Raw genomic sequence first — 56,871 nt, 5'->3', positions numbered from 1 at the left:
AGCGCAGGTTGCTGATCGTCGCCGTGACGTCAATCGCCGATTCGAGGCGGCTCGTCGGCGGATCGAACAGGGTCACGTCGCCGGTGCCGGCCGGGATCGCGACCGTCGGACAGGCGGTGCGGACGGCAGTGATCCCGCCCGACGGATCGATATCCCCCGAGCGCGCGCAGGCGGCCAGCCCGAGGAGCAGGAGGGGAGCGGCGCGCAGGGTCACGAGGGCAAAGCCTTTCACGTAGGATCGCCGCCGCCATAAGCGCCTTCCCGCCGCGCGCGCAATCGGCTAGGCGGCGTAGGACATGACCAAGCCGTCCCTGGAGCTCGTGATCGCCGCCCCGCGCGGCTTCTGCGCCGGCGTCGACCGCGCCATCCACATCGTCGAGCTGGCGATCCTGAAGCACGGCGCGCCCGTCTATGTTCGCCATGAGATCGTTCACAACAAGTTCGTCGTCGACGCGCTGAAGGCGAAGGGCGCGGTGTTCGTCGAGGAGCTGGACGAGGTGCCCGACGGCGCGCCGGTGGTGTTCTCCGCTCACGGCGTGCCGAAGTCGGTGCCGGCGGACGCCGAGACGCGCGGGCTCGATTATCTCGATGCGACCTGCCCCCTGGTCTCCAAGGTCCACCGCCAGGCCGAGCGGCTGAACGAGCATGGGCGGCACATCGTGTTCATCGGCCATGCCGGCCATCCCGAGGTGATCGGCACGCTGGGCCAGCTGCCGCCGGGCGCGATGACGCTGCTGGAAACGGTCGAGGACGTCGCCTCGTTCACCCCCGCCGACCCGGACAATCTCGCCTTCCTCACCCAGACGACGCTGTCGGTCGACGACACCGCGGCGATGGTCGAGGCGCTCCGGGCCAAGTTCCCGAGCATCCAGGGTCCGCGCGGCGAGGACATCTGCTACGCCACCTCGAACCGCCAGGCGGCGGTGAAGGCGATCGCGGGCGAGGTCGACGCGCTGCTGGTGATCGGCGCGACCAACTCGTCGAACTCGATGCGGCTGGTCGAGGTGGCGGAGCGCAACGGCACCCGCGCGCGGCTGATCCCGCGCGCCGACTGCCTCGACTGGAGCTTCATGGACGGCGTCGAGCGGCTGGGCATCAGCGCCGGGGCCTCTGCGCCCGAGTTGCTGGTCCGCGAACTCGTCGACCTGCTCTCGACACGGTACGACATCCGCGAGCGCGAGGTCGAGACGACGCGCGAGACCATCGCGTTCAAGCTGCCGCGCGCGCTGGAGGCGACCGCCGCGGCGGCTTGAGGCGCCACCGCTTTCGGCTAGGAGGCGCGGGATGGCCGTCTACACCCATGTCTCCGCCGAAGCGTTGTCGGCCTTCCTCGCGCGCTACGACGTCGGCGAGCTGGTCAGCGCCAAGGGCATCGCCGAGGGCGTCGAGAACTCCAACTACCTCGTCGACACGACGCGCGGGCGGTTCATCCTGACGTTGTACGAGAAGCGGGTGGCGGCCGCCGACCTGCCGTTCTTCATGGCGCTGCTCGATCACCTCGCCGCCAAGGGCTTGCCGGTGCCGCCGGCGATCAAGGACCGGAACGGCGTCGAGATCCAGGAGCTGGAGGGACGGCCCGCGTGCCTGATCACGTTCCTGCCCGGCGTGTCGCTGTCGCATCCGACGCCGGCGCAGGCACGGGCGGCGGCCAGCGCGCTGGGTCGGATGCACCTGGCCGTGGTCGACTTCCCGCTTCAGCGCGGAAACTCCATGGGCCAGCCGACCTGGCAGTTTCTCTACGAACGCTGCGGGGCGAGCCTCGATCAGATCGCGCCGGGACTACACGACGACCTGGCCTACGCGATCCCCGATCTGGCCGCGACCTACGGTCGTGATGGGCTCGACCGCTGCGCGATCCACGCCGATCTGTTTCCAGACAACGTCCTCATGCTCGACGACCGGGTGACTGGGCTGATCGACTTCTACTTCGCCTGCACCGATATCCGCCTGTACGATCTGGCGGTGATGCACGCCTCCTGGTCGTTCGACGCAACCGGCGCCTTCTACGACGAGACGATCGGCGATGCGCTGATCGCGGGCTACTCGCAGCACTTCCCGCTCAGCGACGAAGACAGAAGTGGCTTCAACGATCTGGCGGTGGGCGCCTGCATCCGCTTCACGCTCTCGCGAGCGTGGGACTGGCTGAACACCCCCGCCGACGCGCTGGTCACTCGCAAGGACCCCCTCGCCTTCTGGCGGCGGGTTCGGGTCTATGATCCCAACCTCGCCAGTCTGATGGGGACGCTGGCATGACCGAACTCCCCCATGTCGAGGCGTTCACCGACGGCGCGTGCAAGGGCAATCCCGGTCCCGGCGGCTGGGGCGCCGTGCTGCGGATGGGCGAGCGCGAGAAGGAGCTTTCCGGGGGCGATCCGCATACGACCAACAACCGCATGGAGCTGACCGCTGCAATCGAGGCGCTGAACGCGCTCAAGAAGCCGTGCCGCGTCTCCATCTCCACCGACAGTCGCTACGTCATGGACGGGCTGACCAAATGGATCCACGGCTGGCGGAAGAACGGCTGGCGGACCGCCGACAAGAAGCCGGTCAAGAACGCAGAGCTGTGGCAGGCGCTCCTCGCCGCCGCCGAGCCGCACCGCGTCGAATGGAGCTGGGTCAAGGGCCACGCCGGCCACCCCGAGAACGAGCGCGCCGACAAGCTCGCGAGCGATGCGGCGGTCGCGGCGGGGCGGCGCGCCTGAACCGCGGAACCGGACTCGCCTGCCGCGCGCTCCGCTCACCAACCTTCGATCGGACAGAGCATGACCAAGACCGCCCTCATCGTCGGCGCCAGCGGTATCGTGGGGAGCGCCACCGCGGACCTGCTGGTGCGCGAGGGATGGACCGTCCATGGCCTCGCCCGCCGCGCGGTGGACCAGCCCGGCGTCCACCCGGTCGCCGCCGACCTCCGCGATGCACCCGCGACCGCGGCGGCGCTCGCCGGCGTCAATCCCGACGCGGTGTTCATCACCACCTGGCTGCGGCAGGACAGCGAGGCGGAGAACATCCGCGTGAACGCGGCGATGGTCCGCAATTTGCTGGACGGCCTGCCCAAACCGACAGGGCCACGCCACGTCGCCCTGGTCACTGGCCTCAAACACTATCTCGGCCCGTTCGAGGCCTATGGCAAAGGCGCGTTGCCGCAGACCCCGTTTCGCGAGGAGCAGGGCCGGCTCGACGTCGAGAACTTCTACTATGCGCAGGAGGACGAGGTGTTCGCCGCGGCGGCGCGCGACGGTTTGAGCTGGAGCGTCCACCGACCGCACACCGTGATCGGCAAGGCGGTGGGCAATGCCATGAACATGGGCACGACACTGGCGGCCTACGCCACGCTGTGCCGCGAGATCGGACGCCCGTTCACCTTTCCCGGCTCCCAGGCGCAATGGTCCTCGCTGACCGACATGACCGACGCCGGGCAGCTCGCGGCGCACCTGCTCTGGGCCACCGAGACCGAGGCCGCGCACGACCAGGCCTTCAACGTCGTCAACGGCGACGTCTTCCGCTGGCAGTGGATGTGGCGCCGCATTGCCGACTGGTTCGGAGTCGAGGCTGCGGCGTTCGACGGGACGGTCCGCCCGCTGGAGCGGCAGATGGCGGACGCCGCCGGCGTCTGGCGCGAGATCGCCGCGCGCGAGGGGCTCGCCGAACCCGACCTCTCCCGCCTCGCCTCCCCCTGGCACACCGACGCCGACCTGGGCCGCCCGATCGAAGTCGTGACGGACATGTCCAAGAGCCGGCGGCTGGGGTTCACCGGCTATGTGCCGACCGACGACGCCTTCTTCGCGCTGTTCGAGCGACTGCGCGCCGATCGGCTGATCCCCTAATCGTCGAACCCCACGAAGGTCGCCGCCTCGTGGACGGGACGGCGCTCGGACACGACCGCATTCGCCGGAAAGGTCTCGTCCGGCCAGCCGAGCGCGATACTCTTCATGATCACCTGATCGTCGGGGATGCCGGCATGTTCGCGCACGACCGGCGACTGCATGATGCCCTGGCTGTTGATGACGGTGCCGAGCCCGCGCGACCAGGCGGCGTTGACCAGCGCCGTCGCCACCGCGCCGCAATCGAACGGCGTGTCGTCGCTGCCGTCGACCGCCCGGTCATAGGTGATGATCACGCAGACCGGAGCGTCGAACTGGCGGAAGCCGCGCATCACCCAATCGTGCCGCATCTCCTTGTCGTCGCGCGCGATCCCCATGGCGGCGAAGAGCTGCTTGGCGACGCCGACCTGGCGATCGCGGTGCGCTCCGGCGAAGGCGACGCCGGTCCGGAACTCGCGCGAATGGGGGATGCCCGCGAGGTTGCGTTCGGTGTTGCCCTGCCGGATGCGCTCGAGCGGCTCGCCGGTGATGACATGGAAATGCCACGGCTGCGTGTTCATCGAGGAGGGTGCCCGCATCGCGAGCGCGAGCACGTCCTCGATCAACGCGCGAGGCACGGGCTTGGGCAGGTAGCCGCGGATCGAGCGGCGGCCGAGGACGACTTCGTCATAGGTCATGCGGGCAATCCTGCTTTGATATGGGAGGCGGTCAAGCGGCGGCGCGGTCCTCGAACAGCACCTTCAATTCGCGCTTGAGGATCTTGCCGTTGGCGTTCCTGGGGAGCGTTTCGGGCGTGAAGCGGATCGCGACCGGGACCTTGAACGCCGCCAGATGCTCGCGCACCCAGGCCTGCAGCTCGGCCTCGCTCGCGGCCGTCCCCGGAACGAGGTGGACGACCGCGGCCGGCTCCTCGCCGAGCTGGCGATGCGGCACGCCGACCAGCGCCGCGTCCATCACCGCCGGATGTGCGTAGAGGACGTTCTCGACCTCGCTCGAATAGATGTTCTCGCCGCCGCGGATCACGATGTCCTTGGCGCGGTCGACGATGAAGCAGAACCCCTCCTCGTCGACGCGCGCGAGGTCGCCCGTCCGCACCCAGCCGTCGACGAAGGTCGCCGCGGTCGCCTCGGGCTTGTTCCAATAGCCCTTCACGATCATCGGCCCGCGCGCCCAGAGTTCGCCGACCTCGCCCGGCGCGACCTCGCCCCCTTCGGGATCGGTCACCTTGAGGTCGGCGACGGCGACCGCGGGACCGCAGCTTTCGGGACGGGCGAGATAGTCCTCGCCGCCGTGGGTGGTGACCGTCGCCATCGTCTCGGTCATGCCCCAGCCGTTGGCGGGCATCGCCTTGAACTCGGCGGCGATCCGCCGGACCAGCTCGGGCGCGGAGGGCGCCCCGCCATAGCCGATCGATTCGAGGCTGGAGAGATCGTAACGGTCGCGGTCGGGATGCTCGAGCAGCTGCCAGGCGATCGTCGGCACGCCGCCGGTCGAGTTCACCCGCTCGCGCTCGATGATCTCCATCGCGCGCACCGGCTCGAACTTGCGGACGTAGATGTTGGTGTGGCCTGCGGCCATCGACCCCATCAGCCCGGCCGAGAGCGCGGTCGCGTGAAAGAGCGGAATCACCGTCAGCGCGACCTTGGGCGTCGGCTCGGGCAGCGGATCGCCCCGGCGCAGGACCATCCGCGCCATCGCGTAGCCGCTCGAGAAGATGTTGGTCGCGAAGTTGCGGTGGGTGCCGAGCGCGCCCTTGGGCCGGCCGGTGGTGCCGCTGGTATAGAGGATGCTCGCCTCGTCGTCGGGCGCGAGATCGACGTCGGGCAGCTCGCGCGGCGGCAGCGTCGCCCAGCTCTCCGGCGTGCCGATCACCGACTCGATCCGCTCGACACCCTCGACCGGCGCGGCGGCGCGGGAGACGAGGACGCGGGCGAGATCGGGCAGGTCGGCGCGGTGCGACACAATCCGAGCCCAGCGCTCGTCGTCGCAGACCAGCACCTTCGCGCCCGAATCGGACAGACCGTAGGCGAGTTCCTCGCCCGTCCACCAGGCGTTCAGCGGCACCGCGATCGCGCCGAGCACGGTCGTGGCGAAGAAGGCGACGACCCATTCCGGCAGGTTGCGCATCGCGATCGCCACGCGGTCGCCCTTGACGACGCCGTGCGTCTGGAAGTCCGCGGCGAGCGTTGCGATCGCCCGGAACTGCGCCTCGTAGCTGACGCGCTCGTCCTCGAAGATCGTCGCAAGCCGTTCGCCGTGGCTGCGCGAATGCGCGACCAGCGCGCCAAGATGGGGCGGCGCGTTCTTCCACACGCGCGTCGCGCAGCCGCGAATCTCCACCGTCTCCATCTCGAACCGCGATCCCGGCGCGGTCAGCACGCCGCGGACCTGATCCATCGACATGGCCGGAAAGGTCGGGGAAGCGGTGGACACGGGCGAACTCTCCGAAAAACGGGTTTGTCGGAGCCACGGTTAGGATTGATTCGCGTGACGCTCAAGGCGATAGGGTTCGAACGTTTCGAAGGCGGGGTACGGAGAGGCATGACAATCGCGACGCCCGGATCATATGGCTTCGACGCCAGCCGCCTGGCGCGGGTCGACGCCTTTCTGAAGGATCGTTACCTCGATACCGGCGCCTTCGCGAACGCGCAGCTGCTCGTCGCCCGCGAGGGCGAGATCGTGCATTTCTGGTCGGCGGGCCAAGCGCGCGAGGACAGGGCTGGCGAGATCGACGAGGGATCGCTGTTCCGCATCGCCAGCATGACCAAGCCGATCACCTCGGTCGCGTTCATGATGCTGGTCGAGGAGGCCAAGGTCGCGCTCGACACTCCGGTCCACCACGTTCTCCCCGAGTTCAAGCGGCTGGGCGTCTATAACGGCGGCGGCGCGGGGGTGCCGTTCGTCACCCGCCCGACGACCGAGCCGATGCGGATGGTCGATCTGCTCCGGCACACGTCGGGGCTGACCTACGGCTTCCAGAACCGCTCCAACGTCGACGCGGCGTACCGCGAGGGCAAGCTGGAAAGTTGGCACGGCAACCACGACCTCGACTCGTTCGTCGCCGCGCTCGCCAAGGTGCCGCTGGAGTTCTCGCCGGGCGAGAGCTGGAACTATTCGGTCGCGACCGACGTGCTGGGCGCGGTGGTCCAGCGCGTATCGGGGATGCCGCTGGAGGAGTTCTTCCGCACCCGCGTCTTCGCGCCGCTCGGGATGCACGACACCTTCTTCACGGTGCCCGCCGACAAGCTGGACCGGCTGACCGACTGCTACACCCTCCCCGATCCGGTGAACGCGCCGACCGAGCGGGTGATGTTCGATCGCGCCGCCGAGACGATGTGGGGAACCCCGTTCAAGCTCGTCTCCGGCGGAGGCGGGCTGGTGTCGACCGCGCTCGACTATCACCGCTTCTGTACGATGTGCCTGAACGGCGGCGAGTTGGACGGCGCGCGCATCCTCGGTCGCAAGACGATCGACCTGATGACGCGGAACCACCTGCCCGGCGGCGCGGACCTGACCGCGATGTCGAAGTCGCTGTTCAGCGAGACGCAGAACGCCGGCACCGGCTTCGGCCTGGGGTTCGCGGTGACGATCGACGTCGCGCGCTCGATGATGCCTGGCTCGGTCGGCGAATATTATTGGGGCGGGATGTTCTCGACCGCCTTCTTCATCGATCCGGTCGAGCGGCTGAGCATGGTGTTCATGACCCAGCTGTCGCCGAGCATGATCTATCCCATCCGCCGCGAGCTCAAGACGATGATCTACGCGGCGCTGACCTGACACCCACTTTCCGTTCGTCCCGAGCGAAGTCGAGGGACGTTCGGAGCGCGCCTCGTGTCTCGACTTCGCTCGACACGAACGGACTTTGAACTGGAGCCAACATGACCGACGCCCCCTCCCCCGTCCGCACCGAACGCCACGGCGACATCCTCGTCATCATCTCCGATTCGCCGCCGGTGAACGCCCTCGGCGCAGGCGTGCGCGACGGGCTGGAGGCGGGGGTCAAGCAGGGGATCGCCGACGCGAGCGTCAAGGCGATGGTGATCCGCTGCGACGGCCGCACCTTCTTCGCCGGGGCCGACATCACCGAATTCGGCAAGCCGCCCAAGGGCGCGTCGCTCCACGAAGTCATCGACATGATGGATGCGAGCGACAAGCCGATCGTCGCCGCGATCCACGGCACCGCGCTGGGCGGCGGCTGCGAGGTCGCGCTCGCCTGCCACTACCGCGTCGCGGTTCCGTCGGCGGTGATGGGCCTGCCCGAGGTCAAGCTGGGGCTGCTCCCCGGCGCCGGCGGGACGCAGCGGCTGCCGCGCATCGTCGGGGTCAAGGCGGCGATCGAGATGGTCGCGATCGGCGATCCGGTGCCGGCGAAGAAGGCGGCCGAGATCGGGCTGGTCGACCGCGTCGTCGGCGAGGACAGCCTCGAGGCAGACGCGATCGCCTTCGCGCGCGAGATCGCCGACAAACGCCCGATCCCCCGCGTCCGCGACAAGACCGTCGCCCCCGATCCCGAGGCGGTCGAAGCGTTCAAGAAGGCCAACGGCAAGAAGATGCGCGGCTTCGACGCCCCCGCCGCGAACATCGCGTGCGTCGTCGCCGCGAGCGAGCTCCCCTTCGACGAGGGCATGGCGTTCGAGCGCGCCGAGTTCATGAAGCTGATGGGCGGCACCCAGTCCGCAGCCCAGCGCCACCTTTTCTTCGCCGAGCGTCAGGCCGCGAAGATCGACGGCATCGACCCGACGACCCCGCTGCGCCCGATCAACCGCGTCGGCGTGATCGGCGCCGGCACGATGGGCGGCGGGATCAGCATGAACTTCCTGTCGGCAGGCATCCCCGTCACCATCGTCGAGATGCAGCAGGACGCGCTCGATCGCGGCACCGGCGTGATGCGCAAGAACTACGAGGCGTCCGCCGCCAAGGGCCGGATCAAGCCCGATGCGCCGGAAAAGGCGATGGGGCTGCTGACCCCGACCCTCAGCCTCGATGATCTCGCCGACTGCGATCTCGTGATCGAGGCGGTCTACGAGAACATGGACGTGAAGAAGGAGCTGTTCGGCAAGCTCGACGCGATCTGCAAGCCGGGCGCGATCCTCGCATCGAACACCAGTTACCTCAACGTCGACGAGATCGCGGCGTCGACGAAGCGGCCGGCGGACGTGCTAGGCATGCACTTCTTCTCGCCCGCCAACGTCATGAAGCTGCTCGAGGTCGTCCGTGGCGAGAAGACCGCCAAGGACGTGCTCGCCACCGTCATGGCGCTCGCCAAGAAGATCAGGAAGGTCGCCGTGGTCGCGGGCGTCACCCACGGCTTCATCGGCAACCGGATGCTGATGCCCCGCCAGGTCGAGGCGAACAAGCTCCTCATGGAAGGTGCGACGCCGCAGCAGATCGACAAGGTCCATGTCGACTTCGGCATGCCGATGGGGCCGTTCCAGATGGCCGATCTCGCCGGCGTCGACATCGGCTGGCACCGCGACCCGACGCGGATCGAAAGCATCCGCGACGCGCTCGCCGCCGAGGGGCGCTGGGGGCAGAAGAAGGGCGCGGGGTATTACGATTACGACGAGAAGCGCAATCCGACCCCCTCGCCTCGCGCGGCCGAGATCATCGAGGACTTCCGCTCCAAATCGAACCTGCCAAAGCGCGAGATCACCGATCAGGAGATCGTCGAGCGCACGCTCTACCCGATGGTGAACGAGGGCGCGCTGATCCTGGAGGAAGGCAAGGCGCAGCGCGCGAGCGACATCGATGTGGTGTGGATCTACGGCTACGGCTGGCCGGTCTATCGCGGCGGGCCGATGTTCTGGGCGAAGACCGAAGGCTATGACAAGGTCGTGGCCGGGCTGGAGAAGCACGGGTTTGCGGTGGCGAAGACGCTGAAGGCCGGCGACATCAAGTGACCGAGCGCTCCGCCCTCGCCACCGCCGCCGCGGTCCGCTCCGGCGAGACGACCGCGCTAGCCGAGACCGAGGCGGCGATCGCCCGGATCGAGGCGCGCGACGGCGCGCTCAACGCGGTGGTCGTGCGCGATTTCGGGCGGGCGCGAGCGGCGGCGCGGGACCTCGATGCGCGGATCGCCGCCGGCTTCGACGCGCCGCTGCTCGGCGTGCCGATGACGATCAAGGAGAGCTTCGACGTCGCCGGGCTGCCCACGACCTTCGGCATGCCGCCGTTCAGCGGGTTCGTCGCGAAGGAGGATGCGGTCGCGGTACGGCGGCTCAAGGCTGCCGGCGCGATCGTGCTCGGCAAGACCAACGTCCCGCCGATGCTCGCCGACATCCAGTCGAACAACCCGATCTACGGTCGTACCCGCAACGCGCACCACCCCGATCGCGTCGCCGGCGGCTCGTCCGGCGGCTCGGCGGTCGCGCTCGCCGCCGGCATGGTGCCGCTCGAGTTCGGCTCGGACATCGGCGGCTCGATCCGTGTCCCCGCCGCATTCAACGGCGTCTGGGGGCACAAGCCGACCTGGGGCGTGCTGCCGACCGACGGCCATTCCTTTCCCGGCACCGACTTCGCGCGTTCGGTCCTGTCGGTGATCGGGCCGCTGGCACGCGACCCCGACGACCTCGAGGCGGCGCTCGAGATCGTCGCCGACCATCCGCTCGCGCCGGCCCGGCAGCACCAGCCCGGCCGCTACCGCGTGCTGCTGATGACCGGCCATCCCAAGGCGGCGGTCCAGCGCGCGATCGTCGCCGCGCTCGACACGCTCGGCGAGCGCCTCGTCGCCGCGGGCCACACCGTCGATCGCGAGACCGAGCTGCTGCCCGATCTCGACCGCCAGTCGGCGGGTTATGAGCAGATGCTCAACATCGCCATGTCGGTCCGCGGCCCGCAGCCGCCCGACCGCGTCCAGCCGACCCTCGCCACCTGGCTCCACCTCCATGACGAGCAGGCCCGCATCCAGCGGCAATGGCGGCGGCTGTTCGAGATCTACGACCTGGTGATCGCGCCGACCGTGGGCATGACCGCCTTCCCGCACGACGACACCCCGCTCGCGCAGCGACGGCTCGACATCGACGGGGAGGACACGGCCTTCCTCCACCAGTTCAACTTCCCCGGCCTCGCCACCTTCCCGATGCTGCCCGCGACCAGCGTGCCGATCGGGCGCGACGGCGACGGGTTGCCGATCGGAGTCCAGGTGATCGCCGACCTCTACGCCGATCGCACCGCCCTCGTTGGCGCGCGCCACGTCCACCAGCTCATGGAGAGCAAGTGATGACCGACCTCGACACCTTCCGCACCGAGACGCGAGCCTGGCTCGAAGCCAACTGCCCGCCCGAGATGCGCCAGCCCGTACGCACCGACAAGGATGCGGTGTGGGGCGGGCGCGACCAGAGCGACATGTCGCCGCCGCAGAAAGCGTGGATGGACGCGATGGCCTCGCGCGGCTGGACCGTGCCCGACTGGCCCAAGGAATACGGCGGCGGCGGGCTCAGCCCGGCCGAAACCAAGATCCTGCGCGAGGAGATGCACGCGATCCGCGCGCGCAATCCGCTCAACTCGTTCGGGATCTCGATGCTCGGGCCGGCGCTCCTGAAGTACGGCACCGAGGCGCAGAAGACGCGCTTCCTGCCCGAGATCGCGCGCGGCGAGATCCGCTGGTGCCAGGGCTATTCGGAACCGAACGCCGGCTCCGACCTCGCCAGCCTCGCCACGTCCGCGGAGGACAAGGGCGATCACTTCCTGGTCAACGGCCAGAAGGTCTGGACCAGCTACGCCGACAAGGCGGACTGGATCTTCTGCCTCGTCCGCACCGACAAGACGGACAAGCACAAGGGCATCAGCTTCGTCCTGTTCGACATGCGGACGCCCGGCGTCTCGACCAAGCCGATCCTGCTGATCAGCGGCTATTCGCCGTTCTGCGAGACGTTCTTCGACAATGTGAAGGTTCCCAAGGAGAACCTCGTCGGCGAGCTCAACAAGGGCTGGGACGTGGCGAAGTACCTGCTCGGGCACGAGCGCGAGATGATCTCGGGGATGGGCCTGGGCGGCACGAGCGGCAAGAACCCGCTGGTCGAGGGCGCGCTGGCGACGATCGGGGTCGACCACGACGGCCGCCTCGCCGATCCGCTGCTCCGCGCGCAGATCGCCGCGTTCGAGGTCCGCGCCAAGGCGTTCGCGGCGCAGAGCGAGCGCTTCATCGACGAGCTCAAGGCCGGTCGCGCGCATCCCGCGCAGCCGAGCATGATGAAGTATTACGGGACCGAGCTGAACAAGAGCCGCTACGAGCTGATGATGGCGGCGGGCGGCTCGGACGAGCTCGAATGGGAGAGCGAGCGCACCAACGGCGGCCGCGAGGCGCGCGCCTGGCTGCGCACCAAGGCCAATTCGATCGAGGGCGGGACGAGCGAGGTCCAGCTCAACATCGTCGCCAAGCGCATCCTGGAGCTGCCCGCCTGATTTCCCTCTCCCCGCTTGCGGGAGAGGGTGCCGAGCGAAGCGAAGGCGGGAGAGGGGCAGTGCGAGACCGATGATGGTCTGCACTGCCCCTCTCCCCGACCCTCTCCCCTGAAGGGGAGAGGGAGAAGAAGGAAGAAGAATGCCTCTCTACCTCAACGACGACCAGACGATGCTCCGCGACTCCGCGCGGGACTTCATCGGCGAGCAGTTGCCGCCCTCGCACATGCGCAAGCTGCGCGACGACAAGGATGCGACCGGCTTCAGCCGCGACGCCTGGAAGCAGTTCGCCGAAATGGGCTTCACCGGCATCCTGATCGGCGAGGACGCGGGGGGCCTGGGGCTCGGCCATGTCGAGGCGGGCGTGGTGCTCGAGGAGATCGGGCGCAACCTGTCGCCCTCGCCGTTCCTCACCACCGCCGTCGCCGCGGTCGAGGCGCTCAAGGGGACCGCCCATGCCGAGCGGTGGTTCCCCGGCATCGTCGCCGGCGAGACCGTCGCCGCGCTCGCGATCGACGAGGGCGCGAAGCATCGCGACACCGTCGCGCTCAAGGCGGAGCGATCGGGCAACGGCTTCAAGCTCTCGGGCAAGAAGCAGTTCGTCGCGCACGGCCATGTCGCGGACCTGCTGATCGTCGCCGCGCGCACCGCCGGCTCGCCCGACGACGAGGCCGGAGTCACGCTGTTCGCCGTCCCCAAGGACGCCCCCGGCCTGACCGCGACGCCCGAGCGCCTCGCCGACGCCAGCCTCGCCGCGCGGATCGCGTTCGACGGGGTCGAGGTCGACGCCGACGCGGTGATCGGCGAGGTCGACGCGGGCCGCGATCCGCTCAACCGCCTGCTCCGCGCCGGCCGGACCGGCGCCGCCGCCGAGATGCTCGGCGTCGGCGGCGGGGCGATGGACATGACGGTCCGCTACCTCAAGGAGCGCAAGCAGTTCGGGACGCTGATCGGGAGCTTCCAGGCGCTCCAGCACCGCGCCGCGCACCTCTATGCGGAGATGGAGGTCGCGCGTGCCGCGGTTCTCAAGGCGCAACAGCTGCTCGATGCGGGCGATGAGAAGGCCGACGCCGCCGTCTCGGTCGCCAAGGCGATGACGGGGATGGCGACGATGCTCGCGGTGCAGGAGGGCGTGCAGATGCACGGCGGCATCGGCATGACCGACGAATACGACATCGGCTTTTACATGAAGCGCCAGCGCGTGCTCGCCGAGCTGTTCGGCGACAGCAACTTCCATGCGGACAAACTCGCCAAGGCGGCGGGGTATTGATTCACGAAATCCTCCCCGGCACGGGGAGGGGGACCATGAGCATTCAGCGAATGGTGGAGGGGGGCTATCCCCAAGCGACTCGCCGGTGGAGAACCCCCTCCACCATGCTTCGCATGGTCCCCCTCCCCGTCCCGGGGAGGATTTTTTTATGATGACCACCCCCGCCGCGCTCGTCGCCGATCTCGTCTCGCTCCTCGACGTGGAGGAGATCGACACCGACCTGTTTCGCGGCCGCCGCTCGACCGGCGGGGTCGGCCGCGTCTTCGGCGGGCAGGTGATCGCGCAGGCGCTTCAGGCGGCGCAGCGCTCGACCGAGGAATCCAAGGTCGCACACTCGCTCCACGCCTATTTCATGCGCGCCGGCAGCGAGGATCACCCGATCGTCTACCGCGTCGTCCGCGATTTCGACGGCAAGTCGTTCGCGACCCGGCGGGTGATTGCGATGCAGCGCGGCCAGCCGATCCTCAACATGGCGGCTTCGTTCCAGAGCCCCGAGGACGGCTTCCACCACCAGGATGCGATGCCCGACGTCCCTGCCCCCGAGACGCTGGAGAGCGAGGCGCAGATCCGCGCGCGCGAGTCGGTGAACCTGCCCGAGCCGCAGCGCAGCCACGTCACCCGGCCCCGCCCCATCGAGATTCGCCCCGCCTATCCGCGCAAATGGTTCGAGCCGAAGCCGACCGCACCGCTCCAGCACAGCTGGTTCCGCGCGGTCGCCCCCTTGCCCGACGATCCGGCGATGCACCGCGCCGTCCTCGCCTACGCCAGCGACATGGCACTGATGGGCACCTCGATGCTGCCGCACGGCGTCAACTGGACGACGAAGGGGATGCAGACCGCCAGTCTCGACCATGCGCTGTGGATCCACGAGCCGTTCCGCGCGGACGAATGGCTGCTCTACGCGACCGACAGCCCATGGAGCGGCGGCGGCAGGGGCATGAATCGCGGGACGATCTTCACGCAGGACGGTCGCCTCGTGGCGAGCGTCGCCCAGGAAGGCCTGATCCGGCTGCGCAAGCCGAAGGACTGACCCCTCCGTTCGTCCCGAGCGAAGTCGAGGGACACGCCACGCGCGGTGCCTCGACTTCGCTCGGCACGAACGGTTAGGGTTTGCGACCCTTGTTTCCGAGACGCTCATGACGATCGACCGCCGCACCTTCCTCGCCGGCACCGCGGCGAGCGCGCTGCTCCCGCTGCCCCTCAACGCGCAGGCGTCCGGCGACGCGGCGGCGATGCGGTTGCTCAACGCGACGGCGGAGGCGCTGCTCGTCGCCTATCCCGAGAACGCCGCCAATCTCGGGATCGACACCGGCGCGCGAGCGGCGCTCAAGTCGAAGCTCAGCGACAAGTCTCCCGCCGCCGAACACGCCCGCGCCGCCGACGGCGCGCGGCGCTTGGCCCAACTCCGCGCGATCGATCGCAGGCCGCTGTCCGCCCCTGTCGCGCTCCACGTCGATGTCGCGACCGAGGCGTTCCGCATTGCGGTCGATGGATGGAAGCGGATGCCGGTCGGCGACATGGCGTTCCTATCGGCGAATGGGTTCCGCAATACGCCTTATGTCGTCAGCGCCGGCTCCGGCGCGTTCGTCGACGTCCCCGACCTGCTCGAAACGAAACACCGCGTCGACACCGCCGCCGACGCCGAGGCCTATCTGGCCCGCATTGAAGCCTATGCGGCCGAACTCGACGCTGAAACCGCACGGCTGCGCGCCGACGCGACGGCCGGCGTGCGGCTGCCCGGGTTCCTCAACGACATCGCCGCCAACCAGCTCCGCACCGCCGCCGCGCAGCCGGTGGCGCAGTGGAGCCTTGTCACCGCGTTCGGCGAAAAGACCCGCAAGACCGGGCTGTCGGGCGACTGGCAGGCGCGCGCCGAGCGCCTGTCGACCGAACGGGTCGCACCGGCGCTCGATAGGCAGGCCGAGGCGCTCGCCGCCGAGCGCGCGAAGGCGAGCGACACCCCCGGCATGTGGACGATGCCCGACGCCGCCGATCGCTACGCCTGGCTGGTCGAGGCCGCGACCACCACCAAGCGCTCGCCCGAGGAGATCCACCAAGCCGGGCTGGAGCAATGCCGCGCCCTCGCCGCCGAGGTCGATCCCCTCCTCCGCGCGCAGGGTCTGACGCAAGGGACCGCGGGCGAGCGGATGGCCGCGCTCGGCAAGCGCCCCGACCTGCTCTTCCCCAACACCGACGCCGGCCGCGCCGAGCTGCTTGCCTACCTCAACCAGATCGTCGCGAAGCTCCGCCCCCGGCTCCCGACCGCCTTCGGCAAGCTCGTCCGCGGCAATCTGGAGATCCGCCGCGTGCCGCCCGCGATCCAGGACGGCGCGCCCAACGGCTATGCGGGTCCCGGCTCGCTCGACGGCAAGACGCCCGGCTATTACTACATCAACCTCAAGGACACCGACATCTGGCCGCGCTATGCGCTGCCGACGCTGACCTTCCACGAGGGCATCCCCGGCCACATCTGGCAGGGCGAATACACCTTCGATCTCCCGCTGATCCGCACCCTTCTGAGCTTCAACGCCTATAGCGAAGGCTGGGGGCTCTACGCCGAGCAGATCGGCGACGAACTCGGCTTCTACGAAGGGGACCCGCTCGGCCGCATCGGCTATCTTCAGTCGATGACCTTCCGCGCCGCGCGGCTGGTGGTCGACACCGGACTTCACCACAAGCGCTGGACGATGGCGCAGGCGGCAAAATTCTTCCGCGAGACCACCGGCTATACCGAGAGCCAGACGCGCTCGGAACTGAACCGCTATTGCATCTGGCCCGGCCAGGCGCTCGGCTACAAGACCGGCCACAACGAGATCAACCGGCTGCGCGCGGCGGCCAAGGCGCGGATGGGCGCGCGCTACGACGGGCGCGGGTTCAACGATACCGTGGTGCAGACCGGCGGCGTTCCGCTCGGCGTGCTGGCCAAGGTCGTGGAGCGCTGGTCCGCCGCTTAGGCGGGCTCGTGCAGTGGGCAGCCGTTGAACCGCGCGCGGTAATCGGCGGAATGCTGGTACACCTCGCGCCGGGCACGGTTGATGTTGCCGAGCGGGCGGTGCGCCGTCAGCCCGGTCCAGATGCTGAACCGCATGCCCTCGTCGACCTGCTTCACCCGCGTCTCGTCCCAGCTGTCCTGCGGCGCGGTGCGGAGCAAGCCGACGCGCTGCCAGGGCGTATCGTCCTCCTTCCATTCGACCGTCGGGTCATCGATCGGCTGCTTGGCGAGATCGCGGCAGAGCTGGACGCAGAACTCCCATTCGCCGGCGATCTCCTGCAACTCCCCGCGCACGATCCGGCGGATGCCGTTCGGATCGCCGTCAAGGTCGAGGATCTCGCCCGCGCGGGCCTTCAGGGCAGGCGCGAGCGGCTTCAGCCCGAACTGAGCGATGTGATCGCCGAAGCGGAACGGCGTCAGGCTGGCGTAACTCTCGCCAACGGGATCGGACTGCGGCGCGCCGCCGAGCGACTGGATCGCGGCGCTCTCGACACCGACCGCCGACAGCGCGACGTTGAGCCCCGTCAGCACCTTGGCCAGCGCCACCTTCGCCCATTCGGCCTTGTCGGTCGTCCGCGCGAGCAGCTTCAGGTTCTTGAGGAAGTGCGCGGTGTCGGGCGCCTGGAAACGCCGCCCGTTGACCATGATGAAGTCCTGCGTCCGCCCTTCCGCCCCCGGCAGCCGCTCGCCGTCGACGTCGAGCACCTTGATCGCCAGCCCACGCGGCAGCGACACGGCATCGTTCAGGATGTCGCCTGGATTGGTCGAGAAGCGCATGTAGACCTTGTGCTCGCCAGGCGTCGCGAACAACCCCTGCGCCAGTTCGGGCGGCAGGTCGGCATCGATCGTCAGCGTTCCTTCGAGGATCGCATGCGCCTTGGCATGGACCGCGCGCACGGCGTGGCCGTAGTCGCTGCTGGTCGTCTCCAGGATCGTGTCGAACGTGTCCTTCAGCCCCTCGATCATCTCCGCCTCGTCGGGGCGAACCTCTTCGAGGTCGGGCGAGTAGCGGATGGGCGGGGTCATGCGATTCTCCTGCGGGGTGCAGAGAGAACCTGCCCGCCCCTTCCCCGTTCCGGTCCGGATGCGGACGCTACACCGCGGTGCGTCCATACTCCTGCTTGGTCACCGGGTGACTCGACGATAGCCCGCCGTCGACCGCCAGCGCTTGACCGTTGACATAGCTGGCGTCGTCAGAGGCGAGGAACAGCGCGGCCTTCGCCAACTCCTCGGGCTGCGCGCCGCGGCGCAGCGGGTTTAAACGGCCGACCCGGTCCATCTTCCCCGCCTCGCGCGCGTAGTCGAAGGTCGGCTTGGTCATCCCCGTCTCGGTCAGCCCGGGACAGAGCGCGTTGACGCGGACGTTGGAGCCCGAGAGCTGCTGCGCCGAAGTCATCGCCAGATTGATCACCCCCGCCTTCGACGCCGAGTAAGCGGGCGATCCGGCACCCGAGCGGATGCCGGCGACGCTGGCGGTCAATACGATCGCGCCGCCGCCCCGCTCCGCGATCTTCGGAGAGGCGTGCTTGATCATCAGATACGGGCCGATAAGGTTGACCCGCAGCACCTCGGTGATCAGCGCCACGTCGGTGTCGAAGATGTTCGCCATCCCGCCGGAAATCCCCGCATTGGCGAAGGCGATGTCGACGCCGCCGAATGTCTCGACGGCGAGCTGGACGGTGCGGATCACGTCCTCCTCGAGCCCGGCGTCCATCTCGATCGCCACCGCCGCTCCGCCGGTGTCGGTGATCGCCTTGACGGTCTCGTGCGCCGCTGCGGTCTTGTCGGCGACGACCACCTTACCGCCTTCGGCCGCGAATAGGATCGACGCCGCGCGCCCGATTCCCGAGCCGCCGCCGGTGACGATGATCGACTTGTCGGTGAACCTGCCCATACCCACTCCCTCGATCCGTCAGATCGTCACGCCGCCGTCGATCACCAGCGTCTGCCCGGTCATGAACGCGCTCGCCGGCGCGGCGAGATAGACGACCGCGCCGGCGATCTCATCCGGCTCACCGATCCGGCGCAACGGGGTCGTCGCCTCGCGCCGCGCGAGCAGCGCCTCATCCTCCAGCAGTGCCTTGGCGAAGTCGGTTCGGATCAACCCGGGCGCGATGCAGTTCACCCTGACGCCGTGCGGTCCGTACTCGTGCGCCAGGTTGCGCGCGAGCTGCATGTCCGCCGCCTTGGAGATGCAATAGGCCCCGATCACCGTCGAGCCGCGCAGGCCGCCGATCGAGGAGACGATGACGATGCTCCCCTCCCCGCGCTCGCGCATCTCGGGCGCGACCATCGAGATCAGCCAGTGGTTGGAGACGATGTTGTTGTCGAGGATCTTGCGGAACTGCTCGTCCGCGATCCCTTCTTGCGGGCCGTAATAGGGGTTCGAGGCGGCGTTGCAGACGAGGCAGTCGATCTGACCGAAAGCGGCGCGGGTCGCGTCGACCAACGCCTGGAGCCCCGCCTTGTCGGAGATGTTCGCGGCGACCGCGATCGCGGTGCCATCCCCGAAGCGCGCGTTGATGTCCGCCGCCACTGCGTCGCACGCATCCTGCTTGCGACTGGAGATCACCACCTTGGCCCCCTGCTCGGCGCAGGCGATCGCGGAGGCGAGACCGATACCGCGCGACGATCCGGTAATGAGGACGACCTTCCCGGTCAGATCGAACAGCGACATCCGTTCCCCTCCTCGGCGGCTAAGCGCCCGCCTTCTCGGCAAATCCCCACGCCGCGTCCGCCAGCATCGGCACCCGCGCACTCGTCTCCTGGGCGCGCGCGTTCGACGCCGTGCCGATCAGGAAACGCTTCTTGATGCCCTGGACGATCGACGCGAGCCGGAAGAGATTGAAGGCGAAGTACCAGTCGAGCTGCGGCAGGCCGTCGCGGCCCGTGCGGGCACAATAGCGGGCCACCATCTCCTCCAGCGTCGGAATGCCCGTCTCCGGGCCTGTCCGCCCCATCACGCCCGATCGGCCCTCGGGCACGGTCACCCAGCTCATCAGATAGTAGGTCAGGTCCGCCGTCGGATCGCCCAGGGTGCAGAGCTCCCAGTCGAGCACCGCCGAGACGCGCGGCTGGGTGCCGGGCGCGAACTTCATGTTGTCGACGCGGTAGTCGCCGTGGACGATCGAGGTCCGCGACTGCTCGGGCATCGTCCGCGGCAGCCACTCGATCAGTCGCTCCATCGCCGGCATGTGCTCGGTCTCGGCGCCGCGATACTGTTTGGTCCAGCGGCTTACCTGCCGCTCGAAGTAATTGCCCGGCCGCCCGAAATCGCCGAGGCCGATCGCCTCGTGATCGGTGTTGTGGAGATCGGCGAGCACGTCGATCATCGCGTGATAATGGTCGCGGCGCTGGTCCGGGGTGAGATCTGGCATCGTCCCGTCCCAGATCGTCCGCCCGTCGACCATCTCCATGACGTAGAATGCGGAGCCGATCACGCCATCGTCCTGGCACAGCCCGTACTGGCGCGGCACCGGGAAGCCGGTGGGATGGAGCGCCGCCATCACCCGGTATTCGCGGTCGACCTGATGGGCGCTCGGCAGCAGCTCGCCCATCGGCTTGCGGCGCAGGACGTAGTTCGCGCCCGGCGTCATCAACTTGTAGGTCGGGTTCGATTGCCCACCCGCGAACTTGGCGTAGGTCAGCGGCCCCGCGAAGCCGGGGACGTTCGCCGACATCCACGCCGAGAGCCGATCGGTATCGAGCCGGTCGCGCTCGGCGATCTCGTCCTGGAGGCTGGAGTCGGTCATGCGAAGGTGATCACGCTGCGCGTCGCGTCGCCCTTGCGGAGTTCGTCGAACGCATGGTTGATCTTCTCGAGCGGCAGTCGCTCGGCAATGATCGTGTCGAGGTCGAGCAGTCCGCGCTGGTAGAAGTCGACCAGCCGGGGGATGTCGACGGGGAAGCGGTTGTAGCCCATCAGACCGCCCTGGAGCCGCTTGCCGGAAAGCAGGTCGATCGCCGACAGGCTCGCGACCTCGTCCGTCGGCAGCATCCCCAGGATCGTCGCGGTGCCGCCGCGGCGCAGGACGCGCACCGTCGTCTGGGCCGAGGCCACGCGCCCGACCGCCTCGATCGCATGGTGGACGCCGCCCTTCGAGATCTCGACCACCTCGTCGACCGCGGTCTCACTCATCGCGTCGACCGAATGGGTCGCGCCCAGCTTCTCCGCGATCGCGCGCTTCTCCGCGACCGGATCGACCGCGATGATCTTGCCAGCGCCGGCGATTTTGGCGGCATTGACCGCGGCGAGGCCGATCCCCCCGCAGCCGACGACGCAGACGGTCTCGCCGGGCGTCACGTCGTTGACGTTGAACACCGCCCCCGCCCCCGTCGTCACCGCGCAGCCGATCAGCGCGGCGCGGTCGAGCGGCATGTCCCGATCGATCGCGACGCAGGCGTGTTCGTGGACCAGCATCTGTTCGGCATAGGCCGACAGGTTCAGCATCTGGCTGAGCGGCGTGTCCTTGAGCTTCTTGCTCTTGAACGAGAGGCGCGGCTTGTCCTTCTTGCCGCGGCGCGTCGCACCGTCGACGCACAGGAACATGCGCCCGGTGACGCAGAACTCGCACTGACCGCAAAAGGCGGAAAGGCAGGTGACGACATGATCGCCGACCTTGACCGTCCGCACCTCGCTGCCGACCTGCTCGACCACGCCCGCCGCCTCGTGCCCCGGGATCGCCGGCAGCGCGTGCGAATAAAGCCCGTCGACGAAGTGAAGGTCCGACCGGCACACCCCGCAAGCGACGGTGCGGATCAGAACCTCGTGCGGACCGGGCTTGGCGACCGCCACGTCCTCGATCCGGAGCGGCGTCTTGGTTTCGAAGAGAACGGCTGCTTTCACGTCACCCCACCCAATTGCGCCCCCGGCGCACCGGGGAACGGACCTGATTACCGGCTGACGCCGACGTCGCCGCTCGAGATCGCGGGGCCGCCGTGATCGCGCGCGGGCACGTCGGCCTTCCAGTCGCCGTACTTGCCGAACTCGTTGCGCGCGATCGCACGGGCGTGGACCTCGTCCGGGCCGTCCGCCAGCCGTAGCGTGCGCTGCGAGGCCCAGGCATGCGCGAGACCGTAATCCTCGGCGACGCCGCCGCCGCCGTGCGCCTGAACCGCGTCGTCGAGGATGCGCAGCGCCATGTTGGGCGCGAACACCTTGATCATCGCGATCTCCTGGCTCGCCGCCTTGTTGCCGGCGGCATCCATCGTCTGCGCCGCCTTGAGGCAGAGCAGCCGCGTCATCTCGATCTCGATACGGGCCTGCGCCACGCGCTGCTCCCAGACGCTGTGGTCCGAGATCCGCTTGCCGAACGCGACACGGCTGAGCAGACGCTTGGCCATCTTCTCGAGCGCGACCTCGGCCACCCCGATCGTGCGCATGCAATGGTGGATGCGACCCGGCCCGAGCCGGCCTTGCGCGATCTCGAACCCGCGACCTTCGCCCAGCAGCACGTTCTCGACCGGCACCCGGACATTGGTGAAGCTCACCTCGCCGTGGCCGTGCGGCGCGTGGTTGTAGCCATAGACCGACAGCATCCGCTCGATCTTGATCCCCGGCGTGTCCATCGGAACGAGGACCTGGCTCTGCTGCTGGTGGCGGGACGCCTCGAAATTCGTCTTGCCCATCAGAATGCCGATTTTGCAGCGCGGATCGCCCACGCCCGACGACCACCATTTGCGGCCGTTGATGACATATTCCTCGCCGTCGCGCTCGATCCGCGTCTCGATGTTGGTCGCGTCCGACGAGGCGACCGCCGGCTCGGTCATTAGGAACACCGAACGGATCTCGCCGTCCATCAGCGGCCTCAGCCAGCGGTCCTTCTGCGCGCGCGTGCCGTAGCGGTGGAGCACCTCCATGTTCCCGGTGTCGGGGGCGGAGCAGTTGAAGACCTCGCTCGCCCAGCCGACCTTGCCCATCTCCTCGGCGCACAGCGCATATTCCAGGTTGGTGAGCTGCGTCCCCTCGAACTCGAACGTGTCGTCGACGTGCTGCTGGCCCGAATGCGGCGGCATGAAGAAGTTCCAGAGGCCCGCGGCCTTCGCCTTCTCCTTGACCTCCTCGATCACCGGGATCACCTTCCACGGGTCGCCCTCATGATGCTGGCGGTCGTAGTCCGCCTGGCGCGGCGTGATCTCGGTGTCGATGAACTGCCGCACCCTGTCACGGAAGAACGTCTCGCGCTCGCTCAGCGTGAAGTCCATCTGCCCTCTCCATCTCTCTCGTCGACGCCGTGCCTAGACCGTACCGGATGTTCGGTAAAGCGGTCAGTTTAGTTCACGCGGCCGGTCGCTCTAGGTGCGCGCCGCGTCGAAAAAGGGACTGTTCCTTCGAATCGAAGCTGTTAAGCTCGGCCGATGGGGGAGCTTGCGGCCGCCGACACCGGCACCGACATCGGACTGGAATCGGGAACTCGCCGCTTCCGCGAGAAGCGCGAGGCGATCCTCGCCGCCGCCGCCGACGCGATCAACGAACAGAGCGCGAAGGGGATGACCTTCGCCGACGTCGCCCGGCGCGTCGGGCTCAATACCACCAGCGTCACTTATTATTTCAAGCGGAAGGAGGATCTGGCTGCCGCCGCCTTCGAGCATACGCTCGACTATCTGCTGGCGATGATCGGCGAGGCGGCGCGGGAGCGGACTCCAGAGGCGCGCGTCGGGCGCTATCTCTCGCTCAACATGGCCCGGCTGGCGAGGGTCGAACGCGGCGAGGAGCGCAACATCGCGGTCCTGTCCGATCTGCGCGCGACGGAGGAACCCGTGCGCGGCCGCCTGATGGCGCGTTGGCGCGAGGTGTTCCGCCGCGCCCGCGCGCTGTGGGGCGAATCGCTGTCGAAGCCCGCCGCCGATCTCGCCGGCGCGCGCGCGCACGTGTTGCTGGAGAACACCTTCTGGCTGCCGGCCTGGCTGCCCCGCTACGACCCCGATCAATACGGCCGGGTCGAGGCGCGGCTGATGGACGTCTTCGCACGCGGCGTGGGGGCGCCCGGCGCCGAATGGGACCCTTCGCCGATCGACCTCCCGCACGACGATCCGGTGCCGGGACGCGAGGCCTTCCTGCTGGCGGCGACGAGGCTCATCAACGAGCTCGGCTATCGCGGCGCCTCGGTCCAGCGGATCGCGTCCGAGCTGAACGTCACCAAGGGCAGCTTCTACCACCATCTCGATGCCAAGGACGAGTTGGTGATCGCCTGCTACCAGCGCAGCTTCGACACAATCGCCGACGCCCAGCGCCTCGCCGACGACCGCGGCGGGTCGCAATGGGATCGTCTGACGACGACGATCGCCACCCTTCTCGAGGTGCAGTTTTCGGAGAAGGCGCCATTGCTGCGCACGACCGCGCTCAGCGGGTTGCCCGGCGTGGCGCGCCAGGCGATGTTCGATCGATCGAACCGCATCGCGCGCCGTTTCGCCGGAACGATGGCGGACGGCGTCGCCGAAGGGACGATCCGCTCGGTCGATCCGTTGATCGCGAGCCAGGCGCTGATGGCCTTCCTCAACGCCGCGTTCGACATGCGCAAATGGGCCTGGTCGATGCCGCGGGAGCGCGCCATCCGCCTCTACGCTTCGACGCTGCTTCACGGCATGTTCGACGATCGCGCGCTCGACAGGTAGGAAATCCGGCCGTCACCCTGCATCGGCAGGGATGACGGAGGAAGGGGCGATCGCCGACCGCCCCCTCCCCTCGCGCGTCAGAACTTCGCGCGGAGCGTCACGCCGTAGGTCCGCGGCTCGGCGAGGAACGCGCCGAAGATCTGCGTCCCGCCCGGATAGAGCGACGGCGGGAAGTTGACCGCGGTCGCGCCGCTCGCCGGTCCGTTCGTGGTCGCCTGGAACGGCGCGTTGAACGCGACCTGGGTGTACTGCGTGTTGGTCAGGTTCTGCGCCCACAGCTCCAGCGCGTAGCGGCTCTCCGGCGCGCGGATACCAATGCGCGCGTTCATCAGGAAGTATCCGTCCTGCTGCTTCTGCGGGAACTTGTCCGAGCCGGTGTTATAGTCGCTGGTCAGACGGCCGTCGACGTAGAACAGCGCCGAATAGCCGGTGCTGCCGATCTCCGGCGTCCAGGTCGCCGAGCTGGTGACCGTCGTCGCGGGCGCGTTCGACAGATACTGGCTGGGCAGCAGTCGCAGCGCCGGATCGAGCGGCGCGCCGCTCGAATTGCCGACCAGATTCTCCTGATACTTGGTCTTCACATAGGTCAGACCGGCTTGCACCGTGAAGTTGCGCGCCGGGGCGATCGACGCCTCGAGCTCGACACCCTCGGAGATCACGCCCGGCTTGGTCTTGCCGCCCGGACATGCTCCGGTCGCCGCGCTCAGATCGGCGTCGCCGCCGTTCAGGTCGGTCTTGCAGGCGTTGATGTTCTGGACCAGGAAAACGGTGCCGTTGAACGTGTTCAGCTGGAAGTTGTCGAACGCCTGGTGGAAGCCGGCGACGTTCAGGCTGAACGGTCCGGTCGAGTATTTCGCCCCGATCTCGAACGAGGTGTTTATCTCCGCGTCGAACTTCAGGTTGTTCGCCAGGCTCTGCACCCCGCCCGACAGCGCGAAGGGCAGGATCGGCGACTTCAGCGCCGAGACGTCGAGGTTGAACCCGCCTGCCTTGTAGCCGCGCGCGTAGCTGCCATAGACGAGCAGATCGGGCGTGACCTTGTACGACAGGATCGCGGTGCCGGTGAACTCGTCTTCCTTCAGCTTGTTGTTGAGCGTCTGGCCGTTCAGCTCCGCCGTCGAATTGCCCTGGCACGCCAGCCCGACGATGCCGCCGAGCAGCGCCGTCTGCGTCGCCGTATTGCCCGGGGTGCTCAGCAGCGGCAGGATCAGGCCCTGCGCCTGGGGGCAGACCGTGTTGTTGTTGGCCAGCGCCGCGTCGAGCTTCTTGCTCTCGTTGGTGTAGCGCAGCCCCAACGTCAGATCGAGGCCGTCGGCGATGTGGATGATGTCATGGGTGAACAGCGCCCAATTCTCTTCCTTCTGCCGAAAGCGGGTGCCGGTGTAGCCCTGGTTGTTGAGCGTCGAGAGCAGGTTCAGCCCGTTGATGAAGGTCGGCAGCTGCGCCGCGGTGAACAGGCCGGGGATGCCGCCGAGCACCGCATTGGTGATCGCGCCACCCGGTCCCGCGCGGCAACCGGGCTGCGACGGATCGCGCGGGATCGCGGGGCTGATCGTCGCGAGCAGGCGGCACGACGCATAGGCGCCGTATTGCGAGCCGAACTTCAGGTTCTCGCGCGTCGTCAGGACCTCGTTGCCGTAGTAACCGCCGATCAACCAATCGAGATGCTCGTCGAACAGCTTGCCCTGGAGCCGCAGCTCCTGGCTGAAGGTCTTGAACTGACGGCTGCCCGCGTCGTCGCCGGGCGCGCGGTAGAGGATGTCGACCGTCGAATAATCGACGTCGCCCGCCTGCCAGTTCATGTACTGGCGGTAGGCGGTGATGGAGGTCAGCTTCACGCTGCCGAGATTCCAGTCGACCTGGCCGGACCCGCCCCAATCCTCGGTCTTGCCCGCGTAGGTGCGGCCGGGCGAGACCGAGATGTTGCGCGAATAGGGATCGGTGAAGGCGGCCGGCGACTGGCCCAGGCTCACCAGCACCGGGATGATCGGGTTGGTGTTGGTCAGCAGATTCTTGTTGTACTCGCTCAGCTCCTGGTTGGCGTAGACCGCCCCGCAGCAGGCTTCGTTCCGGTGCGTATAGTCGCCGATCAGCCGGATCGACAGCGCGTCGGTCGGCTCGAACAGCAGCTGCCCGCGGACGAAGTAACGATCGCGGTCGTTCACGTCGGTGTTGTTGTTGGTGTCGTGGAGGAAGCCGTCACGCTTGACGTAGACGCCGTCGACTCGCGCCGCGATCGTATCCGACAAAGGTGCGTTGATGTTGCCGGCGAGCCGCCAGTAATCGTGATTGCCGTAGGTCACCTCGCCGCCGGCGCTGAACCGATTGAGGCTCGGCGCCTTCGACACGATCGAGATGATGCCCGCCGAGGCGTTGCGGCCGAACAGCGTTCCCTGCGGACCGCGAAGCACCTCGACCCGCTCGATATCGCCGAGTTCGTTGAGGCCGACGCCCGAGCGCGAGCGATAGACGCCGTCGACGAACACCGCGACCGAGCTTTCCAGGCCGGGGTTGTCGCCGACCGTGCCGATGCCGCGCAGGCGTGCCGAGCCGTTGGACTCATTGCCCGTCGACGAGACGAGCAGCGACGGCGCAATCTGGGTCAGCTGCCGGATGTCGGTCGCGCCCGATCGCTCGAGCGAGGCGGCGTTCACCGCCGAGATCGCGAGCGGCACGTCGGCCAGCACCTGCGCGCGGCCCTGGGCGGTGACGACGATATCCTGCGGCAGGTCGCTCGATCCGTCGGTCGCGACGGGGTCGGAGCCGGTGGCGGGATCCTGGCCGGGGGTCGTGGTCGGCGCGGCGCCCGGCGGAGTCGCGGGGATCTCCGTGTTTTCCTGCGCGAACGCAGGGGATGCGACGATGGCGAATGCGGCGCACGTCGCCAGCAGAGCCTGTTTCCTCACTCAAATCTCTCCCAACGGATCGGATCCTCGCGATCCATACCGATGGTTCGAATTGTGAGGCGTTGACGGACCCGTCAACCCCGAATCAGGTCAATGAATGTTGCTGGAGCACCCCTTATCGCCGCCGTGTTGCGGTGATGACACAGCCGATCGGCTTAGTAGCCGTTCAAGCGGCCGAAGCGGTCGCGGTGATATGCCGCATTTCCCCACATCGCCTCGACCACCGCGGAGCGCTTGAGGTACAACCCCGGATCATATTCGTCCGTCATCCCGACGCCGCCGTGGAGCTGGACCATCTCGCGGCTGACCAGCCTGAGCGTCTCGCCGGCGACCGCCTTCGCCAGGCTCGCCGCCTGATCGAGATCGGAGCGCTTTGCATCGACCGCCTCCAGCGCCGCCTCGACCACCGAGCGCATCAGCTGCAACTCGGTGAACATCTTCGCCATGCGGTGCTGGAGCGCCTGGAAGGTCGAGAGCACCTGCCCGAACTGCACGCGCTGCTTCAGATAATCGAGCGTCTGCGCGAACGCCGCCTCGGCCATGCCCAGCATCTCGGCGGTGGTCGCGACCGTCGCCAGGTCGATCGCGCGGGTGGTCAGGTCCGGGCCGCCGAGCGTCTCCGCGGCGGCGTCCTTGAACGAGACCATCGCATGGCTGCGGCTGTCGGCCATCCGGCGGGTCGATCTGGTGACCCCCGCGCCGTCGGCGACGAGGTAGAGCCCGTCGGTGGCGGCGACCAGGAACAGCTCGGCGGCATCGCCCTCCGCGACGAACGCCTTGTCCCCGGTGAGCCTGCCGTCTGCGACCGTCGTCGCGATCTTGGCGGGATCGTGGTTCGGTCCCTCGTCGACCGCAAGCGTCGCGACGACCTCGCCGGTCGCGAGCTTGGGCAGCCACTTCGCCTTGATCTCCTCCGACGCCGCCTCGGCGATCACCGTGGCGGCGACCGCGCTGGCCCCCAGCGGCGACGCCACCAGATTGCGGCCGAGCTGTTCCAGCACCAGTCCGAGCGACAGGAATCCGAACGCCGAGCCGCCGAACGCCTCGGGAATCGTCACTCCGAACCAGCCCATCTCGGCCTGCTTGGTCGCGGACTGCATGTCGAACCCGAACGCAGGCGCGGCATCGCGCATCTTGCGGAAGGCGCTGATCGGCGATTCGTTGTCCGCCCACTCGCGCGCCATGTCGCGCAGCATCACCTGTTCGTCGTTGAGGAGAGCCATTGTCGTCATGTCCTTCGTGGCGGGCGCAGTGGTTTGAGGCAGAGAGCGAGGAGACGGGCCGGGTGATCGGACGGGAGCAAATGCTGCTCCCTGCTCCGTGCGGTCACTGATGATCCAGCATCCCCAGGATCCGCTTCGCCACCACGTTGTTCTGGATCTCGGTCGAGCCGCCGTAGATCGACACCGCCTTGCCCCACAGCCAGCTGCGGGTCTGGCCAATCTCGGCCTCGGAGAAGCCCTCGCCCTCCCAGCCGAGCCCCTGCATTCCCATGGCCTCGAGGTTCAGCTCGGCGCGATCCTGGGTGATCCTCGCGCCCACGTTCTTCATGATCGAGGTCGCGGCGCTCGGCCCGGCATTGCCCTTCGCCTCGATCGCGGCGCGGCGGAGGGTGAGGGCGAAGGCGCGGGCATCCATCTCGTGCCTGATGACGCGGGTGCGCAAGTCCGCGTCGGCGATCCGCCCCTGCGCGTCCGTGCCGCGATACGTCTTGGCGATGTCCGCGACCCCGCTTCCCGCCATCAGCCGTCCCATCGAGCCGCCGCCGCCCGACAGCGAGTTGCGCTCGTGCTGGAGCAGCCTCGTGCCGATCTCCCACCCCTGCCCCTCGCGCCCGACCAGATTGTCCTTGGGGACGCGGACGTCGGTGAAGAACGTCTCGCAGAACGGAGACTGGCCGCTGATGAGCCGGATCGGCTTGGTCTCGACGCCTGGCGCCTTCATGTCGATCAGCAGGAAGCTGATGCCCGCGTGCTTCTGCGACTTGTCGGTGCGCACCAGCGCGAAACACTTGTCCGCCCACTGGCCGCCGCTGGTCCAGGTCTTCTGGCCATTGACGAGGTAGTGATCCCCCTTGTCCTCGGCGAACGTCTGCAAGCTCGCCAGATCGGACCCGGCCCCCGGCTCCGAATAGCCTTGGCACCACCGGACCTCGCCCTTGGCGATGGCCGGAATATGCTCCTGCTTCTGCGCCTCGGAGCCGTATTCGAGCAGGGTCGGCCCGAACATCATCACGCCCATCCCGCCGATCGGATTCCACGCGCCCGCGCGGGCCATCTCCTCCTGGAGGACGCGGGCCTCGTCGCGGGACAGCCCGCCGCCGCCATATTGCTTCGGCCAGCTCGGGACGCCCCAGCCCTTCTCGCCCATCGCCTCGCGCCAGCGGCGCTGCGGCCCCGTTTCCTCGCTCGGGCCCTCGACGGCCGACATCGCATTGTCGTTCCCGCGCAGTTCGGCCGGAAGGGTCTCGGTCAGCCAGGTGCGCACTTCCTGACGGAAGGTGTCGAGCGCGTCTGCGGGACGGTCGAGTTCGGCAGCGGTCGCCATGGCATCTCTCTCCGGAGCGATTCTAGAAGATCGGGTATGGCGTTGGCCATGCCACACGCCGGAGGCATTGAAAAGATCGCGCGCTTGTCCCCGGCGCCGCCGCCGGTAGGATGGCGGACGGGGCAAGCGGAGGGATCATGTTCCATCACCGGGCGGTGCCGATCGCACTCGCCGCGATCCTGATCGACACGATCGGCTTCGGGATCGTGCTGCCGGTCCTGCCCTCGCTCATCGTCCGCCTCGGCCAGGTCGACCTGCCGGCCGCGACCCGCATCGGCGGCTGGATGCTGGTCGCCTTCGCGGCGGCGCAGTTCTTCGCGGGGCCGATCCTGGGCAACCTGGGCGATCGTTACGGACGGCGGCCCGTGCTCCTCGCGGCGATGGCCGCGTTCTCCGCCGACTATCTGCTGATGGCGTTCGCGCCGACGCTCGCGTGGCTGTTCCTCGGCCGCGCGATCGCCGGCGTCGCTGGCGCGGTCTACGGCCCGGTCAATGCGGTCCTCGCCGACGTGACTCCGCCCGAGGCGCGCGGCCGCACCTTCGGCTACATGGGCTCGGCGTTCGGGGCCGGATTCATCGTGGGGCCGGCGATCGGCGGGCTGCTGGCGGGTTACGGGGAGCGCGCGCCCTTCGTCGCCGCGGCCGTCCTCGCGCTGGCGAACGCGGCGGCGATCGCCGCGCTGCTGCCCGAAACGCTCGCACCCGAGCACCGCCGACCGTTCGACTGGCGGCGCGCCAACGTGTTCGGCGCCTTTGCTCCCCTGTTCCGCGCCGGCGGGGCGACGCCGCTGCTCGTGGGCTCGCTCATCTGGCAGGTCGCGCACATGGTCTATCCCGCGACCTGGTCGTTCTGGGCGGAGCTCGCGCTCGGCTGGGATGCGCGCGCGATCGGCTGGTCGCTCGCCGCATCGGGGCTCAGCATGATGGTGGCCCAGACCTTCCTGACCGGCCGCGCCATCGCCCGCTTCGGCGAGGAGCGGACGGTGCTGATCGGGCTGGCCGTCGGGACCATCGTCTTCGGCTGCTACGCCGTCGCGCGGCACGGCTGGCAGGTCTATGCGCTGCTTGCGGTCGGGGCGCTGACCGGGCTGGTATTCCCGTCGATCAACGCGATCCTCTCGCGCCGGGTGGATGCCGCCAATCAGGGCGCCCTCCAGGGCGGGATGGCGAGCCTCGCCAGCGTGGCGGCGGTCGTCGGGCCGCTGGTGATGACCCAGGCGCTGGCGACCGGGTCCGAGCGCGGCCTGCCCGGCGGCGCATTCGCGCTCGCCTCCGCGCTCGCCGCCCTCACCTTCGCGGTGTTCCTGTTCGGCGTCGTCCGCCGCCGCGGCCCGCTCGCGTGACGGCCTAGAATCTCCGGCGCGCAGTCGCTACGCACCCGCGGCATGACAGAAGACCTGCGCGCCGCCGCGCTCGAGAGCAAGGCCTGGCCGTTCGAAGAGGCCCGCAAGCTCCTCGCCCGCTATCCGGCAGGCAAGCCGGGCGGCGCGCCGATCCTCTTCGAGACCGGCTACGGTCCCTCGGGGCTCCCCCACATAGGCACCTTCAACGAAGTGCTGCGCACGACCATGGTCCGCCGGGCGTTCGAGACCTTGTCGGATCAGCCGACGCGGCTCCTCGCGTTCAGCGACGACATGGACGGGCTGCGCAAGGTCCCGGACAACGTGCCGAACGGCGACATGCTGCGCGAGCATCTCGGCAAACCGCTCACCCGCATCCCGGACCCGTTCGGCACCCACGAGAGCTTCGCCGCGCACAACAATGCCCGGCTGCGCGCCTTCCTCGACCGGTTCGGCTTCGAGTACGAGTTCGCGTCGTCCACCGATTATTATACGGGCGGCCGCTTCGACGAGGCGTTGAAGGGCGTACTGCGTCACTATCAGGCGATCCTCGCGGTCATGCTGCCGACGCTCGGGGCAGAACGCCGCGCGACCTATTCGCCGGTGCTGCCGATCTCGCCCACGTCGGGGGTGGTGCTGCAAGTTCCCGTCGAGGTGGTCGACGCCGAAACGGGGCTGATCGCGTTCGAGGACGAAGGCGCGCGGGTCGAGCAATCGGTCCTCGGCGGCCGCGCCAAGCTCCAGTGGAAGGTCGATTGGGCGATGCGCTGGGTCGCGCTCGGCGTCGACTATGAGATGGCGGGGAAGGATCTGATCGACTCGGTCGTCCAGTCGGGCAAGATCGCGCGCGTCCTCGGCGGTCGCCCGCCCGAGGGATTCAACTACGAGATGTTCCTCGATGAGAATGGCGAGAAGATCTCGAAGTCCAAGGGCAACGGCCTCAGTCTGGACCAGTGGCTGACCTACGGGCCGGAGGAATCGATCGCCTTCTACGCCTATCGCGAGCCGCGAAAGGCCAAGCAGCTCCATTTGGGGGTGATCCCGCGCGCGATCGACGATTATTGGCAGTTCCGCGCGGCATATTCGACGCAGGAGCTGCGCGAGAAGCTCGGCAATCCCGTTCACCACATCCACGCCGGCGACGTGCCGGCGGAGACGATGCCGGTCGGCTTCGGCCTGCTCCTCAACCTCGTCAGCCTGCCCGGCGTCGGCGACCGCGAGACGGTGTGGCGCTTCCTTAGGCGCTACAATCCGGCGCTGTCACCCGAGGCGAATCCCAGCCTCGACACGCTGGTGGGGCTCGCGATCAACTACGCCCGCGATTTTGTCGCGCCGACGCTGGCTCGCCGCGCCCCGACCGCGGACGAGGCCGACGCGCTTGCCGAACTCGACGCCGCGCTCGCCCGGCTCGGTCCGGACGCCAGTGCGGAAGACCTGCAGACCGAGGTGTACGAGATCGGCAAGGCCCGGTTCGGCAAGGAGCGGCTGCGCGAATGGTTCAAGGTGCTGTACGAGACGCTGCTCGGGTCGAGCCAGGGACCCCGTCTCGGCAGCTTCTTCGCGCTCTACGGGGTGGAGAACAGCCGTAGGCTGATCGCCGAGGCCGTGGCGCGGGCCTAGCCGCCCAGCATCTCGGCGATCCTGCCCGCCAGGTCGGTCATCGCGAACGGCTTGGTGATCACCGCCATGCCGGGCTCGAGCTGGCCGTTGCCGACGGCGGCGTTCTCGGCGTAGCCGGTGACGAACAGGACCTTGAGCCCCGGCCGCATGGCCCGCGCCGCGTCCGCGACCTGACGCCCGTTCATCCCGCCGGGCAGCCCGACGTCGGTGATCAGCAGATCGATCCGCGCTGTCGACGCGATCACGCGAAGCCCGTGCGGACCATCCTCGGCCTCGATCGTCGTGTAACCGGTCTCCGCCAGCAGCTCGACGATCAGCATGCGAACCGTCGCCTCGTCGTCGATCACGAGCACCGTCTCGCCGGCGCCTCGCCCGACCGGCTCGCTTTGCGGCAGATCCGCGTCGGCGGGCGTCTCGGCGGCATGGCAGGGAAGATGGAGGCACATCGTCGTCCCGTGACCCACCTCGGACGACACCCGAACCTGCCCGCCGGACTGGCGGACGAACCCGTGGACCATCGACAGACCCAGCCCGGTGCCCTGACCGATCGGCTTGGTCGTGAAAAAGGGATCGAAGATGCGGTCGGCGATCTCGTCCGGGATGCCGACGCCGGTGTCGATGACGCAGATCGTCAGATACCCCCCCGGCGGCAGGTCGCGTTCGCGCGCCTCGCCCTCGTCCAGCCGTTCGTTCGCGGTCGCGATCGTCAGCCGGCCGCCGTCGGGCATCGCGTCGCGGGCGTTGATCGCCAGATTGAGGATCGCGTTCTCCAGCTGCGCCGCGTCGACCATGGTCGTCGACAGATCCGCCGCGGCGTCCACCTCGACGTCGATTCCCGGCCCGACGGTGCGCGCGATCAGCTCCTCCATGCCGAACACCAGCCGATTGACGTCGGTCGGCCTGGGGTCGAGCGTCTGCCGCCGGCTGAACGCGAGCAGCCGCTGGGTGAGCGCCGCGGCGCGCTGCGCGCTGGTCTGCGCGCCCTGAAGGAAGCGGTCGATCCCGTCGGTGCGGCCCTGCGCCAGCCGGCGCTCGATGATCTCCAGGCTGCCGCTGATCCCGGTGAGGAGGTTGTTGAAGTCGTGCGCGATGCCGCCGGTCAGCTGGCCGACCGCTTCCATCTTCTGCGCCTGGCGCAGCGCCTCGTGCGCCTCGGTCAGCTCCGCGGTGCGTTCGGCGACTCGGCGCTCCAGCGACTCGTTCGCCTCGCGCTCGGCCTGGATGAGCCGGGCGTTCTCGATCGCGATCGCCGCCTGCGCCGCCAAGCCCACCATCAGCCGCTCGTGCCGGTCGGTGAACAGCCCGGGCTCGGGATGGCCGAACAGCAATCCCCCCAGCACCGCGCCGTCGCGCGCCATCACCGGCACCGCGAGATAGCTGCGGACGGGGAGATGCCCGACGGGCATCCCGCCCATCTGTCCGTAGCGGGAGTCCGACAGGATATCGGCGGATCGCACGACGCCTTCGCCGCGAAAGGTCGGCTCGAACACTGCGGTGTTGCGCGGATTGGGGAATGCCTGGAACGCGCTCTGCTCCGCTCCCGACAGGGCATAGAGCATGTAGCTGAGACCATCGGCCTCCAGGACGTTGTATAAGAACGCGCCGTACGCCGCCCCCGACAGCGCCAGCCCCGCATCGGTGACGAGCTGGACGACCCGTTCGGGATCGGTTTCGACCAGGGTCGTCGCCGCGACCCGGTTCAGGGTCTCCAATGCCTGGGTCTGCTCACGCAGCGCACGTTCCGCGATCGTGCCTTCGGTGACGTCGAACCCCTCGCAGAAGACGCCGTTCACCCGGCCGGCGCCGTCGGTCAACGGCTCGTAGATGAAATCGAGGAACCGCTCCTCCGGCCCCTGCCCCGGCCGCGTGACCACGATCGGCAGCCGCTTCGCCAGGTAGCGCTCGCCGGTCGCATAGACACGGTCGAGGCGCTCGAACGCCAGTTGCGTCGCAAGGTCTGGGAAGACGTCGCGGATCGGCCGGTCGAGATAGTCCCGCTCGCCGAACAGCTCCCGGTAGGTGCGGTTCACGAACTCGAAGACATGGCGCGGCCCGCGCAGCACCGCGACGAACCCCGGCGCCTGCTCGACCAGGCGACGCAGCCGATCGATCTCGTCCGCGCGCCGACGGTCGCGCAGTACCCGGTCGGTGGTCTCGTTCCCTTGATTGAAGACCCCGGCCACCGCGCCGTTCTCGCCGCGGATCGGCGTCAAGCCGTAGTTCCAATAGGTCTCGCGCGCCAAGCCGCCGCGGACGATCGGCAGCATCTGGTCGAACGTCGAGATCGCCTCTCCATCCGCCATCACCGACGCGAACTGCGGGCCGACCACGCCCCAGATGTCGCTCCAAACCTCGGGTGCCGCCCGGCCCAGCGCCCAGGGGTGCCGATCGGCGGGGATCGGGGCCCAGGCGTCGTTGTAGAGCAGCCGCAGTTCCGGACCCCAATAGATCGCGGTGGGGAAACTGGAGTTGAGGCAGATGCTCAGCGCGGCACGGAGCGACTGCGGCCAACCGGCGGGCTCCCCGAGCGGAGTGGCCGCCCAATCATAGGCGCGGATGCGGGCGCCCATGTCGCCGCCGCCGGAAAGGAAGCCCAGGCTATCGGGAGACACCATCGCGGGGCGGGTCTAACCGACTGCCAAGCGTCGCGAAACCCGCACGTCCGTCATCGCCCGATCCGGTCCTCGACCAGCGCGATCGCACGCTGCACGCTCGCGTCGATCGACAGGAAGCTCGTGTCGAGCAGCGCCGCGTCGGGCGCGGCGACGAGCGGCGCGGTCGATCGGCCGCTGTCACGGGCGTCGCGGGCGCGGATGTCGGCGAGCACCTGATCGAAGCTGATCGACGAACCGCGCCCTTGCAGTTCGGCATGGCGCCGGCGGGCGCGGATCGACGGCGTCGCCTTGACGAACAATTTGGCGTCGGCGTCGGGCGCGATCACCGTCCCGATATCGCGCCCGTCGAGCACCGCCCCGCCCGCCTGGCGCGCGAACCGCCGCTGCCGCTGGAACAGCGCCGCACGGACCAGCGGATGCGCCGACACCACCGAAGCGAGCTGGCCGGTCTCGTCGTCGCGCAGCGCCGGATCGGCGAGCGTCGCGTCGTCGAAGTCGCAGGCGGCGACCGCATCCGCCTCGATCGTCGGGTCGAGCTCGAGCCGGCGCACCGTCGCCGCAACCGCGCGGTAGAGCAGACCGGTGTCCAGATGCGGCAGACCGTAATGGCGCGCCAAAGCCTTGGCGATCGTCCCCTTGCCCGATGCCGCGGGGCCATCGACGGCGATGATCATGCGCGCAGCCCGCCGAGCTGATCGAAGAATCCCGGATAGCTGGTCGCGACCGGTGCGGCGTCGTCGATCGTGATGGCCGCGCGCGCGTGCAGCGCGGCGACGGCCATGCTCATCGCGATCCGGTGATCGAGCCGGGTCGCGACCGTCCCGCCCCCGGGGATCGCCGCGCCGCCGGTCCCCTGGACGGTCAGTCCGTCCTCATGCTCCTCCACCGCGACCCCGTTCGCCGCGAGCGCCGCGTGCATCGCCGCGATCCGATCGGATTCCTTCACCCGCAGCTCGTGCGCACCGCGCGCGATCGTACGACCGCTGGCGAAGGCGGCGGCGGCGAACAGCGCCGGATATTCGTCGATCATCGACGGCGTCAGTTCGGGCGGCACGTCGATGCCGCGGAGCGGCGCGTGGCGGACGCGCAGGTCCGCGACCGGCTCCCCGCCCGTGCTCCTCGCCTCGACCTCCTCGATATCGGCGCCCATCATCCGCAGCGCCGCGATCAGCCCGGTCCGGGTCGGATTGAGGCCGACGTTCTCGATCGTCACCGCACTGCCCGGCACGATCGACGCGGCGACGATCCAGAAGGCGGCGGAGGACGGATCGCCGGGCACGACGATCCGCTGCGGCGTCAGTTCCGCCTCGCCGCGCAGCGAGATCACCCGTCCTTCGGGCGTCTCCTCGACGCTCAGGTCGGCGCCGAACCCGGCCAGCATCCGCTCGCTATGGTCGCGGGTCGGCACCGGCTCGATCACGCGCGTGATCCCGGGCGTGTTGAGCCCCGCGAGCAGCACCGCGGACTTCACCTGCGCCGAGGCGACCGGCAGCGTGTACTCGATCGGCACCGCCGGGCACATCCCGCGGACCATCAGCGGCAGGCGCCCGTCGGGCGAGGCGGTGATGTCCGCGCCCATGCGCGACAGCGGCGCGATCACGCGCGCCATCGGTCGCGTCGACAGCGAAGCGTCGCCCACGAAGGTCGGGGTGATCGGATGCGAGGCGACGAGCCCCATCAAGAGCCGCGTCGACGTCCCCGAATTGCCCATGTCGAGCGCCCGGTCCGGCTGAAGGAGTCCGCCGACGCCGACGCCGTTCACCACCCAGGTCCCGCCCTCGCGCGCGATCGTCGCCCCCATCGCGCGGAGCGCGGCGGCGGTCGCGAGCACGTCCTCGCCTTCCAGCAGCCCCTCGATCCGGCTTTCGCCGACGGCGAGCGCCGCCAGCATCAGCGCGCGGTGACTGATCGACTTGTCGCCGGGCACGCGGACGCGGCCGAACAGGCGTTCGGCGCGCGAAATCGTCAGCGGTCGGGCGGGGCTGTTCGGCATGGGGCAGGCGCTTTGACAGTCGCCTTGCGCTCTGGCAAGGCGCGCCCCAACTGGCGGCTCCACGCCGAAATCCACACATACGAAGGACAATCGACGGCATGATCAAGCCGGAATGGGGCACGAAGCGCACGTGTCCGAAATGCGCGACGCGGTTCTACGATCTGACCAAGGACGAACCCGTCACCTGCATCGCTTGCGGCTACGCCTTCAATCCCGAGGCGATCCTGAAGTCGAAGCAGCCGATGCCGTTCGAGGCCGCGAAGGTCGACAAGGCCAAGGCCGACACCGATCTGGCGGGCGACGACGAGGATCTGGACATCGAGACCGGCGAGGACGAGGAGCCCTCGGCCGACGACGAGGTCGATCTCGGCGGCGACGACGATCTGGGGGTCGAGACCGGCAAGGAAGACGAAGAGCAATAGGTCTGGCGGGCAAGCGCCGATCCGGCGCTTGCCAAGCCGGCGAGGCCCCGCTACGGGGCTGCCTCCCGAACGGATTGGGGCCGTAGCTCAGCTGGGAGAGCGCTGCAATGGCATTGCAGAGGTCAGGGGTTCGATCCCCCTCGGCTCCACCAATCCTGCCGATCTCCACACAGAAGGCGATGACGCCGCTGGGCGACTGAGCCGGGCGCTTGCCTGCGCTTCGGCCTTGCGCTATGGGCGCGCCGTTCGGCGGGCGTGTCCCGCGGAGGAAGGCGCGACGGCAAAGTCTCTCGCGCCCTTTTCGCATTAGCGTGATCCTCCGCAGACATCGCCTTCCGGGCTTCGCGGTCGCATCCGGCGGCCACGAGACACTCGGCTAGAAGACCGCCGGAGACAACCGGCCGGCCGGAAACATGACTTCGAGGATCTGACCCGCCTATGGCGACCCAAGCCCCCGCCCCGACTCGCGACGATTTCGCGGCCATGCTCGACGAGATGTTCGGCGGCGCCGACAGTTTCGAGGGCCGCGTCGTCCTCGGCACGGTGACCGGGATCGAGAACGATTTGGCCGTGATCGACGTCGGTCTGAAGTCGGAGGGCCGCGTGCCCCTCCGCGAGTTCGCCGCGCCGGGCCAGAAGGCCGACCTGAAGGTCGGCGACGAGGTCGAGGTCTATGTCGACCGCGTCGAGAACATGCACGGCGAGGCGATGCTGAGCCGCGATCGCGCCCGCCGCGAAGCCGCCTGGGACAAGCTCGAGGTCGAGTTCGCCAAGCAGGCGCGCGTCGAGGGCGTGATCTTCGGCCGCGTCAAAGGCGGCTTCACCGTCGACCTGAACGGCGCGGTCGCGTTCCTGCCGGGTTCGCAGGTCGACATCCGCCCGGTGCGCGACGTGACGCCGCTGATGGACATTCCGCAGCCGTTCCAGATCCTGAAGATGGACCGCAAGCGCGGCAACATCGTCGTGTCGCGCCGCGCCGTCCTCGAAGAGACCCGCGCCGAGCAGCGCACGGGGCTGATCCAGAGCCTCGCCGAGGGCCAGATCATCGAGGGCGTGGTCAAGAACATCACCGACTACGGCGCCTTCGTCGACCTGGGCGGGATCGACGGCCTGCTGCACGTCACCGACCTCAGCTACAAGCGCGTCGGCCACCCGAGCGAGATGATCAACATCGGCGACACCGTGAAGGTGCAGATCATCCGCATCAACAAGGACACGCAGCGCATCTCGCTCGGCATGAAGCAGCTCGAGAGCGATCCGTGGGACGGCGCGTCGGCCAAGTATCCGATCGGCGCCAAGCTGACCGGCCGCGTCACCAACATCACCGAATACGGCGCGTTCGTCGAGCTGGAGCCGGGGATCGAGGGCCTGGTCCATGTCAGCGAGATGAGCTGGACCAAGAAGAACGTCCATCCGGGCAAGATCGTCAGCACCTCGCAGGAGGTCGACGTGATGGTGCTCGAGGTCGACGCCGACAAGCGCCGCATTTCGCTCGGCCTCAAGCAGGCGCAGCAGAATCCGTGGGAAGCCTTCGCCGCCGCCCACCCGATCGGCTCGACGGTCGAGGGCGAGGTCAAGAACGCGACCGAGTTCGGGCTGTTCATCGGCCTCGACAACGACGTCGACGGCATGGTCCACATGTCCGACATCGCCTGGGGCGTGTCGGGCGAGGACGCGCTGGCGCTCCACCGCAAGGGCGAGATGGTCGAGGCGATCGTGCTCGACGTCGATGCCGAGAAGGAGCGCATCTCGCTGGGCATGAAGCAGCTCGAGCGTGGCGGCCCCTCGGTCGCCAGCGCGGCGGCGGGCGATCGTCTGGGCAAGAACCAGGTCGTCACCGTCACCGTGCTAGAGGTCCGCGACGCGGGGCTCGAGGTGCAGGCGGGCGACGACGGCTCGACCGGCTTCATCAAGCGGACCGATCTCGGCCGCGATCGTGACGAGCAGCGTCCGGAGCGCTATCAGGTCGGGCAGAAGTTCGACGCGATGGTGACCGGCTTCGACCGTTCCAAGAAGCCGACCTTCTCGATCAAGGCGATGCAGATCGCCGAGGAGAAGCAGGCGGTGGCGCAGTACGGCTCGTCGGACTCGGGCGCGTCGCTGGGCGACATTCTCGGCGCCGCGCTCAAGGCGCGCGACACCGATCGGTGACCGGATCGTGGCCGGCGGCGGCGATGTCCGCCGCCGGCCGCATTCGAGAGAAAAGTCGTTTCGGACCTATCACGATCTGGTCTTTATCTGTATCAACGTGCCCACATTTGCCGACTGCGGCTTAAGGGACCCGATGATGATCCGCTCCGAGTTGGTTCAGAAGCTCGCCGAGGCAAACGAGACTCTGTCGATCCGCGATATCGAGGCGGTGGTGGATGCCTTCTTCGAGCAGATCGTCGCCAGGCTCGCTGCCGGCGGCCGCGTCGAGCTGCGCGGCTTCGGTGCCTTCTCGACCCGCGCGCGCGACGCCCGCGTCGGCCGCAATCCACGCACCGGCGAGACGGTCGACGTGTCGGCCAAGCGCGTCCCCTACTTTAAGCCGGGCAAGGAGATGCGCGCCCGTCTGAACGTCTGAACGCGCTCGCGGCCGAGCTCGCCCTTGACGCAGGCGGCGTCATGGTCTTGCCCCCTTGCGGCGCGGGCGTGGCGGAATGGTAGACGCTGGAGACTTAAAATCTTTTGCCGCATGGCGTGCGGGTTCGAGTCCCGCCGCCCGCACCAGGAGGGTAGAGGGAGGAGCCGTCCCGTGATCCTTCGCCCGCTCGCCGCACTGGCTCTCCTGCTCGGCTTCGCCGCGTGCGACCGGCGGCCCGACAAGGGGCCGGTCGTCGCCAGCGTCATCGGGGGCGCTCCCGCCCTGCGCGACCCCTCCCGCATGCCACTCTCCGGATCGGACCGCGTCCTCACCGGGGCGGCGGCGCAAGGCCTGGTGTCGTTCGATGCGAGCGGCGCGATCGAGCAGGGGCTGGCGCAGCGCTGGATCGTCATCGACGGCGGCAGGACCTACATCTTCCGCCTGCGCGGCGCGCGGTGGAGCGACGGCGCTCCGGTCACCGCAGGCGAGGTCGTCGCCTGGTTGAAGCGCCAGATCGCCCGCGCGTCGCGCAATCCGCTCGCGCCCTATCTAACCGCGATCGAGGACGTGGTCGAGATGACGCCCGACGTGATCGAGATCGATCTCTCGCGTCCGCGCCCCGATCTGCTCGCACTGTTCGCCCAGCCCGAACTCGCGATCCGCCGTCCCCCGCGCGGCCCGGGCGGCGGACCGTTTCGCGCGGACCTGCTGGCCGGCGGCCGCCTGCTGCTCACCCCGCTCCCCGATCCGGACCGCGCAGTCGACGAGCAGCGTGAGACCACACCCGAAGACCGCGTGCAGCTTCGCGGCGAGCAGGCGGCGCGAGCGGTCGCGCGGTTCGCGGCGAAGATGTCCGACCTGGTACTCGGCGGGACGATCGCGGATTGGCCGATCGTCCAGGTCGCGGGCCTCGCGCCGGCGAACGCCCGGGTCGATCCGGCGGCGGGCCTGTTCGGTCTTGCCGTCGAGCACCGCGCCGGGCTGCTGGCGACGCCGGAAGGCCGCGCGGCGGTGGCGGAGGCGATCGACCGGTCTGCGCTCACCGCCAGCGTCGCGCGAGAATGGGTCCCGACCGAGCAGATCCTGCCCGCCCAGCTGGATTCGGCGGCGGCGCCGGCGCTCGCCGACTGGGTGTCGATCTCGCTCGAGGACCGCCGCGCCGACGCGCGCGCGATCGTCGGCGCGTGGCGCGACGCGCACGGGAATGCGGCGGCCCAAGTCCGGCTCGCGCTCCCTTCCGGGCCGGGCGGCGCGACACTGTGGGCGAGGATCGGCGGCGACCTGCTCGCGGTCGGCATCCGACCGGTTCGGGTCGCGCCGGACGAGCCCGCCGACCTCCGCCTGATCGACGCGGTTGCGCCCTACGACAGCGCGCGCTGGTACCTCGCCACCGCGTGCGCGGCTTGCGGCCTCGCCACGCCGCAGGGCGTCGAGGACGCCCGGACGGCGCCCAGCCTCGCGGCGCGCGCCGCCGCGCTGGCCGCCGCGGACGCCGAACTGGCGCGCGACGGCGGCTTCATCCCCATCGCGCGGCCGTTCCGCTGGTCGCTCGTCTCGCTCCGCCTCAAGGCGTGGCGACCGAACGGGCGCGCATGGCACCCGTTGAACCACCTGCGCGCCGATCCCACGTCAAGGCCATGACCGAACGCGCCCGCATCGACCCCGCGCTTTTCGACGCGCTGCCCCTCACCCGCGATCCGGCGGCGATCCGCCAGCGGATCGAGGTGATGGAGCGGCTGCTCGAAGGGATGTTCGTCATCCCCGGGATCAACCGCCGGGTCGGCCTCGACGCCATCCTGGGCCTCGTCCCCGTGTTCGGAGACATCGCCAGCGCCGGGCTCGGCGCGTGGCTCGTCTGGGAGGCGCGCAACCTGGGGATGCCGCGCTGGCAGCTGGCCCGCATGGGGGCGCGGGTCGGCTTCGACGCCTTGCTCGGGGCGGTGCCGCTGGTCGGCGACGTGGCGGACTTCCTCTATCGGTCGAACACCGCCAATCTCAAGACGATCAAACGTCACCTCGATCGCCATCACCCCTCGACCGTCACGGTCGAGCGCTGACCCGTTTGCGCCGCCCGATCGTTAGCGCCCCGATGGTCCCTCCTTGTCTTCGCGCCCTCGCGCCGCTGCTCCTTGCCGGCGCCGCCCCGGTCGGCACGCTCGCGGTGCAGGTCACCAACGTGCGCGACGCGCGCGGGGTGGTCCATGTCGATCTCTGCCCCCAGGCGCAGTTCCTCAAGGACGACTGCGCGCTGAGTGGCGACGCCCCCGCGCGCATCGGCACGACGACGGTGCTGGTCAGCGGCGTGCCCGCCGGGCGCTATGCGGTGCAGGCGTTCCACGACGAGAACCGCAACCGCAAGGTCGACCGCGCGCTGTTCGGCATCCCCAAGGAAGGGATCGGCTTCTCACGCGACGCGCCGATCCGCATGGCTCCGCCCAAATGGGAGGACGCGCGCTTCGACTTCGCCGGCGGTCGGCAGGCGATCACGCTGAAGATGCGCTACATGCTCGGAAGCTCCGGACCGGCGCGCTGATGCGGACTCCGATCCCGGCGATGGTCGCCGCCGGCGCCGCGCGGCCGTGGCGGACGACGCTCCTCTGCCTGATCCTTGCCGCGCTCGCCGCGGCCTTCGCGGCGACGAATTTCCGCATGACCACCGACACCGCCGAGCTGATCTCGCCGGAGGTCGCCTGGCGGCGGCATGAGCGCGCGATGGACGCCGCCTTCCCGCAGTTCAGCCAAGTGATGCTGGTCGTCGTCGATGGCCGGACCCCCGAGCTGGCGGAGGACGCCGCCGCGAAACTCTCGGCGACGATGACCGCCGATAAGGCCCATTTCCGCGCCGTACGCCGTCCCGACGGCGGCGACTTCTTCGCGCGCGAGGGGCTGCTGTTTGGCAGCGTCGCGCAGGTACGATCGACCACCGACGCGCTCGTCCGCGCGCAGCCCTTGCTGGGCCCGCTCGCGGCCGATCCGTCGCTGCGGGGAGTGGCGGCTGCGCTCGGGACCATGCTCGACGGCGTCGATCATGGCCAGGCGACCCTCGACGACGCCGCGCCGGCGATGCGCGGCATGGCGCGCGCGATCGACGACCGGCTGGCCGGACGGCCCGCCGACTTCTCCTGGCAACGCCTGTTCGCCGGCGGCGGCGCGCCCCCGCCGACCCGCCGCCTTATCCTCGCCAATCCCGTGCTCGACTATGCCTCGCTGATGCCCGGCGAGGCGGCTTCGGACGCGATCCGCACCGCCGCACGCGCGTTCCCCGGCGTCTCGGTCCGAGTCACCGGCGACGTCGCGCTCGCCGACGAGGAGTTCGCGACACTCCAGGACAATATCGGCGCGGTCGCGGCGGTGATGGTCGGCGCCATGCTGCTGACGCTGTGGCTCGGGACCCGCTCGGCCAAGCTGGTCGCCGCGATCGTCGCCACGATCGCCGCCGGGCTGACCGTCACCACCGCGCTCGGCCTCGCCGCGATCGGGCGGCTGAACCTGATCTCGGTCGCGTTCATCCCGCTGTTCGTGGGGCTCGGCGTCGATTTCGGCATCCAGCTCTGCGTCCGTGTCCAGGCCGAGCGTGCGGAAGGGGCGGACCTTCCCGGCGCGCTCGGCCGCGCCGGCGCCGCGCTCGGCGCGCCGCTGACGCTCGCCGCCGCCGCGATCGTGCTGGCGTTCGGCGCATTCCTGCCGACCGCGTATGTCGGCGTCGCCGAGCTCGGCGTCATCGCCGCGATCGGCATGGTCGTCGCGCTCGCCTTTTCGGTGACGTTGCTCCCCGCGCTCGTCGTGCTGTCCGGCCCGGGCAAGCCGAGCCGCGAGGTCGGCCTCGCCGCGCTCGTTCCGGCCGACCGCTGGCTCGCGCGCCACCGCCGCGCGGTGCTGATCGCGTTCGGCGTGTCGATGGCGCTCAGCCTCGTCTCGCTCTTCTGGGTGCGGTTCGACTTCAACCCGCTCCACCTGCGCGATTCGCAAGCCCCCGCGATGCGCGCGCTCGCCGACCTGACGCGCGACCCCAATGCCACGCCGAACACGATCGGCGTCCTCGCCTCAGATCCGGCGAGCGCCCGCGCGACCGCGGCGAAGCTCGCCCGCCTGCCCGAGGTCGCGCAGGTCGTGACCCTCGACAGCTTCGTGCCCGAGGACCAGCCGGCCAAGCTCGCGCTCCTCTCCGACGCCTCGCTCCTGCTCGACGTCACCCTCAACCCGTTCGATCTCCAACCCTCGCCGACCGACGCTGAGGCCGTCGCGGCGCTCACCACGACGGCTGCCCGCCTCCGGACGACCGCCGCAGCGCATCCCGGCGCAGGTGCGGCGGACGCCGCCGCGCTCGCGCGCGCGTTCGAGCGGCTCGCCAAGTCGGCGCCGGCGGTGCGATCGCAGGTTGCGGACATGCTCATCCGCCCGCTCGGCGTCATGCTGAACCAAGCCCGGACCTCGCTGTCGGCCGAGCCGGTCACGCTCGCCACCCTCCCTGCCGATCTCGTCCGCGACTGGCGCGCGCCCGACGGCACGTCACGCATCGAGGTCTTTCCGAAGGGCGACGCCAACGACAACACCGTCCTCGAACGCTTCCGCAAGGCGGTGGTCGCGGTCGCTCCCAACGCCTCGGGCGCGCCGGTCTCGACCCAGGCGGCGGGCGGCACGATCGCCACGGCCTTCGTCCAGGCGGGAGCGATCGGGCTGGCGCTCGTCAGCCTGCTTCTGCTCGCCGTGCTCCGCGACGTGCGTGAGGTCGCGTTCACGCTTGCGCCGGTCGTCCTCTCGATCTTCCTGACGCTGGGAAGCTGCGTGCTGATTGGCCAGCCGATCAACTTCGCCAACATCATCGCCTTCCCGCTGCTCGTCGGGGTCGGCGTCGCCTTCCACATCTATTTCGTCATGGCGTGGCGGGCGGGCGCGACCGCGCTGCTCTCGTCGAGTCTCGCCCGCGCGGTGCTGTTCAGCGCGCTCGCGACCGGCACCGCGTTCGGCGCCTTGTGGCTCTCCGATCATCCTGGGACCGCGAGCATGGGCAAGATCCTGATGATCTCGCTGGCATGGACGCTGATCTGCGCGCTGGTGTTCGAGCCGGCGCTGCTGGGACCGACTAAGGCCGAGGAGCCGGCGTAGCCCCGTCGGGATCGGCCAACGGATCGCTCAGCTCGGGCGCATCCGACGGCTTCGCCCCGGTCCCCGCCGGATCGGCGAGTGGTTCGCCCAGCTCGGGCGCGGCCGTCGCGCGGCGGCCGCGCGCCTTCAGGTGATCGATCTCCCCCTGCCGATCCTGAAGATATACCGAGCGCAGCGTCGCATAGGGATCGATCGCGCCATCGAAGAGCGCCTTCAGCTCGGCGTCCGCCTCCGCCCGCCGGTCGAGGCCCGTCAGCACCCCGCGCGGGATCTGATACTCCAGCCGGTCGAACGGCGTCCCGACCGCGAGCGGCAGCACCAGCCCCTCCGCTTGGCCGCCGATCAGGTCGCGCAGCGTCGTCGGGCCGACGAACGGCAGGAACAGGTACGGCCCCGGCTTCACTCCGTAGAAGCCCAAAGTGTCGCCCAGTCCGTTGGGCCGGTGCGGCAACCGCACTCCCGGCGTCTTGGCGAGGTCGAGCAGCCCCCCGAACCCCAGCGTGCTGTTGATCGCGAACCGCGTCAGCGTCTCGACCGCCTTGCCGACCTTCAGCTGGAGCAGGAAGTTGAGGAACACCAGCGGCTCGCCAAGATTGCCGAACACGTTGCGGAGGCCGTCGCGCGCGGGCTTGGGCACCGCGTGCCGGTAGGCCATCGCCGCGGGTCGCAGAATCGAACGGTCGAACGCCTGGTGGCGCCGGAACATCGAACGATTGAACTTCTCGAGCGGATCGCCCGGCGCCTTCGCGTCGACCTGGACGACGCCCGGCTCGGGCGATGTCGTCGGATCGGCCAGCGGGTCGCCCGGTCCGGAGGGAGCCGTGCTCGGGCTCGGCGCCGCGATCGTCGGCACGATCACCGGCGGCGGCACGACCTGCGGAGCAGGCGCCGCCGCCAGCGCGAGCGCGAGTGCGAGCGTCACCCGCCGGCCTTGGCGGCGAGCGCGTTCAGGTGGGCGATGAGCGCCCTCGCGCCGCCGTTCTTCATCACCCCGGCGAAGTCCGCGCGCCGCGTCGCGAGCTGGCTGATCGCGCTGCGGTAGAAGACGTCGATGATCTTCCACGATCCGCTCGACTGGCGCAGCCGATAGGCGAGCGCCTCGGACGAACTCTTGCCCTTGAGCGTCGTGCGGACGAGCTGGTCGCCGCCGCGCGATTCGACCTGTGGGTTCACGACGAAGCTCTCGCCCGCATAGGAATCGAAGTTCGACGCATATTGCGCGATCGTCAGCCGCCGGAAGGCGGCGACCAGCGCCTGCTGATCAGCGGGTGCGACCGTCGTCCAGGGCGTGCCGACCGCGAGGCGGGTCATCAGCGGCAGGTCGAAGGCGCGGTCGACCACCGGCGCGATCGCGGCGGCGCGGCCCTTCTGCCCGGCGGCCTTGCCCGCCTTCATGATCGACAGCAGCCCCGCGTCGAGCGCCTGGATCGTCGCGACCGGACCGGCCTGCGCGAACGCGGCGGTCGGCGCGGTCACGAACAGCGCGGCGGGGAGGAGGAAGCGGAGCATGGAGAACCTCTCGTTAGAAGCGGCGCGAGCCTCGCGTCAACGCGAAGCGCGCCTATGCACAGGCCAACTGAACGAGGGATGCATTCGCTTCGCTCCCGCGATATGGGGATCGCCATGAGCCTTCCCCTGTCGCAGATCGCGCGCATCGGCGCCTACACCCTGAAGCAGCACATCAAGGGCGGGAAATACCCGCTGGTGCTGATGCTCGAGCCGCTCTTGCGCTGCAATCTCGCCTGCCCCGGCTGCGGCAAGATCGACTATCCCGATCCCATCCTCAACCAGCGGCTGAGCTTCGACCAATGCATGGCGGCGATCGAGGAATGCGGCGCACCCGCGGTCTCGATCGCGGGCGGCGAACCCCTGCTCCACCGCGAGATGCCCCGGATCGTCGAGGGCTATATCGCGCGCAAGAAGTTCGTGATCCTGTGCACCAACGCGCTGCTGCTTCGGAAGAAGATCGACGACTACAAACCCTCGCCCTTCTTCACCTGGTCGATCCACCTCGACGGCGACAAGGGCATGCACGACCATGCCGTCGACCAGGAGGGGACCTACGAGGTCGCGATCGAGGCGATCAAGCTCGCCAAGGCCAAGGGCTTCCGCGTCCAGGTCAATTGCACGGTGTTCGACGGGGCGGACCCCGCGCGGCTGGCGGCGTACTTCGACACGATGGAGGAGCTGGGCGTCGAGATCACCATCTCGCCCGGCTATTCCTACGAGCGCGCCGCCGACCAGGAGCATTTCCTGACGCGCGAGCGGACCAAGAACTTCTTCCGGGACGTCTTCCGTCGCGGCGACGGCGGCAAGGCCTGGACCTTCACCAACTCGCCGCTGTTCCTCGATTTCCTCGCCGGCAACCAGACCTACGAGTGCACCCCCTGGTCGATGCCGCTGCGCACCGTCTTTGGCTGGCAGAAGCCGTGCTACCTCGTCGGTGAAGGCTATGTCGACACCTTCGCCGAGCTGATGGAGGGCACCGACTGGGACCAGTACGGGGTCGGTCGTTACGAGAAATGCTCGAACTGCATGGTCCATTGCGGGTTCGAGGGGACGGCGGCGACCGATTCGATTCGCAATCCGCTCAAGATGTTCGCGATCGGCCGCAAGGGCGTCCGCACCGAGGGTCCGATGGCCCCCGACATCGACCTGTCGATGGCGCGCCCCGCGGTCGACGTCCATTCGACCCATGTCGAGCGCGAACTCGAGCGCATCCGGACGGCCGATCCCGAAGGCTTCCGCCGGGTGCAGCGGGCGGCGTAACCGCCCGCCCTCGGTCACCCGGTCGCCGAATAGTCCATCGCCTCAAGGTCCGCGATCAGCCCCGGCCCGGTCGGCGTCCAGCCGAGCCGCTCGCGGGTGATCGCGCTCGATGCGGGCATGTCCATCGCGGCGAACATCCCGAACCAGCCGAACTCGGCGCCTGCGTCTTCGGGCGACACCGACGCCGTCGGCAGCCCGAGCCCATGTGCGACCGTGTCCGCAATCTCGCGTGCGCTCACACCGGCCTCGCCGACCGCGTGCCAGCGCGCACCGGGCTCCGCCGCTTCGATCGCCAGCCGGTAGAGCACCGCCGCGTCGGAAACGTGCCCCGCCGCCCAACGATTGGCGCCGTCGCCGACATAGGCCACGCGGCCGTTGCGTCGGACCATGTCGATGTAGGGGGTGATCAACCCCTGCTTCTCGGTGTCGTGAACCTGCGGCAGCCGCATGACCGAGACGTTGATCCCGGCGTCGAGCAGCGCGTTGCCCGCGTGCTCGGTCGCGATCCGCGGGTTCGGATGCGCGGGGTTGAACACGTCCTCGCGCGCCGGCTCGCCATGGTCGCCGCTGCCGACGCCGATCCCGGACGTGATCAGCAGCGGCCGGTGCGATCCTTTCAGCGCCTCCCCCATCGCCGCGATCACGCGCACGTCCTTCTGCGTGTTGGCGACGAAGTTGGTGAACTCGTGGTCGAACGCGCAGTGGATCACCGCATCCGCCCGCTCCGCCCCGGCGCGCAGCGTCTCCGGATGCTCCAAATCGCCGCGATGGACCTCGACGCCCGTCGCCTCCAACGTCCTCGCGCCCGCGTCCGAGCGCGTTAGGCCGAGCACGGTGTGCCCCGCCGCCAGCAACTCGGGGATGACATGGCGGCCGATGAACCCGGTCGCGCCCGTCAGAAAGATCTTCATCGTCTCACTCCGTCTGGTGTGTCGGTGCCAGATGCGCGACAGAGGTCCGACGAAGAAGACGTGAGCTTATACCGGTATGGCGACTGACAGGCTGACGCTCGGGGCCGATCCGCGCGCGCTCGGCAGCTACCTGCGCGACCGGCGCGGTCGGCTCGATCCCGCCCGGCTCGGGTTGCCGCTCGGTCGCCGCCGGACGCCGGGGCTCCGCCGTGAAGAGGTCGCGCAGCGCGCGAACGTCAGCGCGACCTGGTACACCTGGCTCGAGCAGGGTCGCGGCGGCGCCCCGTCGGCCGACGTGCTCGATCGGATCGCGCGCGCGCTGGCGCTCGGCGCGGCGGAGCGCGAACACCTCTTCCTGCTAGCGCAACAGCGACTCCCCGCGCCAAGCTACGAGCCCGCCGCCTCGGTCTCACCGCAGCTCCAAGCCGTCCTCGACTCGCTCACGCACAGCCCGGCGCTGATCCGCAACGCGACGTGGGACGCGCTCGCCTGGAATCGGGCAGCGCGCGCCGCGCTCGGCGACTACGCGGCGGTGTCGCCCGAGCAGCGCAACATCCTGCGGCGGCTGTTCGTCATCCCCCGCCCGGCGCACCTGCCCGACTGGGAAGGTGTCGCCCGCTTCGCCGTCGCCGCCTTCCGCGCCGACACCGCCCGCGCCGGCGCGACACGCGAGGCGGAGGCGCTCGCCGAGGAGCTCCGCCGGGCCGATCCCGATTTCGCGGCAATTTGGGATGATCACGACGTCCGCCATCACGGCGAGGCCACCAAGGTGATCAACGATCCGAACCGCGGCGACCTGACGATGCATTACACCGCCTTCGGGGTCGACGGTCAGCCCGACCTCACGCTCATCATCTACACGCCGGCGGCGGATGCCGACCGGGCGCAGATCGCGCGGCTGATGGCTCAGCTGCCCGACTAGCCGACCGACGCCAGCGCACGGCCGACGCCCGTCGCGCCGCGTTCGAGTGCCCGCATGGCTCGCGCGAAGGAGACACCGGTCTGCACCAGAGCGCCGATCTGGCCCGGGCGCGCGAGCAGGCTGCGCAGCACCGCCCCGACCGCGACGCTCCCGTCGGGTCGCATCGCCACCGCGACCGCCGGCGGCAGTTCGTGGTCAACCGTGTCGGAGATGCAGCGAACGATCGCGAACGGCAGCCCGCGCGCCGCGGCGATCCGCGCGACGACATGGCTTTCCATATCGACCGCGATGGCCCCTGTTCCGGCCCGTTCACGCTTGTGCGCACTTGCGCTCACCATCCCGCCGTCCGCGTAAACCGCCCCGATCCGGGCGCGCGGCAGAACGCGCGCGATCACGTGGGTCCAATCCCGATCGCAGCCGCGCTCCTCACGCCCGATCACCCGGTCACCGACGACCCAGTCACCGATCGCCAGACCGTCGATCAGCCCCCCCGCCATTCCGAAGCTGACCAGGCCCGCCGCGCCGATGCTCTCAGCCTCCAACCGCCGCGCCAGCCCCGTCTCGTCACCGCCGCCGGCCACGACGATCAGGCCGGGGGCTTGAATCGCCGCCGCCTCGCGTTTCGTCCCGGTCGCGACGACGATCCGCGTCACATCCCCCACGCGACGCGCTTGTCGTTCGACCGCCGCAGATTGCGATACCGCGCCATCGCCCAGAGCGGAAAGTATTTCGGATAACCATGATAGCGCAGGTAGAATACGCGCGGGAAGCCGCCGCCGGTGTAATGCTCCTGGCCCCAGAGCCCCTCCTCGTCCTGGTTCGCGGCGAGCCAGGCGACCCCGCGCGCCACCGCATCCGAATCGACCTCGCCCGCCGCCATCAGCCCGAGCAGCGCCCAGGCGGTCTGCGACGCGGTCGAGGGCGCGGGCGTGTGGCCGGTGCGGTCGAGCGCGTAGCTGTCGCAATCCTCGCCCCAGCCGCCGTCCGGGTTCTGCACCGCGCGCAGCCAGGCGACCGCGCGCGCGACCATCGGGTGCTCCGGCCCGAGCCCGGCGGCGTTGAGCGCGCACAGCACCGACCACGTGCCGTAGATGTAGTTGACGCCCCAGCGTCCGAACCAGCTCCCGTCCTCCTCCTGCGACCGCTCGAGCCAGCCGAGCGCCGCCGCCATCCGCGGCCCGTCGGTCTCCCCGAGCTGCGCCAGCATCGACACCACCCGAGCGCTGACATCGGCGGTCGGCGGATCGAGCAGCGCGCCATGATCGGCGAACGGCAGGTTGTTGAGATACTCATAGGCGTTGTCGGCGTCGAACGCGCCCCAGCCGCCATCCTTGGACTGGAGCCCGACGGTCCACTCGACCCCGCGCGCGATCGCCTCGTCGTAATCGGCAACGCGACCCCGCGCGCGGTCCATCGCCATCACCACGACCGCGGTGTCGTCAAGATCGGGATAATGGTCGTTGGCGTATTGGAACGCCCAGCCGCCGGGCCGCACGTCTGGCTTCTCGTCGGCCCAGTCGCCCTTCACGTCGAGCACCTGCCGCGGCTTCAGCCAGGCGAGCGCCGCATCGGCCTTCGCCTCCTCGCCCGCTTCCAGCAAGGCATGCGCGGCGAGCGCGGTGTCCCACACCGGGGAGACGCAGGGCTGGCAATAGGCTTCGTCCACGCCGACCACGAGGAGGTTCTCGACCGATTTCCGCGCGATCGCCCGCGCCGGATGATCTTCGGGATAGCCCAGGCAGTCGAACATCATCACGCTGTTGGCCATCGCCGGATAGATCGCGCCCAACCCGTCCTCGCCGTTGAGCCGTTCGAGCACGAAGTCCTCGCACCGCTTGAGCGCTTTCGCCCGCAAGCCCCTGGGCCACAGGTCTTCGCCCGCCTTAAGGGCGCGGTCGAGCGCGGTGAAGCCTGCGGTCCACACCCACTTGGTCCCGGCAGCCTTGCTCCCCGGCACGACCGGCGCGCCGGTGTAGAGTTCGTCGACCAGGACCCCCTTTGGATTGCGCGCCACCGGCTTGTAGGTCGCCAGCACGAGCAGCGGCACGACGACGGTCCGCGCCCAGTAGCTCATCTTCGACAAATGGATCGGGAACCAGCGGGGGGCCAGGATCAGCTCGGGCGGCATCGCCGGCGCGGCGTTCCATGGCCCGGCCCCGAACAGCGCCAGCTGGATGCGCGTGAAGACGTTGGTCGCCGCCGCCCCGCCCGCCCCCAGGATCGCCGCCCGCGCGCGTGCCATGTGCGGCGCGTCCACGTCGTCGCCGATCATCTTGAGCGCGTAATAGGCCTTCACGCTCGCGCTGACGTCGAACCCGCCGTCGTGGAACAGCGACCAGCCGTGGTGCGCCGCCGACTGGATGCGTCGCAGGTAACGGGCGATCTTCGCCTCCAGCGCCACATCGACCGTCTCGCCGAGATAATGCCGGAGCAGGACATATTCGGACGGGATGGTGCAGTCCGCCTCAAGCTCGAACACGAAATGCCCGTCCGGCTTTTGCTGGCGCGAAATCGCGTCGACCGCCCGCGCGACTGAACGGTCGACGACGGCGAGGTCTGGAAAGGGCGCGTGCATGGCCGGACCGTTAGCGCTTCGTAACGGTCCGTGCCAAGCGCGCGGCGGTCTCGCCCGAGCGGAGCGCGCCCTCGATGGTCGCGGGAAGCCCGGTCGCGGTCCAATCCCCGGCGAGGATCAGGTTGCGCCAGTGCGTCCTCGCGACCGGCCTGCGGGCGTTCTGCGCCGGGGTCGCGGCGAAGGTCGCACGCTTTTCCTTGACGATCTGCCATGCCGGGATCGGCGCCGTGAAGCCGTAGGCGCGCTGGATCTCCGCCCAGAACGTCGCCGCCAGCTCGGCGCGGTCGGTGTCCACCATCCGGTCGGCGGCGCTGACCGTCACCGAGATGCGGTCCGGAAAGGCGAACAGCCATTCGGACGCCGCCCCGGTCACCCCCAGCATCCGCGGCGCGTCCCCGGGCGGCGTGATCGCGAAATGCGCGTTGACGATCGCCCGGTGCTCGTCGGGGACGGTCAGCCCTGGCGTCAGATCCGCGGCGACCCAGGCGGGAACGGCGAGCACCACCGCCCCCTCGATCGGCTCCGGGCCCTGCCCGAAGTCGAGCGACGTCACGACGTCGCCCTCGGACCCGATCGCCCGCAATCGCTTGCCCAGCGTCAGCGTCGCGCCCTTTGCCTCGAGCCAGCGCACCGCCGGCGCGACGAAGGCGGCGGCCAGCGTCGGCTCGGCAACCAGCGGCCGCATCGCCCGTCCGCCCTTCGCCACCGTCTCGCGCAGCACCGCCCCCGCCAGCGACGACGACCCCTCCGCAGGATCGGTGTTGAGCGCGGCGAGGAGTACCGGCGCCACGAACCGCTCCCAGGCGCGTCCCGCCGGCCGCAGCCGCGCGTCGATCCGCTTGTCGCCCGACCCGAGCAGGCGGGCGAGCGACAGATAATCCCGCGCGCGCGTGCCCGGCACGCGCCGGGCGGGGGCGAACAGCCACCACGGCAGCGGCCCATCGTTGATCCGCACCGTCCAGCGGTCGCCGCTCGGCAGATCCATGAACGCGAACGCCGCCTCGTCGGGACCGGTCAGCGCCCCCGTCGCGCCGATCGTCGCCCGGTACCGCGCCACCGCCTCGTTGCCGGACAGCACCAGGTGATTGCCGTTGTCGATCGTCAGCCCGAGCTGGGGATCGTGATACGATCGGCACCGTCCCCCCGCCTGCGCCGCCGCTTCGATCAGGCGCACCGGCACGCCCGCCTCGACCAGCCGCACCGCCGCCGACAGGCCGGCGAGGCCCGCCCCGATCACCGTCGCGCGGGCCGTCATCGCTTGAGCGCGAACCACGCCACGGCGAACAGCAGCGCCGCCTTGTTGACGCCGATCCGGCGACGCGGCGGCGTCCAGCCCTGCGCCTCCATCCGCCGCAGCACCTTGGCGTAGGCGAACTCCATCAGCCGCGGCGCGATCAGATGTCCCTTGGGGCGCCGTGCGAGGATCGCGTTCGCTTGAGCATAGTGCTCGCGCGCGATCGCCGCGAGCGGGCGGCACGCGCCGTCGATATTGGGATGATTCACCACCTCGTCTGGCGTGGTGAAAGGGATCCCCGCCGCACTCAGATGCTCCCCCGCCAGATAGACCCGTCCGATCGCGGCATCTTCGTCCAGATCGCGCAGGATGTTGGTGAGCTGGAGCGCGCGGCCGAGATGGTGCGCCAGCGCGCGGCCGGTCTGATCCTCCATTCCGAACACACGAACCGACAGTCGCCCCACCGCCGAGGCGACACGGTCGCAATACAGATCGACCTTCGACAGCGGCTTCCAACGAATGTCCTCGGCGACGTCCATCGCCATGCCGTCGATCACCGCCACGAAATCGGCATGGTCGAGCGCGAACGCCGTGACGTGCGGGCGAAGGAACTCGGCCTGCCCCGCGGCCGCGCCCACGTACAGCGCGTCGATGTCGCGCCGCCACTGGTCGAGCGCAGCGGCGCGGTCGGCGCGAGTCCCCGGCAGGTCGTCGGCGATGTCGTCGACGATCCGGCAGAAACCGTAGATCGCGTACATCGCCTCGCGCTCCGCCTTCGGCAGCACGCGCATTCCCGCGTAGAAGGAGGAGCCGGAGACCTGGCTCTGGAGCGCGGCAGGGGTCGTCTCCGGGTTCATCGCCCCGCCCAATAGCCCAGCACCGCCCGCGCGGCGAGCCACGCCGCCTCGCCGCGGCGATGATGGACGCGCTCGGCGAGGGGATCGTGTCGCGACAGCCGCTCGCGGAGATCCTCAGCGAGCCGCTGGATCACCGCGACCTCCGCCCCCAGCCGCCGGTCGCGGATCGCGCGCGCGAAGCCCGCGCTCTCGGCGAGCAACCCGCCTGTCCGCTCCGCCAGCGCCGCGATCGCCGTGCGCAACTCCGGCGTCGCACGGTCGGCTCCCAGCACCGCTGGATCGGGTAGCGTGTCTTCGGGAAGATAGACCCGGTCGAGCGCGCGGTAATCCTTTCCGCAGTCCTGGAGGTGGTTGATCACCTGGAGCGCGGCGCAGAGCGCATCGTTCGCGGGCCACAGCGCCCGGTTCTCGCCGTGGACGTCGAGCACGAAACGCCCGACCGGCATCGCAGAATAGCGGCAGTAGCGCATCAGCGCATCCCAATCGGGATAGCGCCGGATCGTCACGTCCTGGACGAAGGCGTCGAGCAGATCGTGTGCGTGCTGGGGGTCGAGTCGCCGCTCCGCCAGCACTCGGCCCAGCGCGCATGCGACCTCGTCGTCGCCCTGTCGGCAAAGGCCGCGGCGCATCTGCGCCAGGCGCGACAGCTTCTCGCCCGCGCTCGCCGCGGGATGATCGGCGACGTCGTCGGCGGCGCGTGCGAAACGGTAGAAGGCCATGATCGGCGCGCGGTGCTCCGCCTTCAGGATCCAAGACGCGACGGGGAAGTTCTCGTCGCGGTGTCCCTTGCCGGATGAAAGCGAAGCGGCGGTCACGGGCGCGCCATCGCCTGTGCGCGCCCCTTCCACAGGCCCCCGCGCCCTTGCCGATGTTGCCAGGCGGAGAGCAGGGTGCAGCCGGCGTAGAAAGCGGCGATCAGCGGCAGCGCCGCGCCCCACAACGGCGACCGACGGTAGAAGCGCAGGATCGGCTGGAAGGCGAGCGCCATCAGCGCCCACGCGGCGAGGCCCGCACCTCGCGCGCCGCCGCTTCCCGCAAGCGCCAGCGTCGGCGGCACGGCATAGACCAGCGCGAGCCCTGCGATCGTCCCCGCCAGCAGCCACGGGCTGTAGCGCAGTTGCGCATAGGCGGACCGGCTGATCATCGCCGCGATCGCGCCTGCGGTCTCGTAGGGCCGGATGCTCCGCGAACGCTCGGTCAGCCCCAGCCACACCCGTCCGTGCCGCTTCAGCAGGGCTCCGACCGCGCAATCGTCGATCAGCGCGCCGCGGATCGCGCCGACCCCGCCCGCCCGCTCCAGCGCATCGCGGCGCACCAGCATGCATCCCCCCGCTGCCGCGCCCACGCCTTTTGCGGAGTTCACGCGAGCAAACGGGTATAACATCATGAAGAAGAAGATGAACGCCGGCACCAACGCTTTCTCGGCGGCGGTGTCGCAGCGCAGCTTCGCCATCGACGAGACCAGCACCCGCCCCTCGTGCTCGGCGCGGGCGACGAGCGCGCGGAGCGTGTCCGGCGCATGCTCGATGTCGGCGTCCGTCAGCCAGAGATAGGCCGGCGCCCCCGCCGCGGCGACGCCTTGCGACAGCGCCCAGAGCTTGCCCGTCCACCCAGCCGGGAGCGGCGCACCGGTGCGGACCTCGCCGCGCCCGCGCAGCGCCGCGCGCGCGACCGCGCCGGTGCCGTCGCTGCTGCCGTCGTCGACGACGATCACGCGAAACGCGCCCGGATAGTCCTGCGCCGCGAGGCTCGCCGCGGCGCGCGCGATCACGTCCGCTTCGTCGCGCGCGGGGACGACGGCGACCACATCCGGCCAGCGGGCCGGCGGGGGCAGGACCGCAGAGTCACGCTCGCGCGCAAGCCAGAAGCCGCTGTGGGCGGCGAGCAGCCCGACCCAGATCGCAAGCGAGATCAGCCCCAGCGCGATCACGCCACCATGCCTTGCGTGCGGAACCAGTCGATCGCGTCCGCCAGCGCCGCGCGATAGTCTCGCGTGGCGTAGTCCAGCTCTCGCGTGGCCTTCGCCGAGGAATAGAACATGTGGTGACGGGACATGCGCAGCCCGTCGAGGGTCAGGAAGGGATCCTTCCCCGTCATCCGCGCCAGTTGCTCGTTCGCCCAGGCGAAGGGATAGAGCGGTGCGCGGGGCAGCGCGATGCTGGGCGGCTTGCGCCCGACGATCCGCGCGACATCTGCCAGCATCGTCCCCAGCGACACGTCCGCACCGCCCAGGATGTAGCGTTCGCCGATCCGCCCCTTCTCCAGCGCCAGGACATGCCCCCGCGCGACGTCGTCGACATGGACCAGGTTGAGCCCGCTGTCGACGAAGGCAGGCATCCGACCCGACGCGGCCTCGACGATGATCCGGCCGGTCGGAGTCGGCTTGACGTC

The 56,871-nt window shown here is 69.5% G+C and carries 48 protein-coding genes and 2 tRNA genes (2 of these 50 cut by a window edge); 25 read left to right on the top strand and 25 right to left on the bottom strand.

Annotation, left to right across the window (positions count from 1 at the left end; genetic code table 11):
• Positions 1-214, bottom strand: partial view of a hypothetical protein gene (locus AC4GYY_RS03215; protein ID WP_491118767.1) — the 5' end (the start) only. It extends 419 nt beyond the left edge of the window; 214 of the gene's 633 nt are visible here — the first part of the coding sequence; its start codon is at positions 212-214; its stop codon lies off the left edge, out of view.
• A gap of 82 nt (positions 215-296) precedes the next feature.
• On the opposite strand from AC4GYY_RS03215, the gene ispH reads away from it, so the two are divergent.
• The 4 genes from ispH to AC4GYY_RS03195 are packed head-to-tail and all read left to right on the top strand — an operon-like array spanning position 297 to position 3,824.
• A complete protein-coding gene (gene ispH, locus AC4GYY_RS03210; protein ID WP_491118765.1) occupies positions 297-1,253 on the top strand; it encodes a 4-hydroxy-3-methylbut-2-enyl diphosphate reductase in 957 nt (318 codons plus the stop codon).
• Between the two features lie 31 nt (positions 1,254-1,284).
• Positions 1,285-2,253, top strand: coding sequence for a homoserine kinase (gene thrB, locus AC4GYY_RS03205; RefSeq protein WP_491118763.1), 969 nt, complete (start codon positions 1,285-1,287; stop codon positions 2,251-2,253).
• A complete protein-coding gene (gene rnhA, locus AC4GYY_RS03200) occupies positions 2,250-2,702 on the top strand; it encodes a ribonuclease HI (protein WP_491118761.1) in 453 nt (150 codons plus the stop codon). The genes thrB and rnhA overlap by 4 nt, the downstream gene beginning before the upstream one ends.
• Before the next feature lie 60 nt (positions 2,703-2,762).
• Positions 2,763-3,824, top strand: coding sequence for an SDR family oxidoreductase (locus AC4GYY_RS03195; RefSeq protein ID WP_491118759.1), 1,062 nt, complete (start codon positions 2,763-2,765; stop codon positions 3,822-3,824).
• Here AC4GYY_RS03195 and AC4GYY_RS03190 read toward each other — a convergent pair.
• Positions 3,821-4,498, bottom strand: a complete 678-nt coding sequence (locus AC4GYY_RS03190) for a nitroreductase (protein WP_491118757.1) — start codon at positions 4,496-4,498, stop codon at positions 3,821-3,823. The two genes, AC4GYY_RS03195 and AC4GYY_RS03190, sit on opposite strands and share 4 nt — an antisense overlap.
• A gap of 31 nt (positions 4,499-4,529) precedes the next feature.
• Positions 4,530-6,224 carry a class I adenylate-forming enzyme family protein gene (locus tag AC4GYY_RS03185; protein ID WP_491119284.1) on the bottom strand — a complete coding sequence of 565 codons (1,695 nt, stop codon included), beginning with the start codon at positions 6,222-6,224 and terminating at the stop codon, positions 4,530-4,532.
• 138 nt (positions 6,225-6,362) lie between these two features.
• Between AC4GYY_RS03185 and AC4GYY_RS03180 the strand changes: the two genes are divergently transcribed.
• The 7 genes from AC4GYY_RS03180 to AC4GYY_RS03150 all read left to right on the top strand — a co-directional run bounded on the left by AC4GYY_RS03180 (position 6,363) and on the right by AC4GYY_RS03150 (position 16,445).
• Positions 6,363-7,598, top strand: coding sequence for a serine hydrolase domain-containing protein (locus AC4GYY_RS03180; protein WP_491118755.1), 1,236 nt, complete (start codon positions 6,363-6,365; stop codon positions 7,596-7,598).
• 101 nt (positions 7,599-7,699) lie between these two features.
• Positions 7,700-9,721: a 3-hydroxyacyl-CoA dehydrogenase NAD-binding domain-containing protein gene (locus AC4GYY_RS03175; protein WP_491118753.1), complete on the top strand. Its 2,022-nt coding sequence runs from the start codon at positions 7,700-7,702 to the stop codon at positions 9,719-9,721.
• Positions 9,718-11,040 (top strand): amidase family protein, encoded by a 1,323-nt coding sequence (locus AC4GYY_RS03170; protein ID WP_491118751.1) that lies wholly within the window; start codon positions 9,718-9,720, stop codon positions 11,038-11,040. The genes AC4GYY_RS03175 and AC4GYY_RS03170 overlap by 4 nt, the downstream gene beginning before the upstream one ends.
• A complete protein-coding gene (locus tag AC4GYY_RS03165) occupies positions 11,037-12,224 on the top strand; it encodes an acyl-CoA dehydrogenase family protein (protein ID WP_491118749.1) in 1,188 nt (395 codons plus the stop codon). The genes AC4GYY_RS03170 and AC4GYY_RS03165 overlap by 4 nt, the downstream gene beginning before the upstream one ends.
• Before the next feature lie 139 nt (positions 12,225-12,363).
• Complete coding sequence (locus tag AC4GYY_RS03160) at positions 12,364-13,491, top strand: acyl-CoA dehydrogenase family protein (protein ID WP_491118747.1); 1,128 nt, start codon at positions 12,364-12,366, stop codon at positions 13,489-13,491.
• A gap of 148 nt (positions 13,492-13,639) precedes the next feature.
• Entirely contained in the window at positions 13,640-14,521 is an 882-nt protein-coding gene (locus AC4GYY_RS03155; protein ID WP_491118745.1) for an acyl-CoA thioesterase, read from the top strand.
• Positions 14,522-14,627: 106 nt separating this feature from the next.
• Positions 14,628-16,445, top strand: a complete 1,818-nt coding sequence (locus AC4GYY_RS03150) for a DUF885 domain-containing protein (RefSeq protein WP_491118743.1) — start codon at positions 14,628-14,630, stop codon at positions 16,443-16,445.
• Here AC4GYY_RS03150 and AC4GYY_RS03145 read toward each other — a convergent pair.
• From AC4GYY_RS03145 to AC4GYY_RS03120, 6 genes are all read right to left on the bottom strand, one after another.
• Complete coding sequence (locus AC4GYY_RS03145; protein ID WP_491118741.1) at positions 16,442-17,509, bottom strand: catalase family protein; 1,068 nt, start codon at positions 17,507-17,509, stop codon at positions 16,442-16,444. The two genes, AC4GYY_RS03150 and AC4GYY_RS03145, sit on opposite strands and share 4 nt — an antisense overlap.
• 67 nt (positions 17,510-17,576) lie before the next feature.
• Positions 17,577-18,377, bottom strand: coding sequence for an SDR family NAD(P)-dependent oxidoreductase (locus AC4GYY_RS03140; protein WP_491118739.1), 801 nt, complete (start codon positions 18,375-18,377; stop codon positions 17,577-17,579).
• A gap of 18 nt (positions 18,378-18,395) precedes the next feature.
• Entirely contained in the window at positions 18,396-19,160 is a 765-nt protein-coding gene (locus AC4GYY_RS03135; RefSeq protein ID WP_491118737.1) for an SDR family NAD(P)-dependent oxidoreductase, read from the bottom strand.
• Positions 19,161-19,179: 19 nt separating this feature from the next.
• Positions 19,180-20,235, bottom strand: coding sequence for a phosphotransferase family protein (locus AC4GYY_RS03130; RefSeq protein ID WP_491118735.1), 1,056 nt, complete (start codon positions 20,233-20,235; stop codon positions 19,180-19,182).
• Positions 20,232-21,329, bottom strand: coding sequence for a Zn-dependent alcohol dehydrogenase (locus tag AC4GYY_RS03125; protein ID WP_491118733.1), 1,098 nt, complete (start codon positions 21,327-21,329; stop codon positions 20,232-20,234). Before AC4GYY_RS03125 ends, AC4GYY_RS03130 begins: the two co-directional genes overlap by 4 nt.
• Positions 21,330-21,376: 47 nt before the next feature.
• Positions 21,377-22,687: an acyl-CoA dehydrogenase family protein gene (locus AC4GYY_RS03120; protein WP_491118731.1), complete on the bottom strand. Its 1,311-nt coding sequence runs from the start codon at positions 22,685-22,687 to the stop codon at positions 21,377-21,379.
• 153 nt (positions 22,688-22,840) lie between these two features.
• On the opposite strand from AC4GYY_RS03120, the gene AC4GYY_RS03115 reads away from it, so the two are divergent.
• Positions 22,841-24,097, top strand: a complete 1,257-nt coding sequence (locus AC4GYY_RS03115) for a TetR/AcrR family transcriptional regulator (protein ID WP_491118729.1) — start codon at positions 22,841-22,843, stop codon at positions 24,095-24,097.
• A gap of 77 nt (positions 24,098-24,174) precedes the next feature.
• Here AC4GYY_RS03115 and AC4GYY_RS03110 read toward each other — a convergent pair whose 3' ends face one another.
• From AC4GYY_RS03110 to AC4GYY_RS03100, 3 genes are all read right to left on the bottom strand, one after another.
• Positions 24,175-27,003, bottom strand: coding sequence for a TonB-dependent receptor (locus AC4GYY_RS03110; protein ID WP_491118727.1), 2,829 nt, complete (start codon positions 27,001-27,003; stop codon positions 24,175-24,177).
• Between the two features lie 155 nt (positions 27,004-27,158).
• The gene (locus tag AC4GYY_RS03105) at positions 27,159-28,226 is read right to left on the bottom strand and encodes an acyl-CoA dehydrogenase family protein (RefSeq protein ID WP_491118725.1); all 1,068 of its coding nucleotides are present in this window, start codon (positions 28,224-28,226) and stop codon (positions 27,159-27,161) included.
• A gap of 103 nt (positions 28,227-28,329) precedes the next feature.
• Positions 28,330-29,550: an acyl-CoA dehydrogenase family protein gene (locus tag AC4GYY_RS03100; RefSeq protein WP_491118723.1), complete on the bottom strand. Its 1,221-nt coding sequence runs from the start codon at positions 29,548-29,550 to the stop codon at positions 28,330-28,332.
• Between the two features lie 137 nt (positions 29,551-29,687).
• Between AC4GYY_RS03100 and AC4GYY_RS03095 the strand changes: the two genes are divergently transcribed.
• Positions 29,688-30,893, top strand: coding sequence for an MFS transporter (locus tag AC4GYY_RS03095; RefSeq protein ID WP_491118721.1), 1,206 nt, complete (start codon positions 29,688-29,690; stop codon positions 30,891-30,893).
• A gap of 42 nt (positions 30,894-30,935) precedes the next feature.
• The gene (locus tag AC4GYY_RS03090) at positions 30,936-32,510 is read left to right on the top strand and encodes a lysine--tRNA ligase (RefSeq protein ID WP_491118719.1); all 1,575 of its coding nucleotides are present in this window, start codon (positions 30,936-30,938) and stop codon (positions 32,508-32,510) included.
• Here the strand turns inward: AC4GYY_RS03090 and AC4GYY_RS03085 are convergent.
• Genes AC4GYY_RS03085 through aroA form a run of 3 tightly spaced genes read right to left on the bottom strand, consistent with a single transcriptional unit; the run spans position 32,507 to position 37,118 of the window.
• Positions 32,507-35,125: an ATP-binding protein gene (locus AC4GYY_RS03085; RefSeq protein ID WP_491118717.1), complete on the bottom strand. Its 2,619-nt coding sequence runs from the start codon at positions 35,123-35,125 to the stop codon at positions 32,507-32,509. The two genes, AC4GYY_RS03090 and AC4GYY_RS03085, sit on opposite strands and share 4 nt — an antisense overlap.
• Positions 35,126-35,175: 50 nt before the next feature.
• Positions 35,176-35,799: a (d)CMP kinase gene (gene cmk, locus AC4GYY_RS03080; RefSeq protein ID WP_491118715.1), complete on the bottom strand. Its 624-nt coding sequence runs from the start codon at positions 35,797-35,799 to the stop codon at positions 35,176-35,178.
• Positions 35,796-37,118 carry a 3-phosphoshikimate 1-carboxyvinyltransferase gene (gene aroA, locus AC4GYY_RS03075; protein WP_491118713.1) on the bottom strand — a complete coding sequence of 441 codons (1,323 nt, stop codon included), beginning with the start codon at positions 37,116-37,118 and terminating at the stop codon, positions 35,796-35,798. Before aroA ends, cmk begins: the two co-directional genes overlap by 4 nt.
• 98 nt (positions 37,119-37,216) lie before the next feature.
• Here aroA and AC4GYY_RS03070 point away from each other — a divergent pair, with 98 nt between their 5' ends.
• From AC4GYY_RS03070 to AC4GYY_RS03030, 9 genes are all read left to right on the top strand, one after another.
• Positions 37,217-37,540: a TIGR02300 family protein gene (locus tag AC4GYY_RS03070; protein ID WP_491118711.1), complete on the top strand. Its 324-nt coding sequence runs from the start codon at positions 37,217-37,219 to the stop codon at positions 37,538-37,540.
• 76 nt (positions 37,541-37,616) lie between these two features.
• Positions 37,617-37,692: transfer RNA gene (locus AC4GYY_RS03065), tRNA-Ala, on the top strand.
• Between the two features lie 286 nt (positions 37,693-37,978).
• Positions 37,979-39,691, top strand: a complete 1,713-nt coding sequence (gene rpsA, locus AC4GYY_RS03060; RefSeq protein WP_491118709.1) for a 30S ribosomal protein S1 — start codon at positions 37,979-37,981, stop codon at positions 39,689-39,691.
• A gap of 136 nt (positions 39,692-39,827) precedes the next feature.
• Positions 39,828-40,106, top strand: coding sequence for an integration host factor subunit beta (locus AC4GYY_RS03055; protein ID WP_491119283.1), 279 nt, complete (start codon positions 39,828-39,830; stop codon positions 40,104-40,106).
• 62 nt (positions 40,107-40,168) lie between these two features.
• Positions 40,169-40,252: transfer RNA gene (locus AC4GYY_RS03050), tRNA-Leu, on the top strand.
• Positions 40,253-40,277: 25 nt separating this feature from the next.
• Positions 40,278-41,747: an ABC transporter substrate-binding protein gene (locus AC4GYY_RS03045; RefSeq protein WP_491118707.1), complete on the top strand. Its 1,470-nt coding sequence runs from the start codon at positions 40,278-40,280 to the stop codon at positions 41,745-41,747.
• The gene (locus AC4GYY_RS03040; protein WP_491118705.1) at positions 41,744-42,163 is read left to right on the top strand and encodes a DUF4112 domain-containing protein; all 420 of its coding nucleotides are present in this window, start codon (positions 41,744-41,746) and stop codon (positions 42,161-42,163) included. The genes AC4GYY_RS03045 and AC4GYY_RS03040 overlap by 4 nt, the downstream gene beginning before the upstream one ends.
• Before the next feature lie 32 nt (positions 42,164-42,195).
• Positions 42,196-42,639 (top strand): DUF2141 domain-containing protein, encoded by a 444-nt coding sequence (locus tag AC4GYY_RS03035; protein ID WP_491118703.1) that lies wholly within the window; start codon positions 42,196-42,198, stop codon positions 42,637-42,639.
• Complete coding sequence (locus tag AC4GYY_RS03030; RefSeq protein ID WP_491118701.1) at positions 42,639-45,212, top strand: MMPL family transporter; 2,574 nt, start codon at positions 42,639-42,641, stop codon at positions 45,210-45,212. Before AC4GYY_RS03035 ends, AC4GYY_RS03030 begins: the two co-directional genes overlap by 1 nt.
• On the opposite strand, the gene AC4GYY_RS03025 is transcribed toward AC4GYY_RS03030, so the two are convergent.
• Complete coding sequence (locus AC4GYY_RS03025) at positions 45,190-46,134, bottom strand: MlaA family lipoprotein (RefSeq protein WP_491118699.1); 945 nt, start codon at positions 46,132-46,134, stop codon at positions 45,190-45,192. The two genes, AC4GYY_RS03030 and AC4GYY_RS03025, sit on opposite strands and share 23 nt — an antisense overlap.
• A complete protein-coding gene (locus AC4GYY_RS03020) occupies positions 46,131-46,721 on the bottom strand; it encodes an ABC transporter substrate-binding protein (protein WP_491118697.1) in 591 nt (196 codons plus the stop codon). The genes AC4GYY_RS03025 and AC4GYY_RS03020 overlap by 4 nt, the downstream gene beginning before the upstream one ends.
• Before the next feature lie 114 nt (positions 46,722-46,835).
• Between AC4GYY_RS03020 and hpnH the strand changes: the two genes are divergently transcribed.
• Positions 46,836-47,981, top strand: a complete 1,146-nt coding sequence (gene hpnH, locus AC4GYY_RS03015) for an adenosyl-hopene transferase HpnH (RefSeq protein ID WP_491118695.1) — start codon at positions 46,836-46,838, stop codon at positions 47,979-47,981.
• A 14-nt stretch (positions 47,982-47,995) separates the two neighbouring features.
• Here the strand turns inward: hpnH and AC4GYY_RS03010 are convergent, their stop codons facing one another.
• The gene (locus AC4GYY_RS03010; protein WP_491118693.1) at positions 47,996-48,892 is read right to left on the bottom strand and encodes an SDR family oxidoreductase; all 897 of its coding nucleotides are present in this window, start codon (positions 48,890-48,892) and stop codon (positions 47,996-47,998) included.
• 76 nt (positions 48,893-48,968) lie between these two features.
• On the opposite strand from AC4GYY_RS03010, the gene AC4GYY_RS03005 reads away from it, so the two are divergent.
• A complete protein-coding gene (locus AC4GYY_RS03005) occupies positions 48,969-49,814 on the top strand; it encodes a helix-turn-helix transcriptional regulator (protein WP_491118691.1) in 846 nt (281 codons plus the stop codon).
• On the opposite strand, the gene AC4GYY_RS03000 is transcribed toward AC4GYY_RS03005, so the two are convergent.
• The 7 genes in view from AC4GYY_RS03000 to hpnA are tightly spaced (at most 10 nt apart) and all read right to left on the bottom strand, a layout consistent with a single transcriptional unit that may run on beyond the window.
• Complete coding sequence (locus AC4GYY_RS03000) at positions 49,811-50,476, bottom strand: phosphorylase family protein (RefSeq protein WP_491118689.1); 666 nt, start codon at positions 50,474-50,476, stop codon at positions 49,811-49,813. The genes AC4GYY_RS03005 and AC4GYY_RS03000 overlap by 4 nt on opposite strands.
• The gene (shc, locus tag AC4GYY_RS02995) at positions 50,464-52,389 is read right to left on the bottom strand and encodes a squalene--hopene cyclase (protein WP_491118687.1); all 1,926 of its coding nucleotides are present in this window, start codon (positions 52,387-52,389) and stop codon (positions 50,464-50,466) included. The genes AC4GYY_RS03000 and shc overlap by 13 nt, the downstream gene beginning before the upstream one ends.
• A 10-nt stretch (positions 52,390-52,399) precedes the next feature.
• Entirely contained in the window at positions 52,400-53,644 is a 1,245-nt protein-coding gene (gene hpnE / locus AC4GYY_RS02990; protein ID WP_491118685.1) for a hydroxysqualene dehydroxylase HpnE, read from the bottom strand.
• Positions 53,641-54,480: a presqualene diphosphate synthase HpnD gene (hpnD, locus tag AC4GYY_RS02985; protein WP_491118683.1), complete on the bottom strand. Its 840-nt coding sequence runs from the start codon at positions 54,478-54,480 to the stop codon at positions 53,641-53,643. Before hpnD ends, hpnE begins: the two co-directional genes overlap by 4 nt.
• Complete coding sequence (gene hpnC / locus AC4GYY_RS02980) at positions 54,477-55,295, bottom strand: squalene synthase HpnC (protein ID WP_491118681.1); 819 nt, start codon at positions 55,293-55,295, stop codon at positions 54,477-54,479. The genes hpnD and hpnC overlap by 4 nt, the downstream gene beginning before the upstream one ends.
• A complete protein-coding gene (locus AC4GYY_RS02975) occupies positions 55,292-56,410 on the bottom strand; it encodes a glycosyltransferase (RefSeq protein ID WP_491118679.1) in 1,119 nt (372 codons plus the stop codon). Before AC4GYY_RS02975 ends, hpnC begins: the two co-directional genes overlap by 4 nt.
• Positions 56,407-56,871, bottom strand: the end of a protein-coding gene (gene hpnA, locus AC4GYY_RS02970) for a hopanoid-associated sugar epimerase (RefSeq protein ID WP_491118677.1). 549 nt of this gene lie beyond the right edge of the window; only the last 465 of its 1,014 coding nucleotides appear in the window; its start codon lies beyond the right edge, outside the window; it ends in the stop codon at positions 56,407-56,409. Before hpnA ends, AC4GYY_RS02975 begins: the two co-directional genes overlap by 4 nt.

The organism is Sphingomonas sp. SP6 (assembly GCF_058313435.1).
The sequence above is the reverse complement of the archived record's forward strand: the minus strand, read 5'-3'. Positions and strand labels throughout refer to the sequence as shown.

Coding starts and splice junctions, on each gene's coding strand:
- ispH (WP_491118765.1), top strand. CDS start 297: ATGACCAAGCCGTCCCTGGAGCTCGTGATCGCCGCCCCGCGCGGCTTC.
- thrB (WP_491118763.1), top strand. CDS start 1,285: ATGGCCGTCTACACCCATGTCTCCGCCGAAGCGTTGTCGGCCTTCCTC.
- rnhA (WP_491118761.1), top strand. CDS start 2,250: ATGACCGAACTCCCCCATGTCGAGGCGTTCACCGACGGCGCGTGCAAG.
- AC4GYY_RS03195 (WP_491118759.1), top strand. CDS start 2,763: ATGACCAAGACCGCCCTCATCGTCGGCGCCAGCGGTATCGTGGGGAGC.
- AC4GYY_RS03190 (WP_491118757.1), bottom strand. CDS start 4,498: ATGACCTATGACGAAGTCGTCCTCGGCCGCCGCTCGATCCGCGGCTAC.
- AC4GYY_RS03185 (WP_491119284.1), bottom strand. CDS start 6,224: ATGTCGATGGATCAGGTCCGCGGCGTGCTGACCGCGCCGGGATCGCGG.
- AC4GYY_RS03180 (WP_491118755.1), top strand. CDS start 6,363: ATGACAATCGCGACGCCCGGATCATATGGCTTCGACGCCAGCCGCCTG.
- AC4GYY_RS03175 (WP_491118753.1), top strand. CDS start 7,700: ATGACCGACGCCCCCTCCCCCGTCCGCACCGAACGCCACGGCGACATC.
- AC4GYY_RS03160 (WP_491118747.1), top strand. CDS start 12,364: ATGCCTCTCTACCTCAACGACGACCAGACGATGCTCCGCGACTCCGCG.
- AC4GYY_RS03155 (WP_491118745.1), top strand. CDS start 13,640: ATGATGACCACCCCCGCCGCGCTCGTCGCCGATCTCGTCTCGCTCCTC.
- AC4GYY_RS03150 (WP_491118743.1), top strand. CDS start 14,628: ATGACGATCGACCGCCGCACCTTCCTCGCCGGCACCGCGGCGAGCGCG.
- AC4GYY_RS03145 (WP_491118741.1), bottom strand. CDS start 17,509: ATGACCCCGCCCATCCGCTACTCGCCCGACCTCGAAGAGGTTCGCCCC.
- AC4GYY_RS03140 (WP_491118739.1), bottom strand. CDS start 18,377: ATGGGCAGGTTCACCGACAAGTCGATCATCGTCACCGGCGGCGGCTCG.
- AC4GYY_RS03135 (WP_491118737.1), bottom strand. CDS start 19,160: ATGTCGCTGTTCGATCTGACCGGGAAGGTCGTCCTCATTACCGGATCG.
- AC4GYY_RS03130 (WP_491118735.1), bottom strand. CDS start 20,235: ATGACCGACTCCAGCCTCCAGGACGAGATCGCCGAGCGCGACCGGCTC.
- AC4GYY_RS03120 (WP_491118731.1), bottom strand. CDS start 22,687: ATGGACTTCACGCTGAGCGAGCGCGAGACGTTCTTCCGTGACAGGGTG.
- AC4GYY_RS03115 (WP_491118729.1), top strand. CDS start 22,841: ATGGGGGAGCTTGCGGCCGCCGACACCGGCACCGACATCGGACTGGAA.
- AC4GYY_RS03105 (WP_491118725.1), bottom strand. CDS start 28,226: ATGGCTCTCCTCAACGACGAACAGGTGATGCTGCGCGACATGGCGCGC.
- AC4GYY_RS03100 (WP_491118723.1), bottom strand. CDS start 29,550: ATGGCGACCGCTGCCGAACTCGACCGTCCCGCAGACGCGCTCGACACC.
- AC4GYY_RS03095 (WP_491118721.1), top strand. CDS start 29,688: ATGTTCCATCACCGGGCGGTGCCGATCGCACTCGCCGCGATCCTGATC.
- AC4GYY_RS03090 (WP_491118719.1), top strand. CDS start 30,936: ATGACAGAAGACCTGCGCGCCGCCGCGCTCGAGAGCAAGGCCTGGCCG.
- AC4GYY_RS03085 (WP_491118717.1), bottom strand. CDS start 35,125: ATGGTGTCTCCCGATAGCCTGGGCTTCCTTTCCGGCGGCGGCGACATG.
- cmk (WP_491118715.1), bottom strand. CDS start 35,799: ATGATCATCGCCGTCGATGGCCCCGCGGCATCGGGCAAGGGGACGATC.
- aroA (WP_491118713.1), bottom strand. CDS start 37,118: ATGCCGAACAGCCCCGCCCGACCGCTGACGATTTCGCGCGCCGAACGC.
- AC4GYY_RS03070 (WP_491118711.1), top strand. CDS start 37,217: ATGATCAAGCCGGAATGGGGCACGAAGCGCACGTGTCCGAAATGCGCG.
- rpsA (WP_491118709.1), top strand. CDS start 37,979: ATGGCGACCCAAGCCCCCGCCCCGACTCGCGACGATTTCGCGGCCATG.
- AC4GYY_RS03055 (WP_491119283.1), top strand. CDS start 39,828: ATGATCCGCTCCGAGTTGGTTCAGAAGCTCGCCGAGGCAAACGAGACT.
- AC4GYY_RS03040 (WP_491118705.1), top strand. CDS start 41,744: ATGACCGAACGCGCCCGCATCGACCCCGCGCTTTTCGACGCGCTGCCC.
- AC4GYY_RS03035 (WP_491118703.1), top strand. CDS start 42,196: ATGGTCCCTCCTTGTCTTCGCGCCCTCGCGCCGCTGCTCCTTGCCGGC.
- AC4GYY_RS03030 (WP_491118701.1), top strand. CDS start 42,639: ATGCGGACTCCGATCCCGGCGATGGTCGCCGCCGGCGCCGCGCGGCCG.
- AC4GYY_RS03020 (WP_491118697.1), bottom strand. CDS start 46,721: ATGCTCCGCTTCCTCCTCCCCGCCGCGCTGTTCGTGACCGCGCCGACC.
- hpnH (WP_491118695.1), top strand. CDS start 46,836: ATGAGCCTTCCCCTGTCGCAGATCGCGCGCATCGGCGCCTACACCCTG.
- AC4GYY_RS03010 (WP_491118693.1), bottom strand. CDS start 48,892: ATGAAGATCTTTCTGACGGGCGCGACCGGGTTCATCGGCCGCCATGTC.
- AC4GYY_RS03005 (WP_491118691.1), top strand. CDS start 48,969: ATGGCGACTGACAGGCTGACGCTCGGGGCCGATCCGCGCGCGCTCGGC.
- shc (WP_491118687.1), bottom strand. CDS start 52,389: ATGCACGCGCCCTTTCCAGACCTCGCCGTCGTCGACCGTTCAGTCGCG.
- hpnE (WP_491118685.1), bottom strand. CDS start 53,644: ATGACGGCCCGCGCGACGGTGATCGGGGCGGGCCTCGCCGGCCTGTCG.
- hpnD (WP_491118683.1), bottom strand. CDS start 54,480: ATGAACCCGGAGACGACCCCTGCCGCGCTCCAGAGCCAGGTCTCCGGC.